Genomic DNA, 57671 nt, shown 5'->3' on the forward strand with positions numbered 1-57671 from the left:
AGCAGTGCTTACTGCTACTGCATTTTTTTAAGACGAAACGAGCATTTTATATGGCGAACGATATCAAACACCTGCGTAACATTGCAATTATTGCCCACGTTGACCACGGTAAAACCACTTTGGTTGATAAGCTATTACATCAGTCTGGTACTTTTGGCGACCGTGCAAACATTGCTGAACGTGCAATGGATTCAGGTGATATTGAGCAAGAACGTGGTATTACTATTTTGGCTAAGAACACAGCTATCCGCTGGACTGACGACACTGACGGTACTGAATACCGTATCAACATTGTAGATACTCCAGGTCACGCCGACTTTGGTGGCGAAGTTGAGCGCGTCATGTCAATGGTTGACTGTGTACTTCTGGTTGTAGACGGTGTTGATGGCCCAATGCCTCAGACTCGTTTTGTGACTCAGAAAGCGTTCGAGCAAGGTCTAAAGCCTATTGTTGTGATTAACAAAATTGACCGTCCTGGTTCGCGTCCTGATTGGGTGATGGATCAAATCTTTGATCTGTTTGATAATTTAGGTGCTACTGACGAGCAATTAGACTTTCCAGTTGTTTATGCATCAGCATTGAATGGTATTGCAGGTTTAGAAGCTGATAATTTAGCGGATGACATGACGCCGTTATTTAAAACTATCGTTGATGTAGTACAGCCACCACAAGTTGATGCTGATGCTCCGTTCCGTATGCAAATATCGAGCATTGATTATAATAGCTTTGTAGGCGTTATTGGTATCGGCCGTATTCAGCGTGGTCGCATATCTACTAATACGCAAGTGACTGTCATTGATAAAGATGGCGAAACTCGTAACGGTCGTATATTAAAGATTATGGGTTACCATGGTCTTGATCGTATTGAAGTAGATGATGCGCAAGCAGGTGACATTGTCTGTATTACTGGTGTTGATGCGCTTAACATCTCAGATACTATATGTGATCCTAATCATGTTGAAGCTTTGCCACCGTTAACGGTTGACGAACCAACAGTATCTATGACTTTCCAAGTGAATAACTCTCCATTTGCTGGTCGTGAAGGCAAGTTCGTTACTTCACGCAACATTCGTGAACGTCTTGAGCGTGAACTCATTCATAATGTGGCCTTGCGTGTAGAAGACACAGAATCTCCTGATAAGTTTAAAGTATCAGGTCGTGGCGAGCTACATCTTTCTGTATTGATTGAAAATATGCGCCGTGAAGGGTATGAGCTTGGTGTGTCGCGTCCAGAAGTTATCGTGAAAGAAATTGATGGTAAGCTACAAGAGCCGTATGAGAATGTCGTCTTTGATGTTGAAGATCAGCATCAAGGTCCAATCATGGAGCAAGTTGGTCTACGTAAAGGCGAGATGACTAACATGGAGCTTGATGGTAAAGGTCGTATGCGTATTGAAGCGACAATGCCAGCTCGTGGCTTAATTGGTTTCCGTTCTGAGTTCTTAACATTGACTTCAGGAACAGGTATCCTAACGTCAAGCTTCTCGCATTATGGTCCACAAAAAATTGGTGATGTCGGTGCTCGTTCTAACGGCGTACTTGTTTCTATGACCAAAGGTGTCTGCTTAGGCTTCGCACTGTTTAACCTACAAAAGCGTGGCAAAATGTTTGCTGAGCCACAGCTTGAAGTTTATGAAGGTATGATTGTTGGTCTGAATTCACGTAACGATGATATGGCCGTTAACCCGACAACAGCCAAGCAGTTAACCAACGTTCGTGCTAGTGGTACTGATGAAGCATTGACTTTAACGCCTGCGATCAAGTTTACTCTTGAGCAAGCGCTTGAATTCATTCAAGACGATGAGTTGGTTGAAGTAACACCGAAATCTATCCGTCTGCGTAAGCGTTACTTGACCGAAAGTGAGCGTAAACGTTATGGTCGTAAGAAAGGTGCTTAATATTAACCAATAAATGCTACTAATAATTTATTTGGTTGAGTGCTAAGAGATATGCTCAATACTAATCCATATCTTCTGTATTAGTATCGAGTGCAGTATCTAGCAAGCAGTATAGAATGAGTAGAAAATACCTCATTCTATACTGTTTTTTTTGTGCTGTATTTTTTATATAATAAGAATGTAATGATGCAACAGAATTTTTTAAAACAATAAGCATTTCAACTGTTTTCATTAAAACCCAATATTGAGTTAGCTATTTATACGTTCATCTAATGATAGACAAGAATTTTGAGGAGAGAAATCGTGAGTATGGCATCTGAGTTTAAAGAGTTTGCTTTAAAGGGCAATGTGATGGATCTAGCGGTCGGTGTCATTATCGGTGGGGCATTCGCTACTATCACGAAATCTTTGGTTGAAGATATCATTATGCCAATCATTGCTTTTATTGTTGGCGGCGAAATCAATTTTAAGAATATGTTTTTAATATTAGGAGATGCGCCTAAAGGTGTTGCTATGAGCTATGACGCTCTAAAAGAAGCAGGCGTTCCTGTATTAGCCTATGGTAGTTTTATTACAGTGATGATTAACTTCCTGATTTTAGCGTTTATCATTTTTATGATGGTTAAGATGGTCAACAAATTACGTCGTACAGATGAGGTAGAGGAAAAAGTAGCAGGGCCTTCAGAAGAAGTACAACTACTTCGTGAAATTAGCGCCAAGCTTGGTAATAGTAATATTATGAAATAAAGCCACTTCATTTGAGATGGGATAATAGAATTAAAAAAGGCTAACGTAATGTTAGCCTTTTTTCTTATTGCATAGTTATAAATAATCACATATCAGTTGATAAAGTATCGATTCATAAAAAATTTACTATCACTCATTAATTACATAAGTGGATAGTAAAAATCGAGGTCTAAGTAGTTAAGGAGTGACTATGACATAATCGTTGGTATTAATTAGAATTTCTGATGGTTGATCAACAATGATACGTACGACGTTGTTGTCAACGACCTGTGATTTGTAATAATTATCCTCAGCAACGGTACAGCCTAAGCAGCGCCCCATTGCATTCCATGGCTCAACGAACAACTTCTGCTGTGCTTGGTCGGCATTACCGCCGATGAGAGAGAAAGGAAGGCTGACGAGATAAGCTGCTGTACCAGCTACTGCTGCTACTAGCTGTAATGGCTTCCCAACAATGGTGTCAACTGCCATGGTCTCATAAGAAGGACCAAAATCAGTTTCATCAATTTCTATTGCTGCCAAAACAGGCTGCATGCTTGCAAAAACTAAGCTGACACTTGCAATCGTCGTTAATAGCTTATATTTAGCGGTGCGTTTAATTTTAGCTTGAGCCGTCATAATGATGTCCTAAAACTCATAAATAGTATGATGAATAGCTGCTGCTATTTCCCCACAGAAATACCGCGGCAACGATTAATAGATTATATATTACAGATCAATAAATGGTTTGCACTATTTATGTAAGTGCTGGTGCTATTAAAGCAATATGTACGCCAATAAGCAACAAAAATACGCAAGACATCTTTCTCGAAAGTATGGTTTCTAATAAAAATGCTTAAACCTAACTGATTGGCTGACAGTGAGGACAATAAACACTGGCACGCCCATTGAGCTTAACGTTTTCTAGTACTGTATTACATTGTGGACAAGTCTCACCATTTCTGCCGTAGACATTCAAGGTTTGTTGAAAGTATCCTGTTTGTCCACTGGCAACTGTGAAATCACGTAATGTTGAACCGCCAAGCGCTATCGCCTTTTGCAAAATAACTTTGATATGATCAACCAGTACTGTAATTTGCTCGAATGATAGCTCGTGGGCAGGTGTTGCTGGATGAATGCCTGAAAGATATAAGCTTTCGGTTGCGTAAATATTGCCAACACCGACCACAACTTGCTGCTCCATAATCACCGACTTAATAGCACGTTTGATCGGTTGCTTATTGGCAGTGGTCTTATTGACTATTTTCTTACTGGTGATGGTTTTATTGTCTGTGATTTCATTTGTTAAAGTGGCATTAGATGCTTGGTTAGGGTTATTGGTACGCTGGATTAAGTCATATAAATAATCTGGGGTAAATGCTTCTGATAACGGCTCAGGCCCTAAATGATCTAATAGTTTATGACCATAATCTTCAAGCCATAAGACAGATCCAAAGCGTCTAGGATCGTAATAGTGTAATTGGGTTTGCGTGTTGTCAGCACCAATAAAGGTCATCACCAAATGGTCGTGTTTACGTTTTTCGCTAGCATGACTGTGTTGTTGTAAGCTACCTGACATACCAAGGTGAATTAAAAGTTGTCGCGGTTTTAATGTGTTAATTTGGAACGTGTTAGTCTGGATGGGGCTGATAGCATTATCAGCCACTAAAGGTATAAAGTTAAGTATTAAATACTTTGCTCGTCGCTCAACGCTATCCAAAGTGTAATCAATTAAACTGTTTAAATCATCAGGCATCGACCAACGCAGTTTTGGTTGAAAGACTTCGACATTGGTAACTTTGCGACCTAACAGCGGCGCAAGACTGATTTTTGTCGTTTCTACTTCGGGTAACTCAGGCATAGTATTTCTTATAAAAACTCTATTATTGACTAAAGGTATTTTTAGAAAATTTTAATGGTTTTATCATTAAGCAACGGCACGGCGAGCATGTAAGATGCCGTGCTGCTGTTCGAGCTTGGCTAACAGCTTTGATAAATGCGCCAACCCCGAAACCTCAATATGAAACTTCAGAAAGGCAATATTGTCATCATTACTCAGCGTTTCAACTTGACGAATATTAACGTTTTCATTATCAATAATTTGGGTCAAATCGCGTAAAAGTCCGCGCCTATCGTACGCCTCTACATGAATATCTACCGGTTGATATCTGCCCGATTTAACTTTCCAAGCAGCCTCGATTTCGCGCTCAGGATCACGCTCAATCAGACGTAGATACTCGGGACAGCCCCGATTATGCACACTGACACCGCGCGACAAAGTGATATAACCAGCGATTGGCTCACCGTGTACGGGATGACAGCAGCCTGCCAAATTAATCTCGATATTGTCCAAGCCATCGATATTGATTTTGTAAGCATCACGTTGACCTGAGTCTCTTGTATCGATACTAGGTGAAAAATCTTCTTCAGTTTTCTCAGGCTCTAGATGCAATTGACGAGAAATATGGTTGGTGAGTTGGTTGAGTCCAATCTCACCTGTCACTAGACCGACGACGATATCATCGGTATTGTTGACATGAAAATGCTGAATATAGTCGTTTAAATCAATGCTATTAGGGTGCACCGATAAACGCTCTAGCTCTTTGCTCAGCATCTGACGACCAATCTCGATATTTTTATCGCGGTCTTGTTTGTTAAACCACTGACGCAGTTTTGAGCGTGCGCGGTTGGTATGAATATAACCGAGTGACGCGACCAGCCAGTCGCGGTTTGGCTCACGTGAGGCTTTGGTAATAATCTCAACCTGTTCACCAGTCTTGAGCTGATAGGTCAGAGGCACATAGCGCTGATTGACTCGCGCAGCTTGGGCACGATTGCCAACTTGCGTATGCACGTAATAGGCAAAATCCAGTACAGTTGCACCTTTTGGTAGCTCAATAATATCTCCATCACGACTAAAGATATAAATACGTTCGAGCTCATCAAAATCAACCAGTTGTTCTTCGTCATCAAACTCAATATCTTCTAGCTCATCACCGGTTAATGATGATGAGCGCGGCTGATTATTAATAGACAACAATTGGCGTAAGGAGCTGATTCTTTGATTAAGATAGTTGTCTTTCTTATTTTTGAGACCTTCTTTGTAATTGACATGAGCACACATGCCAAGCTCGGCTTCAAAGTGCATTTCTTGAGTACGAATTTGTACTTCAAGCGATTTATTTTCGGCAATGACTGCCGTATGCAGTGAGCGATAACCATTAGACTTTGGATTGGTAATATAGTCGTCAAATTGTTCAGGAATATAACGCCACAAGCCATGTACCAGTCCTAAAACATGATAGCAATCTGAAGGGTTGTTGACCAATATTCGCAAGGCGCGAATGTCATAAAGCTGATCAAACGATAAGCCTTTAAGCTTCATTTTTCGATAAATAGAGTAGATATGCTTGACGCGTCCTGAAACTTCACCTTCAATACCAGCTTCTGCCAACGCTTCGTTAAGCTTGTCTTGCACGCGCTGAATGTAGGACTCACGTTCGCTACGTTTTTCAGATAACAGCTTGGCAATCTCTTTATAGCGCTCTGGTGCAAGGTAGCGAAACGCTAAGTCTTCAAGTTCCCACTTCAGCTGGGCGATACCCAAGCGGTGCGATAATGGCGCATAAATCGTCATGACCTCACGCGCGACGCGATTTTGCCGCTCTTCATTAGCAAAGGTCAGCTCACGCATGGCAAAAGTACGCTCAGCCAGCTTGATGAGTACCACACGCACATCATTGGTGACGGAGATAAGCATGCTATAAATGTTTGATAGCTGGTCACGCTGGTTATTAACAAAGTGATCTTCTAAGCGCTTATTGCTCTCGATAATCTCAGACAGCTTACCCATCGCCAACGTATCTTTGACTAAAGTTGATATATCAGCACCGAATTTTTTTTCAATCTCAGTAAGGCTAATGATTGACTTACGCGCGCTACGATAGAGCATAGCAGCGACAAGGGCATCTTCATCTTGGTAAAGGTAGGTCAATATGTCTGTCATCGCAATACCCGTCACGTAAGCGCCTGAACGCTCAGATTCACTGGTATTCATATGACTGCGGATAAACTCACAGGCAGCACTGAGATTGGGCACAGATTCTTGCCCGATACGCTTAGCCACATTGTTTAGCCAAGTAGGTACGTCAATATTTATCTGATCTAAATCGATCGCTTCAAGCTCTTGCTGTGAACGTGTGGAAGATTCATCGAGAAGTCTATTGTCTAAATACTCGTTTTTAAGATTCGGGTCATGACTATGGTAAGCATACTGTGCGGAGCGATCAAAGGTGGTATGTAGTTTATGAGTGGACAGCTGGTGTTTGATATCGAGGGGAATTTGGGCATAGCTGTTGGCGGACTGATGAGAGCGTTGACTCGCGACCAGTTGCGCCGCTAGTGCGGCACTGTCAGCTTGTGTGGTCTGTCCATCCACCAGCGGTAATCCTTCACGAATTTTTACCATAGCCCACTCCTCTTAGCTATTCTAAATTGATGATAACGGCATTTACAATGCATGTGATGAGCTTGCTAGTTGTGAATAGTCCGTTATAAATCAATATAGCTGCTAAAAAATCCATTTTTTAGCAGCTATAAAATTAGATATATGAATAATACGTACCATTATAAGTATGTATGCTTGCTACATTTTTATTAAAAAATGAAAGCACTGACTATTATTATCGCAGGTTGCGATGACAAATCAAGCGAGGCTCTGTAATGATAATGCCGGTCTCAATAATATAGCGGCTTATTTATACACCTCTTGTTTATTCGCTTTAAGCGCCATTCAGCTCAATCACTTTAAAATAATACTGTACCGCTATTATGCATTAAAACAAATAAACGCAAAAAATGAGCGCTAAGCTGATACCTTCTCAAAGCGAGCGATTGACTCAACGTGACCGGTATGGCAAAACATATCCATGACGCCAGCATGAGTCAAACGGTAACCTTGTTCTAGCAGCGCTTTGGTATCACGAGCGAGGGTAGCAGGATTACAGGATACATAGACAATACGCTCGGCGTTAAACTTTGGCAGATACTGCATGATTTCCCATGCGCCAGAACGTGGCGGATCAATAAGTAGCGCATCAAACCCTTGATTGGCCCAAGGTTTATCCGTACAGTCCTGCGTTAAGTCTTGGCTATAAAATTCAGTATTATTAATGCCATTGCGACGCGCATTATCAGTGGCACGCGCAGTCATGGCTTCACTGCCTTCAACACCAACGACGGAGCCAGTTTCACCAACCAAACGCGCAAGTGGTAAGCTAAAATTACCCAAGCCGCTAAATAAATCCAGTACCCGTTCGCCTGCTTTTAAATCCAACAAATCACAAGCAAGTTTGGTCATTTGACGGTTTACTGACAAATTGACTTGGGTGAAATCTGTCGGGATAAATTCGAAAGTAAGGTCGTATTCAGGTAATTGATAATAAAGACGCCCAAACTGTTGGCTTAAATCATCAGCCTCAGTCAAAGCAATACGCTGGATGCTATCAGCACCTTTTGATTGTAAATATAACTGCCAATTGCGAGCAGCAAAGAAGCCTTTTAGCTTATCTATATCCGACTCTGATAATGGCGCTAGGTTACGCACGATTAATGCCACTGGTTGATCACCATCCGGTAATTCTGGTAGATATTCACCCATGGCCAGCTCAAGTTGGGCAATTTTGTCACGACTCTCTAAGGTGCTGATTAGTGCTTTTAAGTTTTCAATCTCAAAGCCAATACGCGGATCTAAGATATGACATTCATTTAGCTCAGCCAAGAAGTTACTTGAACGCTCGCGAAAGCCTACCAATGCCGTTTCTTTTTTGGCGACATAACGTACGCCAAGTCGCGCCTTGGTACGATAGCCGAGTTGATCACCGACTATGGGTGCTAGCCAATGATCAGGCTGAACGTGGGCTTGATGCTCTAGCATTTCAGCAAGGACAGACTGCTTAAAAGTAATCTGTGCCTCCGGTTGCCAATGTTGTAAGCTACAACCGCCACAAACCCCAAAGTGCGGGCAGGGCGGTACAGCGCGCTCAGGATTTGGATTGGCAGTGATACTAATGGCATCGCCTTCTTCAAAACTAGTACGACTATTAGTGATTTTAACCAAAGCGCTTTCACCCGGCAATGCAAAGCTGACAAAGATCTTTTTGCCATGCTTATCTGTGATGTGTCCTTCGGCCTCTCCAAAGCCATTACCATATACGGCAACGCCGCGACAATCATGTGATAAGCCATCAATAGTAAAGGGCAGTGGCTCAGCATCTTTTAGACGACGGCGTGTCTTTGATGAGGGCTTGGATTTTTTCTTGTTTGGCGGGATAGTAATAGTCTGAGTCTCGTTGGTTTGTTGTATGGCGTCTGTTTGTATATTGCCCGAAGGTGTAGAATTTTTTGAATCGGTGGGTTGCATAAACCTGCCTTATTAATAGATGATAAATAAAAATAGTTAAAAAAATGAGGGTAGAACAAAGTGCTTATAACTGTATTTTTTATGATTCGGGGGCAGATGACCAATCGGTAATAAATGCTCGATGGCGTGGACTGCCATCCGCTTGGGTGATTTTTTCTAAATAGTCACGGCTTTGCTGTTGCCAAGCATTGAAATCAGGCGAGGAGAGTTGTCCGGTTAGACGCAGCCAGCGCAAATATATCAACCAAGTATTCATGACATTAGACTCACAATATATCGCTAGTGTCTGCCAGTCATTATTGCTGACGAGGTCGCCAATCATGCTGCCATCGATATCCGTTTTACCAGGTAAGCCGTATAAACTTGCAACGACAGCCATTGCTTCACGGCGGCTGGCACCGTATTGGCTAAATCTGTCCATTAAATCAAGGTGGCGCGTGTGAAAGCGATTCACATAATTATCAAAACGCATGTTTTTGATGCGCTCGCCTTCTTCAAATAACCAAGGCGCTGACAAATCGTATTGCATAGCGCGATATATCAACACCGGAATATCAAAACCAGAGCCATTCCAGCTAATCACTTTAGGTAGTTTTTTAACCTCACTAAATGCCCGAAAAAACTTGGTAAGAATGTCTTTTTCGCTAAACTTGTCTGCGGTTAAAGAAAATAAAGAAAACGTACCATCTTTAATATAGAGCGCAGAAATACAGACAATACGCTGCAACGGCAAACGCATAAAATCGTGTCCCGCTTCTTGTATTCGAATAGCCGTTAACGCGCTCAAGGTATCCGCATCATTTAACTCAGCCAATTGCGGATAGATACGGCGGGCAGCATCCGTATCCGCGACGGTCTCAATATCAAAGACCAATATAGGATTAGACGAAAAGGCGTGTGACATAGCGTATGACATAGATAGTTTTACCTAGTGGTTGGCTTATGGTGTTGCGTTGTCAGTATTTTTTATGCTGTCATCGATATTATATAAACCGGTGGATAAGTAACGATCACCGCGATCACAAACGATAAAGGCGATGACAGCGTTGGGATTTTTTTTAGCCACTTGTATCGCTGCCCATGCTGCCGCACCCGAAGATACACCAGCAAAAATCCCTTCGGTTTTGGCAAGCTTGCGCATATAAACTTCAGCGACGCGTTGATCAATATCCATAATATCATCAACTAAGTGCGCTTCAAAAATACCCGGCATATAAGCCGCAGGCCAGCGGCGAATACCAGCGATAGACGCGTCTTCATCAGGCTGCAAACCAATAATTTTTACGGCAGGGTTTTGTTCTTTTAAATACTGTGCAACACCGGTAATGGTGCCAGTGGTACCCATAGAACTGATAAAATGAGTAATTTTACCGTTAGTTTGTGTCCAAAGTTCAGGGCCGGTGGTCAGATAATGCGCTTGTTTATTATCAGGATTATTAAATTGATCGAGCACAATGCCTTTACCATCCGTTTGCATCTGTAATGCTAAATCACGCGCCGCTTCTATACCTTCATCCACTTCGATTAATGTGGCACCATAAGCAATCATGGCATCTTTACGCTCTTGGGTTGAGTTGGTTGGCATAAATAAGGTGATCGGATAACCACGCATCGCCGCGACCATGGCTAAAGCAATACCAGTATTGCCGCTGGTCGCTTCAATCAACATATCACCAGGCTTGATATCGCCACGCTGCTCGGCTTGATAAATCATATTAAATGCAGGACGGTCTTTCACCGAACCAGCAGGATTATTACCTTCGAGCTTGGCTAGCAATAGCGCACCATTAGCAATCTGCTCTTGCTCAGGCAAGCGCTGCAATTTAACCAATGGCGTTTGACCCACACAATCAGCAAGGTCAGTGATTTGAGTGATGAAATTAGCGTTTGACTTAGCCGTAGCGGACATAAGGTATCCTTATTGGTTTTTTAAAAATGTCTGTTAAAAGAATGGTCTGTTAAAAGAACGGTCTCTTAAAAGCCTCTTAAATGAGAGTGGTTTATTCATTCGCCTTTTAAACGACGATTTTATAATTAAATTGATATTTTTATCGTTTAACGACATGGTGTATATCACCATATTAAATAACCATTTATTAATAATGCGCTAACAATAGTAAGTGAATACATCACAACTGTCAGGTATTTATTATGGCAAATAAAAATTTGCGCCATTATATCATTTTGTTTTCAGCTGCGCTTAGCGCATCAAGCTTTATCAATGATTGTCTAACAGCCGCTGATAGAATCCTGTTAAGATAATCTCAAGCGAGATTTGATGGCTTTTGCTTATTAATCGTCTCAGTAACAAAACTACCTGTCGCAAAAACATCAGTGGAGATGGAATCTAGCATGGCTTACAAAAAACGTTTCGATACCAGTAGTGCCTATGGTCAGCTGATTATACTGGTGTTTTTGCCGATTTGTTTACTGGCGGCAGTGGGCGGTATTTTGGTATTTTACGAAACCATGCGCGCCAGTAATTCTGAACAAGAGGTGTTGGCAGAAGCGGTACTGATTCGTTATACACCAGAGATTGTGGCGCTTATTCCGGAATTATTGGAGCAAGAGCGTGAAAAGATAGAGTCGGGAACAGCAAACAGCAATACAGATAATACCTCGCAAGCAGCAATAACGATGCTAGAAGGCATTCAAGATAGGCTAGGGCGTATGCAGTCTGAGCAGCATGTGCAGCGCATTGCTATTGTTAATCAGAGCAATCAAGTGCTGGCAAGCGTGGGTTATGGTACTGATGAGGTATGGCCATCAATAGACTCCTCAGAGCGCTTTTTATCGCAAAAACCAACGGCCATCGGTACCGCTTATGGCAGCATATTGGGTGAGTTTGACGGTCAGCAATTGTGGTTATTGGTTGATATGGATAATGAGCCGCTTTATATCGCCCGCTATCGTATCGCGATGGCCTTGGTGATTACGGGTTTATTTACTATTTTAATCTTGCTGCTGAGCCTGAATATTTATTCAAAACGTTGGATAGCGCCAATCTATGAGCTACGTTTGCAGCTGCAGCGTACTCATGTCGACAATCTATACCAACCTATTCCGGTTGAATCGAGTGGCGAGCTGAATTTATTACAACAAGATTTGGTTAGGACTTTACGCCGTTTACATGGCAGCTTCCAAGAGCTGAAAGATCATTCGGAGCAAACAGAAGATGATTTGCGTCTTGCTTTTGATGAAATGGAAATGCAAAACATCTCTATTCGTAATGCGCGTGACGCGGCAATCTCAACCAGCCAAGCCAAATCGGCGTTTCTAGCCAATATCAGTCATGAGTTGCGTACACCACTAAATAGTATCGATGGTTTTATTAACTTGCTCGCGCGTCATGGTGAGCTAAATCCTGAACAAGACTTGTATGTACAAACCATCCGCAAATCGTCCGCACATTTACTGGCGTTAGTAAATGATGTATTGGATTTTTCCAAGATTGAAGCCGGTAAACTGGTACTTGATCGCCATGAGTTTGATCTGTATGAAACCATCTATGATGTGGTCGATATGCTGTCACCAGTGTCTGCAGAAAAAGGTCTGCGCATGGCGGTACTGTTTTATAACGATGTACCGATGCGTATCAATGGCGATGCCTTGCGACTCAAGCAAGTACTGACCAATATTGTCGGTAATGCGATTAAATTCACCGACAGCGGCGATGTCGTGGTACGCGTCAGCTTAGATGATCATCAAGACAATTACTTGATGATTAGCGTGCAAGACAGTGGTAAAGGTATTTCATTATCTGATCAAAAAATGCTCTTTCAAAGCTTTAGCCAAGGTGATCCGTCAATCACTCGTCAATATGGTGGCACAGGGTTGGGTTTGGTCATCTCTAAACAATTGACACGGCTGATGGGCGGTGATATTGGTTTTTATGATAATGTGCAAGAAAATATCTCCAATCAAGGGGCGACTTTTTGGTTTCGCATGCCAGCGCATGTCGATGTGTTAGAAGCGGCGACTGGACAAACGATTGAGCTGCCGGTTCTAGCGCCACTGGCGAGCGCTACCGATGAGTTTAATGTCTTAATCTGGATCAATCATACTGCCTCTATACAAGTGCTCAAGGCTAGCCTGCAGCATTTACCGATTAAACTGATCCAAGCAAACTCGTTGCCGGGCGTGCTTGAGTCGCTAAAAGAGCGGGGTAATTATTGGGATTGGGTTATCGTTGATGATGATACGCAAGACGATATGATGGCGCTGCTCAAACAAATTCGCCTGCATTATCAAGGTAAGCTTGCAGTATTTGGCTATCAAGTGGCCGCTGACCAAGCACTGCTCAATCGCTACCATGCCAATATATTGTATGAACCATTAGATAAAAGACAACTATATGCCATGCTTGATACGCAAAAGCGTAGCGCACCCAAAGGCATTCAAGAGCCACGCTGGAAGGGTGTCACCGTATTGGCAGTCGATGACCATCTGCCAAACTTATTGGTACTCGATGCGCTACTGAGTGAGCTTGGCATCAATGTCATTACCGTCAGTAGCGGTTTTGACGCGATAGAGCTTATCAGCAAGCAGCAAACCAAAAATATTAAAACCGCTAAAACTGAAAAACAAAGTCTGTCGAAAAAGACGCAGATATCTAAAGCCCAAACGCGTGACGATGTCAATAAAACAGCGGCTGGTGCGCTACCTTTTGAAGACTCTACTACAGAAGAGAAGAGCGGCGCGCAGCATAAAAACAGTATTGATCTTATCTTTATGGATATTCAAATGCCACGTATGTCAGGCCATGAAGCAGCACGGCAAATTCGCAATATTGAGACGGCTGATAGTCACATACCGATTATTGCCTTGACTGCACATGGACTAGCCGATGAGCGTGATAAATTGATCGCGAGTGGTATTAATGATTATGTGGGTAAGCCTATTAGTCAGCCACAGTTACTACAAGTGCTACAAAAATGGCTTGGGCGCACTACTTCACCTTCACCACTAACGGTAGTAAACGAAGATCCTTCAAAAATAAATAGTGAACAAAGTAGCGATTTACAAGCGTTAGAATCGCCGCCGATAGCTGCCTATTCAGACGCTACAACGCCTACTTATCCAATGGTTAAAAGAAGTGAGGCGAATAGTGATAATACTGCCAAAATGCGCAGTCGGCAAAAAATTACGCGACCTTTATCATTAAAGAAAATCCGCGATGACTATTTACGTGACAGTCAGCCTCGTGAGGATTATAGGCGTGAACCCCTGCGCGAAACTCAGCCACGCTATGAAAATTTACGTTATCAAGCGCAGGAACAAGCATCATTAGAGATGCACTCCTTTCAAAGGGTCGATAGCATTAAAGATGAAATACCAGAACAGACAGTACAAAATCCGTCTGAGCAAAAAAATATAGACTTAAATATAAATATTTTTGAAAATTCAGATATTCTAAACTGGCAAGATGCGTTGACTCGCTCAGCTAATAAACCGGATCTTGCTGCTAAGCTGATCATTATGATGCTCGATACCATTAACGATGAAAAGCAGGCATTGACGCATGCGTGGGAAACCCGCAATCGTAGTATGCTCGGGCAAATTGCTCACCGTATATTGGGCGGCAGTCGTTATACTGGAGTACCACAGTTACGCCAAGCTAGCCAAGATTTAGAGGATAAGTGCTTACTAAATATCCAACATACCACGCCTGCGCAGTTTGCAATGCTTGAGCCTTATTATGACGCTTTATTATTAGCGCTAAATAACTTACAAACGCTAGATTTATCCTCTTATCCTCAGCTTAATTATCATCGTCTGAGCGAAAATGATATGACTTGGAAAATGATTTAAAGCAAATGATTTTATTAAGTTGATGGGTGACCGTATCGTAGCAGTCAGTTATTGATAAGGTAGCGTCGGTGCAAGGCTGTTAATATCAGTCTATTCACAAGCCATTGTATTTATTTATTATTAAGGATGATTATGCCCACTATCGCCACCTACCAGTATGAAACATTACAAGTCAGTGTCACCAACAATATATTAACCGTGACCATCAATCGACCAGAGAAAAAAAATGCCATGAGCTTTAAAGTGGTTGAAGAATTGATTGCGGTTGCAGGTCGCATCAGTAAAGACAAAACGGTACGTGCGGTTATTCTTAATGGTGCAGAAGGGACATTTTGTGCCGGTATTGATTTAGGAGACTTAAACCATCCAAAAAATCAAGCATTTGCATTATGGGAGCTTGTGAAGCCTTGGCAGAGCTTATTCCAGCGCGTCTGCCTAGTTTGGCGTGATGTTCCAGTGCCAGTCATTGCGGTATTAGAAGGCTATTGTATTGGTGCAGGGTTGCAGTTGGCACTGGCATGTGATGTGCGTATTAGCCATCCTGAGTGTAAATTGTCCATTATGGAAGCCAAATGGGGCTTGGTGCCTGATATGGGCTTGACCCAATCTGGGTTTGGCGTGGTGCGCGCTGATATTTTAAAAGAGCTGGCAATGAGTGCGCGTACCGTTGATGCGCAGGAAGGAAAGGAGTTAGGGTTGGTTAGTCATTGTAGCGAGACGCCGTTAGAGCAGGCACAACAGCTCGCTGCTGAATTCGCTGAGCGCTCACCTGATGCTGTGCTGGCAAGTAAGCGCGTCATCAATGCCATGTTCCAGCAGTCAGCAACGACTTTATATAAAGAAAAATTATGGCAGTTAAAGATGATGTTTGGTCGCAACCGTAAGCTTGCGCTTAGAAAAGCGAAGCAAGCCAGCACCGTATTTGGCAAACGCCAATTCCGTTAGGAAAAGTTCGACATATATTGACTAATGATTTTAGTTGTGAGTTTTTGTTTTATTCACATGATACCTCTATTGAATTATAAGCAGATAGTACGATATAAGACTGTCTGCTCTCGTAGCGGTACATCGATATGCCTGATTGTTTTGAAAAGCTGATAGCAGTAGCACGTTTATATAAGCGTGTTTTTTTTGTTTTGAGCTGACTATATGAAACAATCAATGCACTAATAATAAAATAATAATCACTATATCAAATGGTTTAAATATGTCTGCTCCAAAATCTCCACTTCCCAATAAACCGATTGCTGCTGACCGAGTACGCTCTGCCGATTTGCCTGTGGCATGGATTATGATGCTTGGTCTTATCGTCGCGGTAGGGCCATTATCGATTGATATGTATCTGCCAGCGTTACCATCAATGGCAGATGACTTTGGCGTATCGACTGCATTTATGGCCAACTCGGTACCCGCCTACTTCATAGGTTTGGTATTTGGGCAGCTGTTTTATGGTCCGCTGAGTGATCGTATTGGCCGCGTCAAACCATTATATTTTGGTATGACTTTATATATCATTGCCTCGATTATTTGTGCGACGACTAACAACGAATATGTGTTGTTTGCGGGGCGTACCTTACAGGCGCTCGGTGCTTGTGTAGGCGCGGTTGTTACCCGTGCTGCGATTCGTGATCGCCTAACAGCTAAGCAAACTGCCAAAGCTTTTTCTATCATGATATTGGTGATGGGTTTGGCACCGATATTAGCGCCGTCACTCGGCGCTGTATTTTTACAGTTTTTCAGCTGGCACTCTATCTTTTGGTTCCTAGCTGCTTTTGGTGCGCTTAACTTATTACTCACTAAGTTCTTCTTTTTTGAGACGCTCAGTGAAGAAAACCGTAATATACGTCCTGCCAAAGAAATACTGAGTCAATATTGGGACTTATTAAAGGACCCTACTTTTAACTATCCAGCGATTGGCGGCGGGTTATTGATGGGGGCAATGTTTGTCTATATTAGTTCAGCGTCCGAGCTAATCATGGATACTTATGGCATGTCAGCCACCCATTTTGGCTGGCTTTTTGGTATGAATGCAGCAGGGTTTGTAGGATTGACGCAGCTCAACCAATGGCTGACCAACCGTTTTCGTATTTTGAGTATTCTGCGATTTGGTGCGATGATGCAAGTTATCTCAGCGGGTACGCTATTTGTGATAGGTATTATATTTGGTACGGACGCTTGGTTGCCACTGGTATTAGCCTGTATTTTCTTTTGTATTGCCGGTTTGGGCTTGACTCAGCCTAACTCTTCAGCGATTGCGCTGGCTTTTCAAAAGCGCCGCGCTGGCATGGCTAGTGCCTTACAAGGCTCCTTAATGTTTTCAGTAGGTATTTTCGGTGGCTTAATATTAAATTTATTTCCAGTGAATCCCGTACTGAAAATCGGTATTGCGATGTTTGCGCTCATGAGTCTTGGTTGCTATTTGATTTGGCAGATAGATAGTAACCTGAACCTTGATGATGCGGATTAATTAGCTGCTAGATTCTACTTATTGATATTCATTCATTGTTAAGAAAGCATTATTAAAAAAGCATTCAGCACGTATTAAACGTCTGAATGCTTTTTTGTATCTAATTTTTATTTTATTTTTAATATAAAGTGTTTTTTCAATACAACCCTTGTTAATCCTAAGTTGCTGAGCCATTAGTCTTATTATCACATGGAGATGTTGTATGTAATTATTACTATGTATAAACATTTGTATGGTATTACCAAACAAAGTCATTGCAATACTTGAGTTGCTCGATTATCATCTAAAGTAATTTTCTGTAATAAAGTGTTGTTAAGAATTTACCTAACTATGCAGAATTGTTTTTATCAATGACTTTCATAATAACATCGAGGCTTAAGGATAAGATATGAAGCAATTATACCGAGTGTTACCGATTGTATTAAGTGTTGGCTTATTTGGGTGCGGTAATTCTTCTACTCAAGACAACACTAATGCAACAGGTACAACAGTAACAAAAGATAAAGACAATTTTGTTAGTAAACTTCCTGATACAGCACCAATTCTTAAAGTCGCAATGACTGGTGATTTACCACCTTTCTCATTTCAAGACGATTATGGCAACATGCAAGGTACTGATGTTGATTCGATTAGAGCTATCGGAGAAGAGCAAGGCTTTAAAGTCGAGTTTTATAAAGAGACTTGGCAGAACATGTTCGATAGCGTGGAATCAGGAAAACGTGATTTAGCGATTTCTGGTATCTCTTATAAAGATGATCGTGCGGTAAGATATGGCCTATCAACGCCTTATTTCTTTAACCCAGCTACCATCATGTACTTGGAAGGGAAGTTTGATATAAAAGATTTAAACGATATAAAAGGTCTAAAAACAGGGACTTTAGAGGGTTCTAAAGAAGAAGATACTCTAAAAGAGATGGGTGACTCGGTTGAACTAGTTACAAGAACTACTGCATTTTTGTCTTATCAAGATTTGGTACAAGGTAATATCGATGTTTTCTTATACGATATGCCAGTATTGCAATATATTATTAAAGGCTATCCAGAACATAAAGTTAAGATCGTACCTTATGAAGCTGCAGATGCTCCTTCAGCGCAACAAGTGATATTGATGGCAAAAGAGAATACTCAGTTGATTAATACTGTTAATGAAGGTATTGCCAAACTCAAAGAAAAAGGGACGTTTAAAGAGATTGAGGAGCGCTGGTTAGGTGAAGCTACACCTGCTGATAAAAGCGCTTCTGATACTAATACTACGCAATTGAACTAAGGAATTCTCAAGATGGCAACTACATCCAATGTTGACAATAAGCGCTATCAAGGTCTAATTATTTCAATTGCACTGTTTTTATCGCTAATCGGTGCTTTGTTGGCCTTTACCTTTTATACCTCAAATCTTTTAGAAAGAAACACAGCTCTAATTGACCAAACTAACCAAGTTGCTAATAGTGCGCAGGCAGTAATTAAAGATCTTTTCGATTTAGATAATAGTTATGGTGAGGATACCAATTCTCCACATATTCAGCAAGTTTTAGAGCGTTTAGAGCAAAATACTGCGCTGATTACCAGCTCTATCTCTGCTATTGAGCAAGGCGCTACGATCACTGACGTTGATGGTAAGAGTTATACTTTGCCAAAGATCGATAGTAATGCACAGGCAAACATTGACGCAGCCAATGAACAGTGGAAAGTGTTAGAGCCTAAGATTCAAGTATATCTCAAAGATGCTGATAATATTATGGTTTCTTCTGAAGATGAGTTGACCCAAGCAGTTGAGCAGGCAAAAACCTCCAGCTTACTAATTAACGATTCGTTAGACAACCTTACCAAAGACGTTTTCAACAGTGCAGAACGTCAAGCAACGACTATTCGTCTTGTTCAGATACTGGGTGTTGCAGCCATTTTTGCTTATTTTTTAATTTTCGTATTTTTCTTTGTTCGCAGGTTACGTGATACCGATGCTGAAGCATTCGCTGCTCGACGTGAAACACAAGAAATTATGGAAACAGTTAATACCGGTCTGTTCCTCCTTGATAAAGACTTGAATATTGGTCAGCAACATTCTCGTGCACTGAATGATATTGTCGGTGCGGAGAGATTGGCAGGAGAGAACTTTACCAACGTCTTGCGTGGTCGTATTTCTGATAAAGACCTTAAGACCACACAGCAATTTATCGAACAGCTCTATAATCCTCGAGTTAAAGAAAAGTTGGTAGATTCTCTTAATCCTCTACACAAAGTGATGCTACATAATGCTTCTGGAGAAGACAGTGCGACCAGTCGCTTCTTAGACTTTAAATTTTCAAGAGTGTATGAGAATAAAGACATTGCCCGTATTTTAGTCAACGTTAATGACGTCTCAGATGCTGTTTATTTAGAGCAGCGCCTAGAAAAAGAGCGCTCACAAAATGACATGCAGATTGAGATGTTGACGACTATCTTAAACGTGAATCCAAAAATTATTAATGAGTTTATTGGCAATACCAAAACCCATATCGATAAGATGAATAATATTTTGAAAAACCCTGGTAGCTCTCAATTTGAGCTTGAAGGGAAGCTAAACGCTATCTATCGTGAAATGCACAGCTTAAAAGGTGAGGCTTCTGCGCTTAAACTGCATAGCTTTACTAAGATTGCGTCAGATGCTGAAGATAAACTAGATGCGTTACAAAATCAAGGAAAGCTATCTGGTAATAATTTCTTACCCCTAGCGGTGCATTTAGATGACTTACTTAGTCTTTCTAACACTATTGAAATGCTGGGTGAGCGTATCAACCAGGCGGTTCCGAAGGCTGTAAGTAGTGCTAAAGTACCAGCGCCAATGACCACTGCAATAAATGCTAATACATTAAAATCGAGTACCTCACAACCAATCATTACCACCCCTGCTACTCAGCAATCAGTAGATAGCTCTGCCAGCAGCATGAGTATTGACGTTGGTAATGACATCGATTTGAACGATGAGTCAGATGACGAGCAACTATCTTATTATCAAGATTTTGCACAAGACATCGCCGTAAGACAAGGCAAGCAAGTACAGCTTAATGGTCATAATTTGGCGCACGTAAATATACCTGCACACCTTAAACAACCAATCAAAGAAATCAGCATTCAGCTATTACGTAATGCGGTGGTACATGGTATTGAGTCACCTGAAGCACGTCAATCAGCTGGCAAGTCTGTAATTGGTAGCATTGATTTAGAGATGCAACGTGACAATCAGAATTTGATTATTGCGCTACAAGATGATGGTCAGGGCATCGACTACGAAGGCATTCGTCATAAACTGGTTGCTGATGGTCGCTTTGAACAAGATGCTGCCAGTCAGCTGACTCAAGGTGAGTTACTCAAAACATTGTTCGCTTCTGGTTTCTCTACTAAAGAGCAGGCCGATGAAGATGGTGGGCGCGGTGTGGGCTTAGATGTCATCAAGGCATTAGTTAAAGAATATAACGGTAAGCTCAATGTCAATAGTGAGTTTGGAAAAATGACACGTTTTGTCATTACCTTACCGAACGCGTAATTAAGGAAGATAGATAAGCTATGTACAAATTAATGATTGTTGATGATTCAAATATCATTCGAAACCGTATTCAGCGCGCTTATGATTCAGGTCAGTTTATGTTGGTTGCTACGGCAACCAGCGGTGTTCAAGCCATTGAAAAGTTCAATATCCACCGTCCTGATGTGGTTACGATGGACTTAACCATGCCGCAAATGGATGGCCTTGAGTGTATTGAAAAAATCATTGCCATTGACCCTAACGTTCGTATTTTAGTGGTGTCGGCGTTGTCTGATAAATCTACTGGGATTGAAGCGTTATCATTGGGTGCTAGCGGATTTTTATGCAAGCCTTTTTCAGAAGAAGAGCTGGTAGAGTCTTTGTATGAGCTAGTGCAAGACTAATATTGTCCAATAATTTAAGTAAATACCTTATTAAAGAACACATATTATGAAAGAGCAAAAGTTACAGATTTTTGTGAGCATTATTACCAACTATTTTAATCAGTTTGGTAATGAAGAGCTTATTGTAGATACGCCTTATTTGCTAGAGAACCAACAACCTAAAGTTCATGATTATACTGGCGTCATCGGTATCTCAGGGGTTCAAAAGGGGGTGGTTTATTTTTCTGCAACCAGCGCGCTATTGGATAGTATCCTAGATAGCATGGGTGAGACAGATAAAAGTGAGGATAATTTAGTAGACCTCGCTGGAGAAGTTGCCAATACTATCGCGGGCAATGCTCGTACCGAATTTGGGTCAGAATTTCATATCTCTGTACCATTGGTATTCAAGGGTTCACCGCAAAGTATTATTTTACCTAAAAGTGGGCGCTCTTTTATCATTCCAGTGAGTTGGCGCGGTCAAATCGGGGAGATTGTGGTTTGTTTGCAGGACTAAATACAATGCCCCGTGATGATAAATATGGACGATGAACTATTATGGTTAATGTAGAAAAGTTAGGCGTCTTTTTAAGCTCAATTAGCGCATTCTTTGCGCAGATTGACGATGAGCCAGTAGTGATTGACACGCCTTATTTGCATAGCAATAAAAATGCCGTGGGTTATGATTATAGCGGCATGATTAAGATATCTGGCCCTCTTGAAGGCTGCGTTTATGTCAGCGCTCCGAGTACACTGCTGCGAGAAGTGATCAAAGTGATGGGTGAGCCTGACTCGTCTATAACGATGATGAAAGATTTATTGGGTGAGATGGCAAATACCATTTCAGGCAACGCGCGTGCTGAGTTTGGCGCAGATTTTATTATCTCACCGCCCAAGATTATTGAAGGAATACCCAGTATTCCTTACTTACCAAAAGACCGTCAAAGCTATGTTACACCATTTACATGGCGTGGCTACAAGGCTGTCATAGGTATTTGCATCGCTTAATCTAAATCTGTGAGCTAATTCTATTTTGAATAAAAACGACGTTGATGCGTCGTTTTTTTATGTCTGATTTTATGTCTGATTTTACGGTTAGTTTTATGATTGATGCTGCGCTTAAAGACTTGTAACAGCGCTAGCAGTCACTGAGCGTTATATGATAAAATACTGCCCAGCTATTTTTATAATTTAGACTTCATATAAATCATAGTTCAATTTTTTTAAATCAATCCATCAACCAATGACACACACATCATGGCAAAAAATTGCTGGGTGTTTGGCGACTTGATTAATTTGCTTCATGGCTAGGTGCTTTATTATTGATACACCTAACTAATAGCAAATGCGTGTCGCTAGATAGGCAGTTTTTGTGATGTGGAGGCATAACCCAACCAACAGGACATTTAACATGGCTACAAAGAATCCAACCAAAATCGAAATGCGCGACCTATTACAAGCCGGCGCTCACTTTGGTCACCAAACACGTTTTTGGAATCCAAAAATGGGTCCATATATTTTTGGTGCCCGTAACAAGATTCACATCATCAACCTAGAGCACACTGTAAAAGCGTTTAACGAAGCATTGACTTACGTAAACGGCTTAGCGGCTAAGAAAAACAAAGTATTGTTTGTTGGTACTAAACGCGCTGCAAGCGGCGTTATCCGTGAGCAAGCAGCACGCGCTGGCATGCCTTACGTTGACCATCGCTGGTTAGGTGGTATGTTGACTAACTGGAAAACACTACGCCAGTCAATCAATCGTCTAAAAGAGCTTGAGAAGCAAGCAGAAGACGGTACTTTCGCTAAGCTAACTAAGCGTGAAGCGTTAGAGCGTACTCGTGATATGGAAAAACTAGAGCGTTCACTAGGTGGTATTAAAGACATGGGCGGCCTACCTGACGCAATCTTCGTTGTAGACGTTGATCACGAAGCGATTGCTATTAAAGAAGCTAAGAACCTAGGTATTCCAGTTATCGGTATCGTTGATACTAACTCTAACCCAGATAACGTTGATTACATCATTCCAGCAAACGATGATGCTATCCGCGCCGTGACTTTGTATGTAACTTCTATTGCTGATGCGATTATCGCTGGTAAAGAATACGCACAAACTCAAGCCGGTGGTAAAGCCGAGCAAGAAGCACCTGCTGCTACTGAAGAAGCTAAAACTGAAGAAGCACCAGTTGAAGCTAAAACTGAAGAAGCTGCTACTCCAGCAGAATAAATCGCTGACCGATATGGTTTAACTTTGTAAGGATGCCTTGATAGTTTATCTATTGGCAGCCATATAACGTGACTAACAGCACGGAAGTTTATAATAGGCATGATGTGGTTTTACTCGTCATGCCTTATTATTAACACGCCAAACAGAATTTAAATGTGTCATGTATCATGTATTTAGATATCGTGCACTTCCATGCATAACAATACTCACATACATAATAAAAGGTAACTCTTATGTCAGAAGTAAAAGTATCTGCCAAAATGGTAAAAGAATTGCGTGACCGTACTGGTCTTGGCATGATGGAATGTAAAAAAGCGTTAGAAGAATCAAACGGTGATGTTGAAACTGCCATTGATAACCTGCGTAAATCTGGTCAAGCGAAAGCCGCTAAGAAAGCTGGTAATATCGCAGCTGACGGCGCTATCATCATCGCTCAAGGCGACAACAAAGCATTTTTGTTAGAAGTTAACTGCCAAACTGACTTCGTTGCAAAAGATGACAGCTTCACTGCATTTGCAGAAAAAGTGGCTAACCTTGCACTAGAAAACAACGTCACGGACGTTGCTGCTATTTCTGAATTACCTTATGGCGATGGTCAGACGGTTGAAGAAGCTCGCGTATCTTTAGTACAAAAGATCGGTGAGAATATTCAGATTCGCCGTGTTGAAGTACTTGAAGGCGCTAACATTGCCTCATACCGTCACGGCTTACGTATCGGTGTAGTGGTTTCTTATGAAGGCGGCACTGCAGACACTGGTAAGAATCTTGCCATGCATATCGCTGCATTTAACCCTGTTGCAGTAGACGATGAAAGCGTCGATGCTGATGTACTAGCACGCGAAAAAGACATCATTGATGCAAAAGCTCGTGAATCTGGCAAGCCTGACAATATCGTTGAAAAAATGATCGAAGGTGGTTTGCGTAAATATCTAGACGAAGTCACTTTACTACGTCAGCCATACGTCATGGACAATGAGAAAAAAGTCGGCGACGTGTTAAAAGCTGAAGGCGTAAAAGTACTTGCTTTTAAACGTCTAGAAGTCGGTGAAGGCATCGAGAAGAAGCAAGAAGACTTTGCTGCTGAAGTTGCTGCAACCCAAGCACTAGCTAATAAGTAATTTTTAAAATGCTGTGAGTACTTTATTAATTATTTGATATTAATCAGTTAATGTAGCGCTCATAGTTTTTTAAATTAGCTTTGTTTGAACGCATAAAAAAGCCCGTTATTTATTTAACGGGCTTTTTTTATGCTTCATTTTTAAGAGATTTAGTATTGTACAGAGTATCAATATTAACGTAATGCCAAATAAGCAGAATTGGCATAACTGGCGCCATTATTACTACTGGTGCCATAACTGACGTTTTGCATACCGCCGCTGTTACTGGTATTGGCAGTATTGCTGTTATTAGAATTGCTATTATTAGCGTTCATCGTATTGCCAGATAACCCTGCGTCATTTTTATATAAACTATGATAGCGGCTCATCACACTTTTGACATAATTACGTGTTTCTTTAAAGGGTGGAATGCCCTTATATTTATCAACGTTACCTTCACCAGCATTATAACCGGCAACCGCAAATTCAACATTATTATTAAAGCGCTTCATGAGCCAAGCGATATATTTGGCTGAGCCTTCAATATTATCAGCAGGGCTCCAAGGATTACTCACCTTAAATCGACGCGCCGTTGCTGGCATTAGCTGCATTAATCCTTGCGCACCTACTGGTGAGCGCGCATTAGGGTTAAAGGCGGATTCAGTATGCATCATGGCTTTCATAAGCCCTGGATCGACACCATGGCGCTGAGCTGAGGCTAGAATATAGCTATCATAAGAGTTACGAGTACCGCTGCTACTAGCAGCACTGCTGCCATATTCATTGCTATTACTGCTGCTACCACCGTCGTATAGATTAGAATCTTTATAATAAGTGACTTTCACTTTTTTAGTGAATTTATCAAAATTGCCACTCGGGTTGACGTTAGTGAGAAGAACCTGTCCGCCTTTATCCTTGTAGATATACATATTGCCTGCTTGGGCAGCAATAGATAGAGATAAGCTGGATAGGGCGACAGCGGTGAGTAAGACAGGAGACAAGCAGCGAGTCACTAACGTTGCAACATTTATCATAGGGTTATCACTTTTTATCGAGTAGTAGCAAATTGCCTTGCTTATGGAAGCGTCGTTTTACGCATCGAAGCGGTTATCGTGTTTGCAAGATTTTGTCGTCAGCATACTTAGTGCTACCCAGCAAAATTACATTTAACAAAAACCAATTGCAATAGATACAAAAAATAATAGTTGTTTACTATAACATAAAATAACTTTTAACAATATCTGATTGCCTCGATAAGTTAGCAAAGAAAGTCTTTAATATGTAAAAATTTATAATAAAATCAATATGCTATTACAGCTGGCTCGAATAAGTAGCAATGAGCAGCTATATTCTTTCTACTATCAGCACAGGATAAAATAAACACATTGATGTCTATATGCTAATAAGAGATATTTTTCTTGCTGGTTTTTTATAGGCTCTGTTAGGTAGAGCTAAAAAGTTATTTCATTACACAGCGAGTATCGAAAGCATATTAACGAGCTTAAGCGGATAGCGCAGTGATGAGCAAGCTTATGCAGATAACGCAGTGATAAAGATAGGCACCCAAACAGCGGTGACCAGCCCATTGACAGCTAAGCCAAATGCCGCATAGCGTCCAGCCGTATGACTGATCTGCCACGCTTCGACTGTGCCAAACGCATGAGCCGCTAAGCCAAGCGCTAGACCTTTGGCGCGGTCGTCATCAATACCAAGAAACAAGAAGCGCGCTAATGTACCGCCAATGATACCTGAAACAATAATAATCAGATTTGCCATCGCTAAAGGCGCTTTTATCAAATCTGCGACACTTAGACCAATCGGTGTGGTCACTGAACGAGTGGCAAAAGCTAATATCGTGTCGTGGCTTAGTGAAAATAGATATGCCAATGACATCGGTAACAATGCCCCAACTAAACTCGCCATCGCGACAATGATTATGAGCTTTTTGACGGGTAAGCCTTTAAAGTTCATGGCTGCTAGAGGTACGGCTAATAATACTGTGACATAGCCTAATAGGTGGTCAAATAGAGGTTTAGCGGCGCTATAATAATTATTATAATCCCATTGCAGAATGAACAAAAACAGCACCACCAATGCCAGCGCCGTAATTACCATTGGCAACCATGATAGTTTGCGTGCCAGTACACGAGCGATTACGTGTGCCGTCAAGGTTAATAATATTGCAGCAAGGGTCGCTGTAAACATACTATCAAAACTCATAATATTCCTTTGTTCAGATAGCTTAATGCTATCCTTTCTGCTCGTTTATAGTGCTACTAGCATCACGATTTAGCCAGCGATTGGCCAATATGGCAAGTCCCCAAAGTGGTATGAGTGTACTAATCAGTATGGTAAGCATAAAACCCCATAGTTCATCACCTAAAGCGAATAGCAGCAAACCTGCACCCGCAGATACCGGCAAAAAAGCAAAGCCACTATCGACCAACAAGGTATTGCTAGCCTGAGTAAGCCAGCTAGGTAAACCTTTAATAAATCGCCAAACGATCAGGATAACAAACATCGTTAGCATACCCACGATATTGGCGGCTTTTTCGATACCTGCCCACTGACAGACAATCACTGCTGACTCACGAACGACTATAATCATCGTGAGGGTCATCAGTAATGCCATCCATAAGGGCATTTTTGAAGAGCGGATAGACTTCATAAGCATTTTTCGCCAAGTCATATATAGATGAGAGAGAGTTGAAAGGTGAGCATGGTCTGATAAATAGTTTGATAAACGGTCTGATAAATAGGGTATGAAAAATCGAGTTATTTATATTAAGCGTATTGTTTCTTATTTTAAAGGTATAAAAAGCGATTATATAGAGAGTGGCTCAACTAATAAAGGCTATAGAATAATAGCGCTTTCTATCACTTTGCACAGACTATAAAACTTAGTAAAATATACCCTATAAAAAATGGACGGTATCAATTAATTGATACCGTCCATTTATAATTAGCTAGACTACTTTAAATATTCAGCTATTGTGAAAAGCCAGCTAATTTAAGAACTGGTCATTTAGCGCTGTGAATTAGGATTTTCAGTTGCTTCCACTTTAGGCTCTAAGCTTCTTGGAGTTAGAGCTTCTGAGGTTAATGCGTCAGGATTTAGGGCATCAAATTCATCAAAAGCTTTTTCTTCGGCTTCAGTCATCGTTTGCTCTTCATCCTCGTCAGGCTTTTCAAACTCTTCAAGTATCGGCATCAGTAACATAGCTTGGGCTAATGGCAAGACGTCTAAAGGTTCTAAATTGGCTTGACCCAGTAGCTGTCTCAGCCTATCGCTTGGCAAGCGAATCGTTAAGCACTCATGACCGCTGTCATCATAGCTCTCTTCCTGAATAACGCCCAACTCATATAATGAGTTTTTTAACTGACCGGCATTATAAGGTAGCGTCAATTCAAACGTCGTCAGTGTGCCAGTCAGCAACTGCTGGACGGCTAATGACAGCTCTTCCATGCCTAGATTTTCTCTAGAAGAAACGTATACACGGCTAGGCTGACCTTCGCTAGCATAACCAATATGCGCAGGCTCATCGGTTAGATCAATTTTGTTGTAGACATTGAGCACCGGTACATCGTTATCGATTTTAGCCAGTACGTCTTTAACCGCCTGAATTTGCTCATGCATGTCTTCACTGGAGGAGTCGATAACATGTAGCAATAAGTCCGCCTCTAACGTCTCTTCTAACGTCGCATGAAAAGACTCGACCAACTCATGTGGTAAATGACGGACAAAACCAACGGTATCGACTAATACCACACGACCAACACCTTGCCAATCTAAGCGGCGTAAAGTGGGATCGAGGGTTGCAAACAACTTATCGGCAGCATAAATGTTTTCATCGACCAAACGATTGAACAAAGTAGACTTGCCAGCGTTGGTATAACCCACTAAGGATATAGTCGGCACGTCTGATTTTTGACGGCGTGCTCGACCTTGTGCGCGTGTCTGTCTGACTTTCTCGATTCTACTTTTAAGCTGGGTGACTCGCACCTGTAGTAAGCGACGATCCGTCTCAAGCTGAGTTTCACCTGGCCCACGTAAACCAATACCGCCTTTTTGACGTTCTAAATGCGTCCAACCACGCACCAAACGCGTCGATAAATGGTTAAGCTGCGCCAGCTCCACTTGTAGCTTACCTTCATAAGTACGTGCACGCTGAGCGAAAATGTCTAAAATCAAACCAGTACGATCAAGTACGCGACATTTTACTAATGCTTCAATGTTACGTTCTTGTGATGGCGATAAGCTATGATTAAAAAGGACGATATCCGCATCATGTTCGCGAACCAATTCTGCTATTTCTTCTGCTTTACCGCTACCAACGAAGTATCTGGCATCGGGTCTTTGGCGTGAGCCAGTAACCAACGCCAAACGATCAGCGCCTGCTGAGTCTGCTAATAGCTCAAATTCACCCAGATCATCAGGATCTTGAATTTGGCGGATGTCTAAATGTACTATAATGGCGCGTTCGCCACCTTCATGTCTTTCAAAATAATCCAAAGAGTATCACCTATCAGTAAAGTAAATAAATCGCTATTATCAATTCAGTAAATCTCGATATAGCATTCATATGACCATATATATGTGGTCTCATCAGTTAATATTAAAGCGTACTAGCGCAATTAGCGATGCTTTTATGTTACAGCACTAATTATTAAATACGCTATCCTCAAGTTCCTTACTGCTATTATTAGCTTTTTTAATAATGACAGAATAAAAGTTAAGCAATAAGAATCTGCATCAAAGTACTCACAAAAACCATTCATAACTCAGTGAACAAATCGTCACTGACTGAATAAACTTTGTTATACTCATGGCGCTTGTTTACAGTATATAATCATAAGTTTTCAACCACGAGGGACACAGATGAGCCAATCTAAGTTAGGCTTTTCACTCAAACAGCAATTGGGTCGCGGCAAACAAATTGTTGGCATGACCACGACTATCGCTGGTGGGTTACGCGCCGCCCAACGTATCGGGGCCTTTAGACAGCCACCACGTGAAACGCTGCCACGCTACATCCAAGCTTTTTGCCGCAAAATGGCAGGCTCTTTTGGCGTCAAGGTTATCGCCGTTGAGCGCGTAGAGCAGCATCATGGGTTATGGGTGTCCAATCATGTGTCATGGATGGATATTCCCGTAGTAGGTACGGTCAGTCCGGCCTTCTTTTTATCCAAAGCTGAAATTGGTGATTGGCCTATATTTGGCAAATTAGCACATGCAGCAGGTACGGTTTTCATTGAGCGTGGCTCCGGTGATGCAGGTTCGGTAGCAGCACAAATTGCCAATTTTTTAACCAAAGGATTCTCAGTAATCTTTTTTCCTGAGGCAACCACGACAGATGGTAAAAAAATTAAGCGTATTCATGGGACCTTGCTACAAGCCGCGATAGATGCTGACGTGCCTGTGCGCCCGCTGGTGATTGCTTATGTTAATAAAGATGGCACTTTGAGTGAAGCATTGCCTTATTTCGGTAAGCTTACGATGAAAGAGAGCATAAAAAAGGTGCTTGATACTAAAGATGTCACCGCTTATGTATTGCCACTTGAGCCAATAGATCCCAAAGGGTTAAATAAAAGTCAGCTGACGAATTTATTACAATCACGTATGCAAGAAGGCTTAGCTGAACTACATTCGCGAGTATTAACGAAAGTAGTAAAAGCATAAGGTTTTCTTAAAACTGACAAATAAAATAGTTGGTAAGTAAAAAAGAAAAAGGCACAAATCGCAGTGATAATTCTAGCGATTTGTGCCTTTTTTTTGCAAGATTACTACTTTTAACCCAATTTATGAGCTCTTTATTTGTATTAAACTAAGGTGATGGATTAGGTTGCTGGGTATGTACCGCTTCGATAGCGGCTAATACGTCCGAGCTTAAGGTTACATTGATACTATCGATATTAGATTTTAGCTGCTCGATAGTGGTAGCACCAATAATATTACTAGTGACAAATGAGCGCGAATTAACAAAGGCTAATGCCATCTGTGCCATATCTAAACCGGCATCAGCCGCGATTTTGGCATATTGAGCGGTGGCTGACAGTGCTTGCTCATTGGTATAACGGGCAAAGCGATCATACATAGTGAGCCGCGCGCCAGTTGGGCGTTTGCCGTCAAGATATTTCCCAGACAGTACGCCAAAGCCAAGCGGCGAATAAGCCAGTAAACCAACATTCTCACGATGCGCAATCTCTGCCATCGCCACTTCATATAAGCGATTTAATAAACTATAAGGGTTTTGCACGGTAATAGGCGCGATCAAGCCATTTTTATCCGCCTCCCATAAATAACGCATTAGTCCCCAAGCGGTATCATTCGATAGTCCATACGCACGAATACGACCTTTTTTAATCTCATTATTTAACGCTTGAATGGTCTCTAAAAAGGGCGTTAAGTCATCCAGTGATTGTGCCGCCATCTCTTCAGTATAACCGAGCTGACTAAAAAAGTTCGCTTGACGTTCAGGCCAGTGTAACTGATAGATATCGATATAATCGGTTTGCAAACGTTCAAGATTGCCATCGATGGCGCTACTAATGTGTTCGGCATTAAAACGCGTTTGCCCATCACGTAAGAAATCCATCGGTGACATCTTGCTAGCAAGGATGACTTTATCCCGCTGTTTGGTTTTATGAAACCATGTGCCCATAAAGCGTTCGGTATCGCCTTGCTTATCTTTATCCGGTGGTGACGGATACATCTCAGCAGTATCCCAGAAATTCACCCCTTCGCTGAGCGCCATATCCATTTGCTTATGCGCGTCATCTTCATTATTCTGCTGTCCCCAAGTCATTGTCCCTAGACAGATTTTAGAGACTTTTTCATCGATTTGCGGCAGTGTTTGATATTGCATCGGTTTATCCTTTTTTATTCTAATGTAAATCAATTTTGTATTTTAAATGAGCTTGATACCAGTGACACCCGGCGGGGTCACTTGAAAGATTTTAACTTTGAATAACACAGGTTGCCCAGCAAGCGGGTGGTTAAAATCCACTTCGATTTCTTCATCATTGATAGCACTAATCGTACCGGGGAGGGTATTTTTACCTTTGTCTTCAAACTCTATCAGCATGCCAATCTCGGGATTGTCAGCGATGAGCGCAAACTGGGTAGGACTAAAACGTTGGATATTATCAGGATTCCACTCACCAAACGCTTGCTCTGGGTCAAGGTGAGCGGAGCGCGTATCACCCGCACGTAGATTCATTAGCACTTGCTCAAAACCGGGCAATAAGCTCTCATCGCCTATTGTCAAAGTCACAGGTGTATCACGGCTAAAGGTTGAATCGATTACCGTACCGTTTTCTAGCGATACTTCAAAATGTAGCTTAACAAGGCTGCCAAAAGTGATACGTACATCTTCATTGGGCGTGATAAATTGCGAGTCGGACATAGTAAAAGCTACCTTTTGCTGGAATAAGGAATCGGGTTGAAAATGCTGTAAGAAATGATAAGCCATCTGGGAAAGGTTGTAAGCGTAAATAGTGTAACGCAAATAGTGTAATATGTTTGGCGAATCTAAAAGCGGGCGGCATATCGATGGCAAATAAACAACAAGGTCAGATTAAAAAGTGGCAAGACGATAAAGGCTTTGGTTTTATCGAAACTGAGAATGGTGACTCAGTATTCTTTCATATCAATGAGTTTAAAGCACGCCGTCGCCCTAATATTGGTGAGCAAGTCGTCTTTACGTCTGGGCAAGATAGTCAAGGGCGTATGCAGGCAAAAGACGTGCAAGAGTTAAGCTTTGTACAACAAAAGATGGCACAAAAGAATCAGCAAATCCGCCAGCGTAATCACAAACGTAGTGCGCAAGCAGAGTTTGAAGCAGGACAAAAGAAGCGTCTGTTGCTTGGTGTTGGCTTTTATGGTGTCTTAATTTTATTGGCGGTCATGAATAAGCTAAGCTGGCTAGTTGTTGGCTGGTATGTAGCTTTAGGAATCATAACCTATGCGATATATGCTAAAGACAAAGCCGCTGCTCAAAGTGGTGCTTGGCGCACGCCTGAATCAACCTTGCATCTGTTAAGTGCGCTGGGTGGCTGGGTGGGTGCAATGGTTGCGCAAACCTACTTGCGTCATAAATCACAAAAGCCTGAATTTCGAGTAGCGTATTATTTGACCGTGCTGATTAATATGGCAGGGTTATTGTTTATATTGACGGGTAGGGGTTCAGCATTTTTGGAAGGATTGCTTGATTCTTTGATATGAAAGAACTTTTTATTTTCACGCCTAAATTAATAAAGCTAATAATGCATCAAAGTAATACTTTTTGAATAACATGTTGCTGTTTGCTAATATCTTGTGCAAGTATAATGAGTTGTGCGCGATAAGCACGATTTGGAAGAATCAACCTTAAACGGATTTTATTAATAATAAAAGGCAAACCTTAGTGATTACATTATATAAATATACTCATCCAAGTCGGGCAGAAACGGTCGTTTGGGCACTCAAAGAGCTTGGCTTGGATTATGAAATCAAAGAGCTAGACGGCAAAAAAGGCGATCAAAGAAAACCTGAATTTTTAGCGATTAATCCCTTTGGTAAGATCCCTGCTATTACGCACAATGGCAAACACTTTACTGAATCACTGGCGATTATTGAATATCTCAATGACTTGCATCCCGATAAATCACTCACACCTAGCCAAGATGATGAGAATTACGCGGAGAAAAACTATAAACTGCGTCAAGTGATCTCTTTTGGCATGATTGAGATTGAAAGTTATCTGTGGATACTGACCAAAATTAAAGTGTTAGAGAATTATGAGAGCTGGCCTGAAGGAGTTGATAAAAATTGTTTGAGCTGTATCCAGAACGCTTTACCGATTGCTAGTAGCTGGTTAGAGAGCCAAGAATATATAGCAGGAGATAGTTTTACACTGGCAGATATTTATTATCATCATTTGTTTTCATGGCTAAAGATGCTGGGATTTGATTTGCCTGAGCAGGTCAAAATATATTTAAAAAGATTATCAAATAGGGATAATTTTCCTAAGAAGTAGAGGTTATTTTGCTGACAGTTTGCTTGGTGTCAAAAGCACCATCTGACCTATAAAATAATAAGCAGATATAAAAAATGATGAATATAAAATAACAATGATTCTCAATTATCAGAGAAGCCAAACCAAATCACAATTCATACCTAAAAAACTATAGACTTCGAGGCTTTGATCTATAGTAAATCACAACCACAAAAAGGGGTTTCGCTATCGCAAAACCCCTTTTTTGTATCATAAAATCAAAACTTTGATGAAGATTTAATGGCTAGGCTTTATGTTTCTCTTGGCGCTTACCTTCCAAAAACAGCATATCAATGACAATCAGTGCCACACCGATACAGATGCCAATATCCGCAATATTAAAGATAGGATAGTGCCAAACGTCGGCATAGTGCACATGAATAAAATCGGTCACTTTACCATTTAACAAGCGATCGATTAAATTACCAATTGCACCGCCCAGCACCAAGGCTAAACCGACAGAAAGTAGCTTGGCTTTTCGAGGGGCTTTAATCAGATAGCCTATCAAAAATAGCGACATCAATAGCGCCAATCCAGAGAAAAACCATTTTTGCCAGCCGCCGGCATCCGCCAAAAAGCTAAAGGCAGCACCGTAGTTGTAAGCGAGCGTCCAATTAAGAAAAGGCTCAATCACAGGTACAGGTTCAAGAAAGGTTAGATTGGTTTCTGCCAGCCATTTCGTCCACTGATCAAGAATAACCACGACCAGCGACAGTAGATACCAAACAAAGGCGCGGCTACCATTCGCAATAATCTTTGGCGTCTTATTCAGCCGTCCTTTAGGTATCGATGAGTTACCTGTTGTCGCATGTGCAGGCTTGGGTGTATTGTCGACGTCGATAGGCGGCTGCTTATTTTCTGATGAATTAAGCATAGTGACGCACCTCGCCATCGCCGCTGACGTTGGTAGCGCAGCGAGCACATAATTCTGGATGTGTGCTATCTGTACCAATATCATCACGGATGTGCCAACAGCGCACGCACTTGGTGCCCGTTGCAGCGCTTACTTCAACTACTAAATCGGCTACTACGCTGTTGCTGTCTGCTTGAGCTTCTAGAGTAGCTTTATCAGCAGGGGCAGCGCTCAGAGGCTTTAAGGTTGCGCTACTGGTAATGAGTACAAAACGAAGCTCTTCACCAAGCTTCGCTAAGCTTTCGTGCATTGCACCATCTGCATAAAGACTGACATCAGCAGATAAGTTAGCATTGATGATTTTTTCGCCGCGTGCCGTTTCGATATGCTTATTGACCATATCCTTCGCTAGCATGATACGTCCCCAGTCATCGGTACTGATAGCACTTAGCTCAAATTCTGGAAAGGTATACCACTCTTCGGTAAACACATACCCTGCTTCATTGCCGTTTTTATCTTGCAATACTTCCCACGCTTCTTGTGCGGTAAATGATAAAATCGGTGTAATCCAGCGAATGAGTGCTTGGACAATATGATAAATCGCTGTTTGCGCAGAGCGACGTGGCTGTCCATCAGTTTGGGTGGTGTACTGACGGTCTTTGATGATATCTAAGTAGAAGCTGCCCAAGTCTTGCGAGCAAAACGCTGCGATATGCTGCGTGACTTGGTGAAAGTCCATCGCATCATAAGCAGTAATAATTTGTGCTTGCACCGTTTGCGTACGCTCAATGATAAATTTATCGAGGCTCACCAATTCATTGATATCGACGCTGTTAGTTGCTGGATCAAAGTCATCGGTATTGGCAAGCAAGAAGCGCAAGGTATTACGGATACGGCGATACATATCGATTGCACCTTTAAATACCGTTTTACCAGCGTTCATCTCGTAGCGGTAATCGCTAGATGCAATCCATAAGCGCAGCATATCTGCACCAGTTTTATTGATCTCTTCTTGCGGGGTGATAATATTGCCCAGTGATTTACTCATCTTGCGACCGTTTTCATCGACCACAAAACCATGCGTCAATACTTGTTTAAACGGCGGGCGTCCATACATCGCTTCAGACGTAAGCAGGGACGTCTGGAACCAACCACGATGTTGGTCAGAGCCTTCTAAATACATATCAGCTGGGTTGGTCAGCTCATCACGCTGCTCAAGTACGGCAAAATGCGTCGTTCCTGAGTCAAACCAAACATCTAACGTATCAGTCGCTTTATCATAGTCAGCAGCCTCGCTGCCCAAGAAGTCTTCACAGCTGGCATCAAACCAAGCTTCAACACCGCCTGCTGCGATTTTCTGCGCGGCAGTTTCCATCAGCTCTAGGGTGTTTGGATGCAGCGCACCTGTTTCTTTATGAGTAAAGAAAGCAATCGGTACGCCCCATGTACGCTGACGTGAGATACACCAATCTGGGCGACCTGTCATCATCGATTCAATGCGGTTTTGACCCCATGCTGGCGTCCAATTAACGGTTGGAATATCAGCAAGCGCACGCTCACGTAACCCTTTGGCTTCCATGCTGATAAACCACTGCGGCGTCGCACGGAAGATAATGGGCGACTTATGACGCCAGCAATGCGGATAGCTGTGCTCAATCTTGGTATGGCTAATTAGGTGGCCGTTTTCATGTAATTCAGCGATGATCTTTGGATTAGCTTTATAGATATGCTCACCAGCAAATACCGCTGCGCTTTCTAAATAAACACCCGTACCGCTGACAGGGTTTTCAACCGGCAAATCATATTTAAGACCAACGATATAATCGTCGAGACCATGACCCGGTGCAGTATGGACTAAGCCAGTACCGCTATCAGTCGTCACGTGATCGCCTAAAATTAACGGTACTTGACGATTTTCAATCAATGGATGCTGGGCATGAAGACCTTCAAGCTCGCGTCCTGATACGGTAGCTAGAATACCTTTATTCTCGAGCTTAAATTCACTTAACGCCGACTCAACCAAATCAGTTGCTAATAGGAGGTTACCTTTTTCAGTCGCTACCACACTATAGTCATGCTCAGGATGCACGGCAATAGCTTGGTTCGCAGGTAACGTCCAAGGCGTCGTGGTCCAAATGACGGCTGCAATATTGCCATCGATCTCGCTCAATGCGGCAACTTTTTCGGTATCGAGCACATCAAAGCTCACATAGATAGCGTCTGAGACTTTATCTTGGTATTCGACTTCGGCTTCAGCTAGGGCAGAGCTGCAGTCTAAGCACCAGTTAACCGGTTTCATACCGCGGGTCACGTGACCATTCTTATGAATAATGGCCAATGCGCGCACTATGTTGGCTTCTTGATGAAAGTTCATCGTTAAATAAGGGTTGTCCCAATCACCAAAGATGCCTAAGCGCTTAAAGTCAGTTTTTTGCAGCTCAATCTGGGTACTCGCATACTCACGGCACAAACCGCGGAATTCAGTTGCCGAAACTTTTTGTCCGACTTTACCGACTTTGGCTTCGACTTTTTGCTCGATAGGCAAACCATGGCAGTCCCAGCCGGGCACATAAGGTGCATCGAAGCCGGATAAGGTTTTTGATTTAACGATAATGTCTTTCAATACTTTATTGACCGCGTGACCTAAGTGAATCTGACCGTTAGCGTAGGGAGGGCCATCATGTAAAATATATTTGGTCGCCCCAGCACGTACCTGACGAATTTTACCGTACACGTCATCCGCTTCCCAAGCTGCAAGCCAATCGGGCTCACGCTTGGCGAGATTTGCGCGCATGGCAAATGGCGTATCGGCAAGATTTAAGGTGTCTTTATAATCGTGGCTTGGTGTATCGGTACTTTTATCAGTCATAGAAGGCGTCTTTTTAAAATGGTAGTGAAAAGTTGAGTTAAAAGGTCAGTCTAAAATCGGATGTAAAGTTCAATATAATACTGGGTTTAATATTTAATAAATTTGATTGCAGTTTTGTTGATTGCTTATTTTGTTGGTCGCTTATAAGGGATATTGCTTATCATAAGTAGCTACGTCAAGCATAAATGCTAACGAGACGAATGCAATATAAAATACATTTATCGGAATAATCAAAAAGTTTATGCAAATAACAGCCGTTATTATATGACAAAAACAGTAAGGTAAAAAGAGCTGTGCAGTATCGCAATGGCGTCAGCTAATAGCAGTCACAAATTTTAATTAACTAGCGATTGCTACTTATTTTATATCTGCTAGGATAATAAAAGTGATAATACAAATTGAGCAATCAATCTCTAAGCTGTCTTTATGTGCAAGACAGCATCATATCACTATCCTCAGATAATCCCTACTCTCAGTAGTCTACCGTCGTTCTTGGTTTAACCGTTTCTATTCATTAATTTTAATTTGCATCAAATATCATAGCCGATTCAATTCGATTTAAAGAAATATAACATACACCTACTAGTATGAGTTTTTTGTAGCCTATGGCGCGCTTGGAAGCATTAATTAATGAATAATGCTCGTAGCCTGTTGCTATGAATTTATCTGTTTTATCTTCAATAATATAACAAGGAGCAGTTATGAAAATAGGTATTCCGAAGGAAACAAAGAATAACGAAAACCGCGTTGGTTTGACCCCAAATGGCGTCAGTGCTTTGGTTGATGACGGTCATGAGGTCATTGTTGAAACTGAGGCCGGTATAGGCTCGCAGTTTACGGATGAAGACTACACACAAGTAGGCGCAACCATTGCGAATAGCGCTGCTGAAGTATGGAACGTAGAGCTGATTATTAAAGTAAAAGAACCACAAGCTGATGAATATCAATACTTAACAGAAGACTTAATCTTATTTACCTATTTGCATTTGGCTAATGAGCCAGAGCTTGCCAAAGTATTAATTGACAATAAAGTCACGGCTATTGGCTATGAAACGGTACAGTTAGAAGATAAATCTCTACCACTACTCACGCCAATGAGTGAAATTGCTGGACGGATGAGTACGCAGATAGGTGCGCAATTCTTACAATCTTTTTATGGTGGCAAGGGCATGTTGCTCGGTGGCGTACCGGGTGTGAAAAAGGGTAGGGTTACCATCATAGGTGGCGGTGTATCGGGTACTGAAGCGGCAAAAATCGCGGTTGGTCTACATGCTAGTGTCACCATTCTGGATCTTGATCCCAAACGCCTTAAGCAACTATCGGAGATGTTTGGCAATAATGTGCAGACGCTGATATCCAACAAAGTCAATATCGCCGATAGCGTGAGAGACAGTGATTTGGTCATTGGTGCGGTATTGATTCCGGGTGCGGCGACGCCGAAGCTGGTCACTGAACAGATGGTTAAAGATATGAATGATGGCGGTGTGATTATCGATATCGCGATTGATCAGGGCGGTTTATTTGAAACCACAGATCGAATCACCACTCATGATAATCCGACTTATACCAAGCATGGCATTATTCATTATGCAGTGGCGAATATTCCTGGCGCAGTACCGCGCACCTCAACCATAGCATTGTCTAACGTCACTTTACCCTATATACAGGCCCTTGCCAAAAAAGGCTTTAAAGACGCTTGCAATGACAGTGCAGCTTTGGCAAAAGGCGTAAATACGACTCAAGGTCGTATGACGTATAAAGCAGTGGCAGAGGCGCTGGAATATGAGTATAAGCAGCTTGATTCGCTAATTAGCTAGCATATTATAAATACGCCTAAGTATATGAGAAACCTGCCTGTCATTTGACTGGCAGGTTTTTCGTTTTTAAGAGAGTGTTAAAATTGCTCTGCAGATTTAATGATTCTTCATTTAAAAAACCGACGATAACCACAATCGCAACTTAAGCGACCATTTAGGCTGAATACCCGTCAGTCCTTGAGTCATCTCACCATCTTTTAATATGACATAAGAAGGCGTGACTTGTCCTTGCCAATCATCAAAGATAAGCCCTTCTTGATCATTAATCGTCGTAAAATTATAGTTATGCTCATTGAGATAACGGTCTAGCTCTTGATCAGATCCTGACTTGATGGCGACAGTGACGATAGGATAGTTGTTTTCTGCTGCCAAGGTATTAATGGTCGGCGAGGTCACACGGCATACAGGACACCAAGTACCCCAAAAGTATACCAGCGTTGGTTTATCTCGACTCATTGCCGCCAAATCAACAGTCTGTCCTTGATAGTCTGTTAGCTGCAACTGCGGATTGGCTGGCATGACAGGCTGTCGCCACCAATTAATGGCGGTATAAATAATCATAAATACCAAGCCATATAACAGCATATTTTTAATTATTGACAGTGCTTTTTGCTTGGGTGTCTTGCTAGGCTTCTCTTTTTTACTTTCAATATCAGTCGTCATAGTGGCTGCTTTTTTACTCTCAATGTTTTTTAATAGATAAAAATAAACGGCTGAATGATCAGCCGTCTTATTCACAAATGCTATTAGATAGTTCTTAGTATATGGTTAATGCCTGACTTTTAAATTCATGGCTTTTAAATAATCTAATTAAGACTTTTGTGCGCGGTCTTGTAATGGATTGCCAAGCAGGACGCTGCCAGAGTTTTCACGGCGCTCTTCGTCCGTTAGTTTACTGGCAGATACTTTAGCTTTACGTTTCCATTTCAAACTGTACAAATCGTCACGGCGATCTAGCAGATTGTGCACCGACCCTTCGTTACGAACATGAATAAGCTTGTCTAAATTGACATCTGAGAAAAATACCATCTCAGTATTCGCCGTCGTTTCCGCCATAATCGCATCATGCGGGAAAGCAAAATCTGATGGCGAAAAGATAGATGACTGCGCATATTGAATATCGAGACTTTCAACTTGTGGTAAGTTACCCACCGAGCCACAAATCATCACATAGCATTCGTTTTCAATCGCTCGCGCTTGGGCACAGTGGCGTACGCGTAGATAGCCGTTTTGGGTATCTGTCCAAAATGGTACAAATAAAATATCCATATCATCAAGCGCCATGAGGCGTGCAAGCTCAGGGAACTCGACATCATAACAGACCAAAATCCCAATACGCCCAGCGTCAGTATCAAACACCTTAACTTCGTCACCGCCTTCAATCACCCAAGCACTACGCTCGTGTGGGGTAATATGGATTTTGCGTTGTTCTTCTACTGTACCATCGCGGCGGCACAGATAGCTGACATTGTACAACGTATCGTCTTCGTCCAAGTACGGCATAGAACCGGTAATAACGTTGACGTTATAGCTGACTGCCAAATGCGATATCTCGTTTTTAAACCATTCTGTATAACCGGCCAAAAAGCGAATGGCAACGTTTTGATCCGTCGATTCACATAGGCCCATTAATGGCGCGTTGAAAAATTCGGGTAAGCAGGCAAAGTCAGAGTTGTAATCGGCCATAATATCGACAAAGAACTCGACTTGTTGCAGCAGCTCTTCAGGTGATTCGACTACACGCATTTGCCACTGAATACCGCCAATACGTACCTCAGACTTACGGGTATTTGGCTTATAGTCTTTTGGCTCATAATAAATATTTGCCCACTCAAGCAAAGTAGCAAAGCCTTTAGATTGTTTGTCATCTGGCAGATAAGCGGTCAAAATACGTTTGACGATAAAGCCATTCGATAATTGAAAAGACAGCGCAGAGTCATGAATCTCACGAGCTGCGACGGCGTCAATATACTCACCCGGCGTCAAATCTTGGTGGTTATGGTAATTAGGGATGCGACCACCGGCTAAAATAGCGCGGAAGTTCAGCTGACGGCATAGCTCTTTACGCGCGTCATAAAGCCTACGACCTAAGCGATAGCCACGATATTCAGGGTCAATGAGTGCATCTAGGCCGTATATTGCATCGCCTTCAGGGTTATCCCTGATGATTTCTTTTTGCCCAATTAAGTCATCATAAGTATGCGGATTAGAAAACTTGGTGTAATCGACGCGCATGGACAATACGATACCAATCAGCTCGTCGTGATCGAACAAAGCAATCTGACCTTCAGGGAAGGCATCAATCAAAGTATTGATCGTCGTTTTAGACCATGCACCGCCTAAGTTTACATAGACACGATCCATCAATGCTTTTAATTGTGGGTAGTCTTTTTTCTTAATCTCAGCAATCGTTAGATGAAAGTCATCTGGTTTTTCTATCTTACTCATAATATTCCTGTCTGTTATTTCAATAGTTGTTTTAATCATTGCTTCAATAAACGGGTGTTAATAAATAAATTTTAATAAATAGGGTAGTAGAATGCCGTGATATTAATCTTTGTGTGAACGCAATCGATAAAAGCAAACTCAATGGCGCGGCTTTTCATGTAACAATGCCCAAAAATGTCGAGAAAAGCATACCAATACGCTTAGAGAATCGTTACAATACAATCATTTATCTTTGTATTTACAATGAGTTATAAAAGCTCACTCTCATATCATTAATTTTAATGAGGTGTTTTTACCAGTTTGCAAGTGGCATTGTCTTAATTTTAAAGTGAGTTGGCTATACTTCCAGTGTCGACCACGCTGGCTATAATACCAAGCTCGTTCGCCAATGACAGTCAAGCGTCGTAAATATTTGCTAGGTTTTTGTGAGTCATGCTGTTTTATTAGTCACGATATTTTATGAGTTCAGGGTTCTGTTGAGTGCGGATTGTATTGGCTCAAGATTTTACGAGCTCAGGTATAATTTTATTTAGCTTATTTTTACGGTCATATTTAACAGTGACCTTTTAGGGATTTTGAATGATGCCTTTGACTCACACTACTGCATTTAGCAAATTGGACAAAATAGACGACGCAGCATTGGTGCAGTTGGTGTATGTCAGCAGCCTGACGATTGGCTCACGTTTGAATGCCACGATATTTGATGAGGTAGAAGGTCACGCGCGTGATTATAATGAGCAGCAAGGCATTACAGGCACTTTATGTTACGGCAATGGCAATTTTTTACAATGTATCGAAGGCGAAAAAGCAAAAGTATTTGCCTTAACACAGAGCATTTTTGTTGATAAACGCCATAAGAATGTTCAAGTACTATTACTAAAAGTCATCAAACAGCGTAGTTTCTTAGACTGGCGTATGCGCTTACTGTTTTTGGAGCGCTGGTTATGGTCACCAGCTACCAAGAAACAAGCGGTGCAGCTGTCACCATTTTTGCCATTTGCGCCTCATAGTTGGACGCCCGATCGTACCGAGCAATTCCTACAAGTCATCAAAGAGTTTGAGACAGCGCCTCATATCAATGCGGCAGGTATTACTTATAACGCGATGGGAAATATGGTGCGTCATATCGCTGCGCCGCATCAAGCCTTTTTATTGGTTCAAGGTCTTTTAAGCGTGTTGCTGGTGGTGGCGCTGTTACTGTTATATTTATAGGTTGTATAGCTATAAATATAAATCATATGGCTTAAAGGTTATTGTTGATGGCGAAAATTATCATATAGAGTAAATAAGAATGACGCTAAACGATTACGTTTAGCGTCATTTTTTTATGCAAACTCATTCAGTATTTTAAACATTAAATGAACAGCTACATATCAAAAATCTTACCACGATTCATAATATTATTGGGGTCAAAGACTTTTTTGATGTCTCGCAAATAGTCAATCTCAGTCTCGCTGCGGCTATACTGCAAATAAGGCTTTTTGGTCATGCCCACGCCGTGCTCAGCAGAGACAGAACCGCCATATTTCTGTACCGTTTCAAACACGTATTTATTGACGATTTGACACTCGGCAAAGAAATCGTCTTTGCCCATATTTTCAGGCTTTAAAATATTAAGATGCAAATTGCCATCACCGATATGACCAAACCAACAGACTTCAAAGTCAGGATAATTGCTGCTGACAATGTGGTCAATCTCGTTGATAAAGTCGGGCACATGACTGATGAGTACGGATACGTCGTTCTTATAAGGCGTAAATACTGAGATGGTTTCAGAGATGTATTCGCGCAGCTTCCATAGCTCTTCTGCTTGCGCAAGATTTTGACTCATGACACCATCGACGACCCAGCCTTGCTCCATGCAATCTTCAAATATCGCCATCGCTTTATCCATGATCGGCTCGTATGGCGCTTCAAACTCTAGCAGCGTATAAAACTTGGTACGCGACTCAAATGGCTCTTGTACTTGACCATGGGCCATGAGCTTATCAATCGCCACATCATCAAAAAACTCAAACGCTGTTAAATCAATCTTTGCCTGAAAGGCTGATAGCACATTCATTACGTCATTGAAGCTGTCCATGCCAAGCACCATGACGTTTAAGTCTTGTGGCTGACGCTCAAGCTTAATTTGTGCATGCGTCACCAAACCGAGCGTACCTTCACTACCGATAAACAGTTGACGCAAATCATAGCCAGTAGCGTTTTTGACCATACCGCGATTGAGATGCAAGATATCACCTTTACCGGTGACAACAGTCAACCCCATAATCCATTGACGGGTCATACCATAACGAATGACCTTGATCCCGCCTGCATTGGTACCGATATTGCCACCGATTTGACTTGAGCCTGCTGAGGCAAAGTCGACAGGATAGTAGAGATCTTTGGATTCAGCAAACTGTTGTAATTGCTGAGTTACGACACCGGCTTCAACTTCAACCATGCGATCGGCAGGATAGAACTGTCCGATATGATTCATTTTATCCATACTGACCACAATCTCACCATTGGCAGCGACTGCGCCCGCAGACAAGCCGGTACGCCCGCCACTTGGTGTTAGTACGACATTATGCTCATTGGCAAGCAGTACAATCGCTTGTACTTGCTCGGTGGTCTTTGGAAAGACAATAGCTGCCGCAGCGGGCGCAAAATGCTTGGTCCAGTCTTTGCCCCAATGCTCTAAACTTTCGCTATCGGTCTTGATTTGGCTGGCATCAAACTGATGGTTATCAAGCAAAGTGCTTAGAATAGTTTGAACAGCGGCTGCATGGGTTTCAGGTAGGGTTTGGCTAGATAAAGAAGTCATGGTCAAATCTCGGTATCAACGTAAGCGCTATGCCTAAAGGGAATTATTATGCGAGTTATTATATAACTAAATGGATATAACTGGACGTATATAACTGTGTTGATATAAGCATGTTTAAATAAGTATGTTTAAATAAATATATTCATATAACAATGTTTATATCATTGAGCTTATCCAGTGTGGCAGTGATAGGACGATATGATTTTGCACACACAACTGACCTAACATATTTAAGCGTAAAGCATAAAAAAGACAGTTGAATCAGCACAGCTCAATTAGCTTTGTGTAGCAGGATTCACTATAGCATAAAAAGTTTTCAGGCTTGATAACCAATAATTCATCTAATCTGCTAACATAGCTGTCGAATTTTGTGTAAGATATCCAGACTATTTTCGTTTCATCCATCGTAGCTTATCCCTCAGATGATTTTTATAAGACAATTATAGGACAGTTCTCATATGGCGTTATCACTCCAAAAAGACAAAATCCGGTTTTTATTGCTTGAAGGTCTGCACGACAATGCCTTAAAGATATTGCAAAATGCTGGTTATCAAAACATCGAAAATATCAGCCATGCATTGGATCAAGACGAGCTAATCGAAAAGATTAAAGACGCTCATTTTATCGGCATTCGCTCTCGTACCCAGTTGACCCGTGAAGTACTTGAGCATGCAGAAAAGCTGATCGGTATTGGTTGCTTTTGTATTGGTACCAATCAAGTAGATTTGGAAGCTGCTCGTGAGTTTGGTATCCCGGTCTTTAACGCTCCTTATTCAAATACCCGTTCGGTTGCTGAGCTAGTACTTGCCGAAGCCATCATGCTGTATCGCGGTATCCCTGAAAAGAATGCAACGGTTCATCGTGGCGGTTGGGGCAAGTCTGCGACCAACTCACATGAAGTGCGCGGCAAAACCATCGGTATCGTCGGTTACGGCTCTATTGGTTCGCAATTGTCTGTATTGGCCGAAAGCTTCGGTATGAAAGTCATCTACCATGATGTCTTAACCAAACTACCATTGGGTAATGCGGTACAAGTTAGTAGCTTAGAAGAGCTACTATCTACTGCTGACATCGTGACCTTGCACGTACCTGATGTACCAAGCACACGTTATATGATGAAAGCTGAACAGTTCGCCCAAATGAAAGACGGCAGCTACTTTATCAACGCCGCTCGCGGTACGTGTGTCGAGATTGATGATCTTGCCGCCGTGCTTGAGTCTGGTAAAGTGTTAGGCGCCGCGATTGACGTCTTTCCGAAAGAGCCAAAGTCTGCTGATCAAGAGTTTGAATCGCCACTACGTAAGTTTGATAATGTCATATTGACTCCGCATATCGGTGGCTCAACGCAAGAAGCGCAAGCCAATATCGGACTAGAAGTAGCAGAGAAATTCGTTAGATATTCTGATCAAGGCGATACTGCGACAGCCGTCAACTTTCCAGAAGTTTCTGTACCGTTTAAAGAAGGTTCGCATCGTCTGCTGCATATCCACAAAAACGTCCCAGGTGTACTGTCACAGATTAACCGCTTGTTTGCTGAAGCGCACATCAATATCTTAGCACAGAGCCTGATGACTGAAGGTGATGTCGGCTACCTCGTCATGGATGTCGATTATCACGATTCAAGCGCAGCTCTAGATCAGCTTAAAGATGTTGAAGAAACCATTCGTGTGCGTATTTTATTCTAAGTAACACGTATCTAAATAGCACATATCTAATAAGTAGCACGTATGTCTAGATAGCATTTATCTCTAAAATTAATCTTCAGTATATCGATAGCGGGCAATCTAAATGATTGTCTGCTATTTTTTTTGATAAAATGATTATTTGTTAGCACAAAAACCACAATCCATAAAACTTCACCATATAAGTTAACATTTTCTTTACAATGAATCGTGAGTGATAACTTATACTACATAGCTAGATTCACTGTTGCATGTATTGCTAAAAACGTACTGTTAGACCTGTTACTGCTATTATTTGCATTGATTAACACTAAGCCATAAGCTAACGGATATTTAGTATTTCAATATTAGAACCTCAATGATTATTGACGTTAATAATATCTAATCTATCTGTGAGAAATCCGTTTTGTTATATATAAGTCGCTTGAGGATAACAGTCAATTAGACAATATATACAGACTTGTTTGTACCCTATTTAACTAAATTTTTTTACTCCTATTTAACTTAATCTAAATTTCAACTTAACCTAAATTAAAGGACATTTTATGAAAATGAACATTATAAAAGCAGCAGCGCTTGGTAGCGTATTGGCTATGACGGCGACTGCAAGTTACGCGGCAGGCGATCAAGACAAGTATCAGTTATCTAGTCATATCTTAGATATCAGTACTGGCAAGCCTGCGCCAAATGTTGATGTAAGATTGATGATGCAAGATAAGAGTGGTAGTTGGAAACTGGTGAATACGCAAAAGACCGATGCCAATGGTCGTATTGGTACTTTTTTGCCTAATGAAGCTGGCGTAGAGCACGATGGTACTTATAAGCTAATTTTTGAGACCACGCCATATTTTCAAAATCAAGGTCTAAAGTCTTTTTATCCTTATGTTGAAGTGAACTTCAATATCGAAGGCGAAAAACATTATCATGTACCAATCACTCTATCAGCATACGGCTACAGTACTTACCGAGGTAGCTAATACCAAACCTAAAAATTAAGATTAGCTGTGTCAAATTCGTTTAGTCTACAAGGCGTAGTCCTTGCACTCATTTTCCTTGCTACTCTAATTTTTATGACTGGTATAAGTTTTATTAAGCACACGTTATAGAAGAAAAGAAACATAGAAAAAGCCCCAATCAAAATTTTGATTGGGGCTTTTTTATTTGATAAGTAGTAAATTTATTTTGCTTTGATTTTATTAGCTGCGTCCGCTTGACGACGTGCTTCAACCTTCGCCGCTTTACGCTTCTCAATAACATCAATGACGTCACTACCGATATGGGCTTCGCCACGTTTTTTCGCTAACTGCATTTGATGCTCGCGCTCACGAAAGCGTGATTTTTGCTCATCAGTGGCTTTATCGATACAATGTGGACAAGACTCGCCTTTAATATAAGCATTGCTTTGTTGCTCAGCTTCAGTAATCGGCATACGGCAGGCAAAGCATTGCTCATAATTGCCTTTTTCTAGGTTATGATTGACTGACACACGGTTGTCAAAGACAAAACAGTCGCCTTCCCACATAGAGTCGCTGGCAGGTACTTCTTCTAAGTATTTTAAGATACCGCCTTCTAAATGGTAAACCTCTTCAAATCCTTGCTCGCGCATAAATGCCGTCGATTTCTCACAGCGGATACCACCGGTACAGAACATCGCAACTTTTTTATGTTTAGCTGGGTCCATCTCTTTTGCCACGTACTCTGGGAACTCACGGAAAGTTTCAGTATTTGGGTTCACCGCATTTTTAAACGTCCCGATTTGAACTTCATAATCGTTACGGGTATCAATGAGGATAACATCAGGGTCTGAAATGAGCGCATTCCAGTCACTTGGTTTGACGTAGCGACCGACCGATTGTAATGGGTCGATATTCTCTACACCCATGGTAACGATTTCTTTTTTTAGCTTAACCTTAGTGCGATAAAACGGCTGCTCATTAGTATAAGATTCTTTAAAAGTAAAGCTGCCAATCGCATCGATGCTACGCAGATACTCAAGGACATTATCAATCCCTTGGCGTGTGCCAGAAATCGTCCCGTTAATACCTTCGCTAGCGATTAGCAATGTACCTTTGACCTCATTATCGAGCATCGTATTTAAAATTGGCTCGCGATACTCCTCAAAGTCAGCAAAGCGCGTGAACTTATAAAGGGCGGCAACCACGATATTACTAGTGACGCTGTCGTATTCGGTCGCATGGGTTGGTGCTTTGACGTTATCAGTCTGTGAGGTATTCATGTTTTTCTCCTGCTGGCTAGGTCGCAAACCTAGTGCATTGGGTAGACAGTCAAACCCCTATAAATACGCTATTGTGTCATCCTCGCTTGAGGTACTTTGAGTACCCTCTGTGCTCGGCTTCCTGATATCGTAATCATTGGGATTAGACTTTATTGATTTAAAATGGGTAATAACACTAGCGCAATTGTGGAATTGGCGAATGCGGGCGTAGTGTAGCAAATTTAGCAAGGTTTTTGAATAGGTTGGTTTTCTATAAAATCACTGTTTAGGTTTAGAGTATACCTCGTCAATACGTTTACGATCGTAGTCTAAAATAAACTCTAAATGGGTTTCATAAAGGCTATTTAAAGTGCTTTTTTTTAAAGCAACGATATCCATGCCTCGGTCATCATAAAGATCTAAAACAAGGGCTCTGGTGTGATTGACTAATAGACAACGTCCCTTAAGCAATGGATTTCTAGTTCCAAAATCAGTGTTAATAAGGTCTACAAAGATATTTTTGACATTGATATCTTTGGTCTTTATGCCTGAAATCACAGTCTTATTCATTCGATAAGATATGCAGTCATAATATTCAGTATCTAAACTGCGATACTTAGTACACACGACCTCTCTTTTTTCAACGTCTTTTATCTGTTTAAAAATGAAATTGCTTTTTCTTATTCTATTACGGCGATTTAAGTTAACTTGGTAAATGATGGATACGTCATCGTCTTCATTAAAGATTTCTTCAAATATACTTAACGCTCTAATCAGGGCAGTATCGAAATAAGCCTCATTAAATCCTCTGGTAGCAGCACCTTTATAAATATCAATATCTGATGGACCTATCTCGAACCTTAATCCAAATTTATTATTGTAGAAAATAGGTTGTTCTAACTTTACACCCTTATAATCTGTGAACATTATTTATCTCTATCAATGATGAAAAATAGTTTTGAATTAATAATTTACTCGCAACCTTCAATCATAGCATCTGCTGAACTTTCATACACTACACACAACCAAAATACGTAAGCACAAAATGCGCCAAAGCAACCAAATATTAAACCCGTTGTTAACGCACTTCGATACGATTGATTTCCAAAAAATTCGACTACACCTAGAATAAGAGTAGGAGAGATAAAACCAATTAATATATAAGCAAAGCCATTTTTAACATTTAATTTTTTTAAGACTAAATGAGTAGGAATGCCGATGATAATATTTCCTGCAAGACTTATCACGAAAATAATCAAACCTAATGCAAGCATAGAACTAATCACTGAATTGAACCCAGAAAGTAGCATTATCAATGTCAATAAAAAACTTGCTATTGCAAATGGTCCATAAAAGACTGCTTTAATAAGGCTCATAAAGCTTTCTCCAAGTGCACTAATTTAGATTTTACTTTAGAAGAATTGCTTTTTTGCTTAGCTAAAACAGGCACTAACTCAGCTCGATAAGCCAAACTCTTAGGCAACTTTATATTCCACACCAGTCCTAAATACTTTAATACCTTTAACACCCAAAAGCCCGGATCGGATTGACCTTTATAGATTCCTAGTAGCGCAGAACCGGGATAGGCATGATGATTATTGTGCCAAGATTCACCCATAGAAATAAAGCCGGCAAATCTTATGTTATAGCCTTGTGCCGCTGCGCCTTCAATATGCCAATCTTGAAGACCTTTATTGTGAGCGAAGTGTCCGACCAACCAGTGTCCTGTGATCGATATAAAGATGCGTATCGAGATACCCCAAACTACCCACGCTATATCACCAAAATATAATAGTAATAACGCCCAAGGCAGCTATTGCCACATCCATGTTTTTTCCATTAGCGCATAAACTTTATCATTTTTAACTCGGCTCTCAGGCTTAAACTCAGGCGGATGATCTAATGTCAAATCACAGTTTAGTTGTTGCCAACCATCATGCCAAAAGCTATCACCATGACGTAAATACGGATGACACTTAGACTGACGCTGTGCCCAATCACGCAAGTCATGCTGATGCATCATACCGAGTGGCCCTACCATACCGACTAGTACACCCAAATGCACAAACAAATATTCTAGCCATAGCGGACACTCGTAGCTGTTATGAATCAGGCGTCGATGCATCCCTAGAGAGTGTCCTAAACATAGCGTGATGCCAGTAAATAAAACAAAAACTAGCAAAGCGCTCCAAGAAAAAAATAAAAATCCACCAACTATAGCTACAAGTGCATGAGACAGATACCAAATAGATTTGCTTGATGACCAAACCACGCTGCCGCTATTGGCATTGGTCAAATTAGTTTCTAACATTCTTGGCGTATCTGATTGAATATCTATAGTGACACTTTGAAGCTTAGTATTATTAAATTTACTGTCTCTATGGGTAGTGTTTCTTAACCCAATGTTTCTAAACTCAGTAGTATCACTCATAGCACTATTCCTTAATCTGATGTTTTCAAGTAGTATAGTAGTTAACAAATCTGTAAACTAATTAGTTATTTAACTAATTAGTTAAATACTACAATAATAGTTTAATATAAAGCAATCGTTAATTTGAAAATGACTAAATTATTTGAAAAGATAAAGGTTTAACAAATTTAATTAAGAAAGAAAATGGAGTAAGTAATGGCTGAAAAAGACAGTTCTGCAAAAGTATTTGAAGCGTTATCCTCGACTCCACGTCGTCAGATTTTGAGTTATTTATCTAGTACAGCGCTTACTTCAGGAGAGATAGCAGATCGGTTCGAGATGAGTAAACCTGCCTTATCTAAACATTTAAAAATATTAGAGAATGCAGGTCTAGTACAAAGTGAAAAGCGTGGTCAGTATGTACATTATTCAATAGTGGAAGATAATCTAGTGGCGACATTAGTAAACTTCACCGCTAGCTTTTGCCCAGTAGGAAGTCCATTAAAAAAGGAAAGCAGAAGGATTGCTGCTGAGAAAGAAAGTTTGTCCGATAATTGATTTAGAAGGTCGGTGCAGAAGCATAGTTTTGAATACTAAAAGAAAAAATCCAGCTTATAGGCTGGATTTTTATTGTCTTGAAATTTATAAGCTAAAGCTTTTTATAACTAAATTCACAGCCATCAATTAAAATACTAAGCCTCAGTAGCGTCTTCAGCTGCAGAAATACCCGCTTGGAATAACAAATAACCCACTAACATCTCAATATACGCTGAAAACTTCCAAATGATCTCAGGCAATTGTATACCCAAAACGCCACCCCAAAGGTCAATCTCCATAAAGCTACTGACCAAATCAGCTAAACCGAATAAGCATAAGATGCCACCGATAATAATAAATGCAATTTTCATGTGTTAATCCTTTAGGCGTCCAAGAACATTGGCTGCTATGTCTTTGATAATATGATGATGAAGTAGGGTTGAGCTTATAAAAGGAAGCGCAAAATAAGCCTAAAGCCACAATCCAAACTAAGTTTGAGTTTTTCAAAAATATTATATATAAACATTTGTTTCATTACAATTATCAAGACACATAAATACCTGAGGTAGGGATCATTTCAATTCGATGCTAATGAAAGTTTTGCTTTAAGCGGATGATTCTCCGTGTTTTAAAGAAGTGATAGATCGTTTTAGCTCAAGCAAAGAACTTGATGATATTACAAACACAAAAAATCCAGCGCAAAGGCTGGATTTTTTATGTTTAATTTAATAGTTTTTAAAGCAGATTTACTTACTCTGAAACCAAGTATCTGCTTTGCTGCGAGCACTAGCGATATCTGAGCTTGATAAGTTTAATGCCAATTGACCGATTTTACCGCGAGCTTTGTTACGGACTTTTTCGTCTAACATACCATCACGGGCAGCCAAGTCGTACCATTTATAAGCATCAACGAGATTTTTTTGTTTCTCATCTAACAAGGCAAGCGTATAGCTGGCACGGTTATCACCACGCATGGCGGCTTTTTCTAACCAACCGCGTGCTTGCTGCAAGTTAGGCTGGACACCTTCACCGCGCAAATACATAATGGCAAGATTTAATTGAGCAGGGGCAACACCTTGCTGGGCTGCTTTGGTATACCACTGAATAGCTTGCTGGGTATTCTTAGCAATGCCTTCGCCTTTCTGTAAGCGCTTGGCTAAATAAAATTGAGCGTGATCGTTACCTTGAGCAGCACGATTCGACAATTCGCTAACAGGCATCAGCTCAAAACGAGAGGTATCAAGTGGCACGTTTGATATTAACTCAGCGTTGGCAAAACCTGCACAAGAAAATAATGCAGTAAACAACGCAGCTTTTAATAATTTCATAGCAGCTCCAAAATTAGGCAGTTAATAAGCAAAAAAGTTGCACCGCTAAAGGAATTTAGGCGGCGATAACAATTAGGTGAAATCTTGCAATACAAACTCACCTAATCATTAGCAATATATTTAATCGTTGTCGTGTGACAATAGACCTGCATCGAACCGATAAACGGTCATAATTGGGGTGCGATTGACACTATTTTGCTAGCTTAACACCCAAGCTTACGAAACTCAAATACTAATTACACGATTTAATGCTTACTTATACCTCATTGTCCTCAACAAAATCATAGAGTTACTTGAGCGTAATAATAAGTTAACAATATATTAAGGTTAAAATTGTGCTTATTAACGCTAATATTCCTTTTAATAAAGGATAAATAAACTCAAGGATTATTCAGGTTTTTGTTTGGTGACTCGATAAATAGCAACATCTGCCAATAGATTGGGCGCTTGTCGTATTAACGCTGTCATCAGTGGTGAATGCCCTTTTTCAGAATCACTGACAGCAAAGCGATTAATAATATGAATATCATGATCAGCGCACAACTGCTCAAAATCCTTAAAGGTGCACAAATGAATGTTTGGGGTGTTGTACCATTCATACGGCAGTGCCTCTGATACTGGCATCATGCCTTTCAGCCCTAAATGAATACGGTTTTGCCAATGGGCAAAGTTAGGAAAGGTAATGACAGCCTCACGCGCAACCCGTAGCATATCAAGTAATAATATATCGGGCGCTTTTACTGCTTGCAACGCACGCGCCATGACGACGGTATCAAAACTATTATCAGCAAAGCGTCCTAGACCATCATTAAGATCTTGCTCGACAATCGATAAGCCATTAGCAATCGCCTCATTGATTTTATCTTCGTCAATCTCAAGTCCATAGCCTGTTACGCCACGAGTTTGTTGCAAGTGCGCGAGTAGCTCGCCATTACCGCAGCCTAAGTCCAGTACATGTGAGTGCGGGGCAATCCAGCGCTCAGCCAATTGATGATCCATTCTCATGAGCGTGCTCCTGCTTTTTGATGACTGCTATCTTGCTGGTTATTTTTTGCTTGGTTATCAGCCATAAATGGCGCGTTTAGGAAGCCTCTGACTGCGCCCATGTAACGCGGAATATCAAATAAGAAGGAATCATGACCATGCGGTGCATCGACATTGATATAGCTGACCGGTTTGCCCGTTGCCATGAGTGCATCGACGATTTCTTGTGAGCGCTCGGGTGCAAAACGCCAGTCAGTGGTAAATGATACGATTAGATATTGGCACTGAGTATGAGCAAAAGCGGCTTTAAGCGCGGTAAGCTCTTGGTAATTGCTGTCTTCAATACTATCTATGTCAGCGCTATAGGCTAAAGTTGCTGTGAGCTCATCTTCGCTACTATCAGCTTTTACCGAATCACCAATAGAGTTCGCTAACGACTCTGACGGACAATCCTGTGATGAAAAATCTTGTGATGAATAGTCATATGATGGATAGTCACGTGTCGGATCAAAATAATCTAGCGCTTTGGTCATGAGCAAATAGGTATTGGCGTCAAAGTTTTCGCTAAAGCGCTCGCCTTGATAGCGCAGATAACTTTCAACTTGGAACTCAACGTCATAGCCATACATAAACTTGCCCGATTTTAAATCACGGCCAAACTTGGCTTTCATCGCATCATCGGTCAAATAAGTAATATGACCAACCATCCGTGCAAGGATAAGTCCGCGACGAGGATAGGTGCCTGCTTGTAAGTAGCGTCCCTCTTTAAAGTCAGGATCAGATAAAATAGACTGGCGTGCGACTTCATTAAAGGCGATGTTTTGTGCAGAGAGCTTTGGTGTACAGGCAATCACCACACAGCGCTTAATGCGCTCAGGATAATCTACTGCCCATTGTAACGCTTGCATACCGCCCATTGAGCCACCGACAATGGCATGCCAAACCTCAATCCCTAAACGGTCAGAGAGCATGGCTTGGGTTTTTACCCAATCTTTAATCGTCACCAGTGGAAAGTCAGGACCATAGGCGCGTCCTTCTTCGCCATCGCCATCGCCATCAGCTATACGGTCAGGATTAATAGTCGTCGGACCGGTCGAGCCAAAGCAGCTACCGATATTATTCACACAGACAACAAAAAATCGATTGGTATCGATAGCTTTATTAGGACCAATCATATTGTCCCACCAGCCTGATTTTTTATCCTCTGCGCTATGAAAACCTGCTGCGTGATGGCTGCCAGATAAAGCATGGCAAATCAGTATTGCGTTTGATTGGTCTTCATTTAATGTGCCGTAAGTTTCAACGATCAGATCAAAAGAGGGCAAGGTGCGATTGCATTCTAAAGTCAACGGCTCATCGAAATGAAAAGTCTGAGGCGTGACTATTCCTACTGAGCCTACTGAATCAGTATGGTTAACTGAGCTAGCGATATTGGTTTTATCTGTGGGGGACTGGTCACTGGTATTATCAGGGCGTGCGTTCAAAGCTACCTCGCAAGACAACAATCATCAATAAAATAATAATGGCAATACATCGACGGACTATTCTGTCGACACTGTTTTTTCTAAATGTTTTTTCTAAATAGTTTTATCTACATTGTTTTATCTACACTGTTTTTTTGATAATGTGCTCGCCTATTGTATGGCGATGCGCATATGAGTACAACCTTCGAGCGCAGTCTTTCAAGCTTAGTTTTTATAGTGGCTTGATAATGGATGGCATGCATAGATCGCTATAGTCGATTCTGTTTAAAAACGATACAGTGCTACTGCTATGAATTTTTCGTAGCCTCTGTCACGCTTGCGAACAGCAAGCAAGAAAATTTTATAGCAGTAGCACGTTCAAACGGATGACTCTTTTTTATGTAGACCTAACTATACTGCGTATCAAATTGTATAAATTCACTTTTGCAATGCGTTATTAATGGTTAAAATGCTACACTAACGGAGCGTCAATTTAACACTGACTTAACAATCATTTATCTCATATTTTCTTTAATTAACCTAATCATAAAATAGTGCTGCTATGAAACCTGAACTGCCTCCACGTATTGCCGTCTTATTAATCAATCTAGGTACGCCTGACGAACCTACTGCGCCTGCAGTACGTCGATATTTACGTCAGTTTTTATCAGATACGCGAGTGATTGAGATTCCTAAATTATTATGGGCAATCATCCTTAATTTGTTTGTATTACCGAGTCGTCCAAAGCGGGTAGCAGCAGCCTATGCCAGCATTTGGGATGGTGACTCGCCGATGCGCAATATCCTGAACCAACAAGTAGCGATGTTAGATACGCGTTTGGCTGAGCAGGCTGCGCCATTTCGCGTTTCTGTTCATTCTGCGATGAGTTACGGTAATCCGGGTTTGCCTGATGTAATGGATAAGCTGCGTAGCGAAGGGGTTGATCATTTCGTCATGTTACCAGTGTTTCCGCAATATTCAGCGACCTCAACTGGCGCAGTATACGATGCCATTACTAAATGGTCGCTCAAGCAGCGTAACTTGCCTAATATTACGATAGTGAAAGATTACTTTGCGCATCCTTTATATATCAAAGCATTAGCAGATAGCATTCGTCGCTTTCAAGCGGTACATGGCAAACCTGAAAAACTCATGTTTAGCTTCCACGGAATTCCGCAGCCGTATATGGATAAAGGCGACCCTTATCCTAGACGTTGTAAATGTACCGCCGCGCAAGTGGCACAGGAGCTGGGATTAGGACCTGATGAATGGATTATCAGTTTCCAGTCACGCTTTGGTAAGCAAGAATGGGTCAAGCCTTATACCGATGTCATACTCGATGAGTGGGCAAAGTCGGGTGTAAAATCAGTACAAATTCTCAGCCCAGCATTTTCAGCTGATTGTTTGGAGACGCTAGAAGAATTGGCGATTGAGAACCGTGAAAACTTCATCGAAGCTGGCGGGCAAGAATATCACTATATCCCAGCGCTAAATGCTGATGAGGCACACATAGATTTATTAGAAGCAATGAGCGCGCCATTAGTAAAAGGGTGGGCAGGCACGTTGGATGGTTGGGCGTAATAAGAAGGCTTAATGACTGGTCATAAATAGCATGATTAACCATCAACGTTAAAATAGTAGAAATAAAAAAATACCGGACATGATGTTCGGTATTTTTTTGTCTAAATAATTTTCTAAGAAGTAATCGCTTTAAAAACTATCATCATTGCTCAATTTTGCCGCATCTCTGTCTGCAATATCGACGATGTCAGGATAGTCGCTATCATCTAAATTATCATCGATCAGTAGCTCATCAATGCGTGACTCATCAACATTTTGGCGATGCATCGGTGTAAGACCTTGCGTGGCATCGCTACCTACTTGCGAGTTTCTAAATCCTGCATCATCGCGAGGGATGTCATTATTATCAATAATATGTAGCATAGGATTGTCTAAATCGATCTCTTGGCTACCTTCGCTATTATCATCAATTTTTTCATCTCCTTCGATGTGATCCATCTCTTCTGGCAATGGGGTTTTTGAGTTAGCCATACTATATTCCTTAATTTTTATGAGTGTTAGATTTATGAGAATTTTGTCTTATGGCTATTTTGTATGGTTATCATCATTGCCTCTAGTAGTAAGCTGTCACAGGACGGTAAAAATATGTAAGAGGCGCATTCATTTGAGTTGTTAATTTACAAGACGTTATAGCTATCTCAAGGAAACAGCTACCGCCAAAATAGTGCTCTACTGACAAAAAACGGCTACCAATAGTTGATAGCCGTTTAAATATTCTAACTTTATCTATATCGTTTTTAGTGACCGATTTATTTGGTACCAATTTTACTATTGATAAAGCGCATCAGTGAGTCAGGAGCTACTTGCGAAGCAGTGTGTAGCATTTTCGCTGGAAAGCCAATAGGATAATGGGTGCGTGAAAGCTTACGGTTTTTGCTGCCACTTAGCTTGCACAAGGTTTTAGCGACATCATCGACGGTTAAGTTGATACCCAAACGATCGATACTGGTGACACTAATGTCTTTTGTCATATCAGACTTAACCCATAATGGCATCACATCAATAACCTTTATGCCCAATTCAGAGTATTCAATATTCAAGCCTTCAGTCAAACCGCGTACAAAGAACTTACTGGCAGAATAAGGGGCAACTTCAGACTGACCATAAATC

General features: G+C 41.3%; 49 protein-coding genes (1 of these 49 running past the window's edge). 21 read left to right on the forward strand and 28 right to left on the reverse strand.

The genetic code is table 11. The annotated features are described in order from the left end of the window. Positions 1-50 precede the first annotated feature (50 nt). Together typA and mscL are read left to right on the forward strand one after the other, a co-directional pair. Complete coding sequence (typA, locus tag WAZ74_RS05785; RefSeq protein ID WP_422306744.1) at positions 51-1898, forward strand: translational GTPase TypA; 1848 nt, start codon at positions 51-53, stop codon at positions 1896-1898. A gap of 303 nt (positions 1899-2201) precedes the next feature. Next, a complete protein-coding gene (gene mscL / locus WAZ74_RS05790) occupies positions 2202-2645 on the forward strand; it encodes a large conductance mechanosensitive channel protein MscL (protein WP_422306746.1) in 444 nt (147 codons plus the stop codon). A gap of 177 nt (positions 2646-2822) precedes the next feature. On the opposite strand, the gene WAZ74_RS05795 is transcribed toward mscL, so the two are convergent. From WAZ74_RS05795 to cysM, 6 genes are all read right to left on the reverse strand, one after another. Then, positions 2823-3263, reverse strand: coding sequence for a hypothetical protein (locus tag WAZ74_RS05795; RefSeq protein WP_422306748.1), 441 nt, complete (start codon positions 3261-3263; stop codon positions 2823-2825). 223 nt (positions 3264-3486) lie between these two features. Continuing rightward, positions 3487-4485, reverse strand: coding sequence for a bifunctional DNA-formamidopyrimidine glycosylase/DNA-(apurinic or apyrimidinic site) lyase (mutM, locus tag WAZ74_RS05800; protein ID WP_422306750.1), 999 nt, complete (start codon positions 4483-4485; stop codon positions 3487-3489). Positions 4486-4551: 66 nt separating this feature from the next. Next, positions 4552-7092 (reverse strand): RelA/SpoT family protein, encoded by a 2541-nt coding sequence (locus WAZ74_RS05805; protein WP_422306752.1) that lies wholly within the window; start codon positions 7090-7092, stop codon positions 4552-4554. A 396-nt stretch (positions 7093-7488) separates the two neighbouring features. Further along, positions 7489-9045 (reverse strand): 23S rRNA (uracil(1939)-C(5))-methyltransferase RlmD, encoded by a 1557-nt coding sequence (gene rlmD / locus WAZ74_RS05810; RefSeq protein ID WP_422306754.1) that lies wholly within the window; start codon positions 9043-9045, stop codon positions 7489-7491. 79 nt (positions 9046-9124) lie between these two features. Beyond that, complete coding sequence (locus WAZ74_RS05815) at positions 9125-9949, reverse strand: 3'-5' exonuclease (RefSeq protein WP_422306851.1); 825 nt, start codon at positions 9947-9949, stop codon at positions 9125-9127. A gap of 36 nt (positions 9950-9985) precedes the next feature. After that, entirely contained in the window at positions 9986-10954 is a 969-nt protein-coding gene (cysM, locus tag WAZ74_RS05820) for a cysteine synthase CysM (protein WP_422306756.1), read from the reverse strand. Between the two features lie 443 nt (positions 10955-11397). Here cysM and WAZ74_RS05825 point away from each other — a divergent pair, with 443 nt between their 5' ends. From WAZ74_RS05825 to tsf, 10 genes are all read left to right on the forward strand, one after another. Next, entirely contained in the window at positions 11398-14856 is a 3459-nt protein-coding gene (locus tag WAZ74_RS05825) for an ATP-binding protein (RefSeq protein ID WP_422306758.1), read from the forward strand. Positions 14857-14988: 132 nt separating this feature from the next. Beyond that, positions 14989-15801 carry a crotonase/enoyl-CoA hydratase family protein gene (locus tag WAZ74_RS05830; RefSeq protein WP_422306760.1) on the forward strand — a complete coding sequence of 271 codons (813 nt, stop codon included), beginning with the start codon at positions 14989-14991 and terminating at the stop codon, positions 15799-15801. A gap of 262 nt (positions 15802-16063) precedes the next feature. Beyond that, positions 16064-17323, forward strand: a complete 1260-nt coding sequence (locus tag WAZ74_RS05835; RefSeq protein WP_422306762.1) for a multidrug effflux MFS transporter — start codon at positions 16064-16066, stop codon at positions 17321-17323. A gap of 388 nt (positions 17324-17711) precedes the next feature. Next, a complete protein-coding gene (locus WAZ74_RS05840) occupies positions 17712-18590 on the forward strand; it encodes a transporter substrate-binding domain-containing protein (protein WP_422306764.1) in 879 nt (292 codons plus the stop codon). Between the two features lie 12 nt (positions 18591-18602). Continuing rightward, positions 18603-20843, forward strand: coding sequence for an ATP-binding protein (locus WAZ74_RS05845; RefSeq protein ID WP_422306766.1), 2241 nt, complete (start codon positions 18603-18605; stop codon positions 20841-20843). Between the two features lie 20 nt (positions 20844-20863). After that, positions 20864-21226, forward strand: coding sequence for a response regulator (locus WAZ74_RS05850; RefSeq protein ID WP_079690884.1), 363 nt, complete (start codon positions 20864-20866; stop codon positions 21224-21226). A gap of 46 nt (positions 21227-21272) precedes the next feature. Further along, positions 21273-21722, forward strand: a complete 450-nt coding sequence (locus tag WAZ74_RS05855) for a chemotaxis protein CheX (protein WP_422306769.1) — start codon at positions 21273-21275, stop codon at positions 21720-21722. Between the two features lie 41 nt (positions 21723-21763). Beyond that, positions 21764-22213 carry a chemotaxis protein CheX gene (locus WAZ74_RS05860; protein WP_422306771.1) on the forward strand — a complete coding sequence of 150 codons (450 nt, stop codon included), beginning with the start codon at positions 21764-21766 and terminating at the stop codon, positions 22211-22213. A gap of 403 nt (positions 22214-22616) precedes the next feature. Next, on the forward strand, positions 22617-23432 hold the full coding sequence (gene rpsB / locus WAZ74_RS05865; RefSeq protein WP_422306773.1) for a 30S ribosomal protein S2: 816 nt from the start codon (positions 22617-22619) through the stop codon (positions 23430-23432). Positions 23433-23665: 233 nt separating this feature from the next. Further along, on the forward strand, positions 23666-24550 hold the full coding sequence (tsf, locus tag WAZ74_RS05870) for a translation elongation factor Ts (RefSeq protein ID WP_422306775.1): 885 nt from the start codon (positions 23666-23668) through the stop codon (positions 24548-24550). 173 nt (positions 24551-24723) lie between these two features. Here tsf and WAZ74_RS05875 read toward each other — a convergent pair whose 3' ends face one another. The 4 genes from WAZ74_RS05875 to hflX form a co-directional block, all read right to left on the reverse strand. After that, positions 24724-25563, reverse strand: a complete 840-nt coding sequence (locus tag WAZ74_RS05875; RefSeq protein ID WP_422306777.1) for a lytic transglycosylase domain-containing protein — start codon at positions 25561-25563, stop codon at positions 24724-24726. 496 nt (positions 25564-26059) lie between these two features. Then, positions 26060-26749, reverse strand: coding sequence for an LrgB family protein (locus WAZ74_RS05880; RefSeq protein ID WP_422306779.1), 690 nt, complete (start codon positions 26747-26749; stop codon positions 26060-26062). Between the two features lie 28 nt (positions 26750-26777). Next, positions 26778-27197 (reverse strand): CidA/LrgA family protein, encoded by a 420-nt coding sequence (locus WAZ74_RS05885; protein ID WP_422306781.1) that lies wholly within the window; start codon positions 27195-27197, stop codon positions 26778-26780. Between the two features lie 357 nt (positions 27198-27554). Then, a complete protein-coding gene (gene hflX, locus WAZ74_RS05890; protein ID WP_422306783.1) occupies positions 27555-29042 on the reverse strand; it encodes a ribosome rescue GTPase HflX in 1488 nt (495 codons plus the stop codon). 366 nt (positions 29043-29408) lie between these two features. On the opposite strand from hflX, the gene WAZ74_RS05895 reads away from it, so the two are divergent. Continuing rightward, positions 29409-30209: a lysophospholipid acyltransferase family protein gene (locus WAZ74_RS05895; RefSeq protein WP_422306785.1), complete on the forward strand. Its 801-nt coding sequence runs from the start codon at positions 29409-29411 to the stop codon at positions 30207-30209. 145 nt (positions 30210-30354) lie between these two features. Here WAZ74_RS05895 and WAZ74_RS05900 read toward each other — a convergent pair whose 3' ends face one another. Then, positions 30355-31395, reverse strand: coding sequence for an aldo/keto reductase (locus tag WAZ74_RS05900; protein WP_422306787.1), 1041 nt, complete (start codon positions 31393-31395; stop codon positions 30355-30357). A 42-nt stretch (positions 31396-31437) separates the two neighbouring features. Continuing rightward, entirely contained in the window at positions 31438-31935 is a 498-nt protein-coding gene (locus WAZ74_RS05905; RefSeq protein WP_422306789.1) for an FKBP-type peptidyl-prolyl cis-trans isomerase, read from the reverse strand. Between the two features lie 146 nt (positions 31936-32081). On the opposite strand from WAZ74_RS05905, the gene WAZ74_RS05910 reads away from it, so the two are divergent. Both WAZ74_RS05910 and WAZ74_RS05915 read left to right on the forward strand, forming a co-directional pair. Beyond that, complete coding sequence (locus WAZ74_RS05910) at positions 32082-32753, forward strand: DUF1294 domain-containing protein (protein ID WP_422306791.1); 672 nt, start codon at positions 32082-32084, stop codon at positions 32751-32753. Positions 32754-32934: 181 nt separating this feature from the next. Next, positions 32935-33546 carry a glutathione S-transferase family protein gene (locus WAZ74_RS05915; RefSeq protein ID WP_422306793.1) on the forward strand — a complete coding sequence of 204 codons (612 nt, stop codon included), beginning with the start codon at positions 32935-32937 and terminating at the stop codon, positions 33544-33546. 262 nt (positions 33547-33808) lie between these two features. Here WAZ74_RS05915 and lspA read toward each other — a convergent pair whose 3' ends face one another. After that, the gene (lspA, locus tag WAZ74_RS05920) at positions 33809-34438 is read right to left on the reverse strand and encodes a signal peptidase II (RefSeq protein ID WP_422306795.1); all 630 of its coding nucleotides are present in this window, start codon (positions 34436-34438) and stop codon (positions 33809-33811) included. Beyond that, a complete protein-coding gene (gene ileS / locus WAZ74_RS05925; RefSeq protein WP_422306797.1) occupies positions 34431-37286 on the reverse strand; it encodes an isoleucine--tRNA ligase in 2856 nt (951 codons plus the stop codon). Before ileS ends, lspA begins: the two co-directional genes overlap by 8 nt. A gap of 701 nt (positions 37287-37987) precedes the next feature. On the opposite strand from ileS, the gene ald reads away from it, so the two are divergent. After that, on the forward strand, positions 37988-39103 hold the full coding sequence (gene ald, locus WAZ74_RS05930) for an alanine dehydrogenase (RefSeq protein WP_422306799.1): 1116 nt from the start codon (positions 37988-37990) through the stop codon (positions 39101-39103). A gap of 111 nt (positions 39104-39214) precedes the next feature. Here the strand turns inward: ald and WAZ74_RS05935 are convergent, their stop codons facing one another. Further along, positions 39215-39766, reverse strand: a complete 552-nt coding sequence (locus WAZ74_RS05935; RefSeq protein WP_422306801.1) for a protein disulfide oxidoreductase — start codon at positions 39764-39766, stop codon at positions 39215-39217. A 147-nt stretch (positions 39767-39913) separates the two neighbouring features. Next, complete coding sequence (locus WAZ74_RS05940) at positions 39914-41551, reverse strand: nitrilase-related carbon-nitrogen hydrolase (protein WP_422306803.1); 1638 nt, start codon at positions 41549-41551, stop codon at positions 39914-39916. Positions 41552-42130: 579 nt separating this feature from the next. Between WAZ74_RS05940 and WAZ74_RS05945 the strand changes: the two genes are divergently transcribed. Beyond that, positions 42131-42763: a BLUF domain-containing protein gene (locus WAZ74_RS05945; protein ID WP_422306805.1), complete on the forward strand. Its 633-nt coding sequence runs from the start codon at positions 42131-42133 to the stop codon at positions 42761-42763. Positions 42764-42917: 154 nt separating this feature from the next. Here WAZ74_RS05945 and WAZ74_RS05950 read toward each other — a convergent pair whose 3' ends face one another. Next, positions 42918-44360 (reverse strand): FAD-binding oxidoreductase, encoded by a 1443-nt coding sequence (locus WAZ74_RS05950; RefSeq protein ID WP_422306807.1) that lies wholly within the window; start codon positions 44358-44360, stop codon positions 42918-42920. Positions 44361-44818: 458 nt separating this feature from the next. On the opposite strand from WAZ74_RS05950, the gene serA reads away from it, so the two are divergent. After that, the gene (serA, locus tag WAZ74_RS05955) at positions 44819-46045 is read left to right on the forward strand and encodes a phosphoglycerate dehydrogenase (protein WP_422306809.1); all 1227 of its coding nucleotides are present in this window, start codon (positions 44819-44821) and stop codon (positions 46043-46045) included. Between the two features lie 542 nt (positions 46046-46587). Further along, positions 46588-47019, forward strand: a complete 432-nt coding sequence (gene uraH, locus WAZ74_RS05960; RefSeq protein ID WP_422306811.1) for a hydroxyisourate hydrolase — start codon at positions 46588-46590, stop codon at positions 47017-47019. 200 nt (positions 47020-47219) lie between these two features. Here uraH and WAZ74_RS05965 read toward each other — a convergent pair whose 3' ends face one another. The 5 genes from WAZ74_RS05965 to WAZ74_RS05985 form a co-directional block, all read right to left on the reverse strand. After that, positions 47220-48278, reverse strand: a complete 1059-nt coding sequence (locus WAZ74_RS05965) for a rhodanese-related sulfurtransferase (protein WP_422306813.1) — start codon at positions 48276-48278, stop codon at positions 47220-47222. A gap of 258 nt (positions 48279-48536) precedes the next feature. Next, positions 48537-49184: a DUF3885 domain-containing protein gene (locus tag WAZ74_RS05970; protein ID WP_422306815.1), complete on the reverse strand. Its 648-nt coding sequence runs from the start codon at positions 49182-49184 to the stop codon at positions 48537-48539. A 44-nt stretch (positions 49185-49228) separates the two neighbouring features. Then, positions 49229-49633, reverse strand: a complete 405-nt coding sequence (locus WAZ74_RS05975) for a hypothetical protein (protein WP_422306817.1) — start codon at positions 49631-49633, stop codon at positions 49229-49231. Further along, complete coding sequence (locus WAZ74_RS05980; protein ID WP_422306819.1) at positions 49630-49974, reverse strand: hypothetical protein; 345 nt, start codon at positions 49972-49974, stop codon at positions 49630-49632. The genes WAZ74_RS05975 and WAZ74_RS05980 overlap by 4 nt, the downstream gene beginning before the upstream one ends. A gap of 96 nt (positions 49975-50070) precedes the next feature. Continuing rightward, positions 50071-50688: a hypothetical protein gene (locus tag WAZ74_RS05985; protein ID WP_422306821.1), complete on the reverse strand. Its 618-nt coding sequence runs from the start codon at positions 50686-50688 to the stop codon at positions 50071-50073. A gap of 195 nt (positions 50689-50883) precedes the next feature. Here WAZ74_RS05985 and WAZ74_RS05990 point away from each other — a divergent pair, with 195 nt between their 5' ends. Next, a complete protein-coding gene (locus WAZ74_RS05990; protein ID WP_422306823.1) occupies positions 50884-51225 on the forward strand; it encodes a metalloregulator ArsR/SmtB family transcription factor in 342 nt (113 codons plus the stop codon). A 134-nt stretch (positions 51226-51359) separates the two neighbouring features. Here the strand turns inward: WAZ74_RS05990 and WAZ74_RS05995 are convergent, their stop codons facing one another. From WAZ74_RS05995 to metX, 4 genes are all read right to left on the reverse strand, one after another. Further along, positions 51360-51575 (reverse strand): hypothetical protein, encoded by a 216-nt coding sequence (locus WAZ74_RS05995; protein WP_422306825.1) that lies wholly within the window; start codon positions 51573-51575, stop codon positions 51360-51362. A gap of 375 nt (positions 51576-51950) precedes the next feature. After that, positions 51951-52532 carry a tetratricopeptide repeat protein gene (locus WAZ74_RS06000; protein WP_422306827.1) on the reverse strand — a complete coding sequence of 194 codons (582 nt, stop codon included), beginning with the start codon at positions 52530-52532 and terminating at the stop codon, positions 51951-51953. 387 nt (positions 52533-52919) lie between these two features. Then, positions 52920-53537 carry a methionine biosynthesis protein MetW gene (gene metW, locus WAZ74_RS06005; protein ID WP_422306829.1) on the reverse strand — a complete coding sequence of 206 codons (618 nt, stop codon included), beginning with the start codon at positions 53535-53537 and terminating at the stop codon, positions 52920-52922. After that, positions 53534-54946 (reverse strand): homoserine O-acetyltransferase MetX, encoded by a 1413-nt coding sequence (metX, locus tag WAZ74_RS06010; protein ID WP_422306853.1) that lies wholly within the window; start codon positions 54944-54946, stop codon positions 53534-53536. Before metX ends, metW begins: the two co-directional genes overlap by 4 nt. A gap of 595 nt (positions 54947-55541) precedes the next feature. Between metX and hemH the strand changes: the two genes are divergently transcribed. Next, positions 55542-56561, forward strand: coding sequence for a ferrochelatase (gene hemH, locus WAZ74_RS06015; protein WP_422306831.1), 1020 nt, complete (start codon positions 55542-55544; stop codon positions 56559-56561). 129 nt (positions 56562-56690) lie between these two features. Here hemH and WAZ74_RS06020 read toward each other — a convergent pair whose 3' ends face one another. Both WAZ74_RS06020 and WAZ74_RS06025 read right to left on the reverse strand, forming a co-directional pair. After that, positions 56691-57032 carry a hypothetical protein gene (locus tag WAZ74_RS06020; RefSeq protein WP_422306833.1) on the reverse strand — a complete coding sequence of 114 codons (342 nt, stop codon included), beginning with the start codon at positions 57030-57032 and terminating at the stop codon, positions 56691-56693. A 278-nt stretch (positions 57033-57310) separates the two neighbouring features. After that, positions 57311-57671, reverse strand: the final stretch of a protein-coding gene (locus WAZ74_RS06025; protein ID WP_422306835.1) for an SDR family NAD(P)-dependent oxidoreductase. It continues 428 nt past the right edge of the window; the window shows 361 of its 789 coding nt (coding positions 429-789); its start codon lies beyond the right edge, outside the window; it ends in the stop codon at positions 57311-57313.

The organism is Psychrobacter sp. (assembly GCF_049295055.1).
Lineage (GTDB): Bacteria > Pseudomonadota > Gammaproteobacteria > Pseudomonadales > Moraxellaceae > Psychrobacter.

Coding starts and splice junctions, on each gene's coding strand:
- rlmD (WP_422306754.1), bottom strand. CDS start 9,045: ATGCAACCCACCGATTCAAAAAATTCTACACCTTCGGGCAATATACAA.
- WAZ74_RS05970 (WP_422306815.1), bottom strand. CDS start 49,184: ATGTTCACAGATTATAAGGGTGTAAAGTTAGAACAACCTATTTTCTAC.
- lspA (WP_422306795.1), bottom strand. CDS start 34,438: ATGCTTAATTCATCAGAAAATAAGCAGCCGCCTATCGACGTCGACAAT.
- WAZ74_RS05850 (WP_079690884.1), top strand. CDS start 20,864: ATGTACAAATTAATGATTGTTGATGATTCAAATATCATTCGAAACCGT.
- WAZ74_RS05795 (WP_422306748.1), bottom strand. CDS start 3,263: ATGACGGCTCAAGCTAAAATTAAACGCACCGCTAAATATAAGCTATTA.
- rpsB (WP_422306773.1), top strand. CDS start 22,617: ATGGCTACAAAGAATCCAACCAAAATCGAAATGCGCGACCTATTACAA.
- WAZ74_RS05880 (WP_422306779.1), bottom strand. CDS start 26,749: ATGAGTTTTGATAGTATGTTTACAGCGACCCTTGCTGCAATATTATTA.
- WAZ74_RS05840 (WP_422306764.1), top strand. CDS start 17,712: ATGAAGCAATTATACCGAGTGTTACCGATTGTATTAAGTGTTGGCTTA.
- WAZ74_RS05975 (WP_422306817.1), bottom strand. CDS start 49,633: ATGAGCCTTATTAAAGCAGTCTTTTATGGACCATTTGCAATAGCAAGT.
- WAZ74_RS05950 (WP_422306807.1), bottom strand. CDS start 44,360: ATGACTTCTTTATCTAGCCAAACCCTACCTGAAACCCATGCAGCCGCT.
- WAZ74_RS05995 (WP_422306825.1), bottom strand. CDS start 51,575: ATGAAAATTGCATTTATTATTATCGGTGGCATCTTATGCTTATTCGGT.
- WAZ74_RS05940 (WP_422306803.1), bottom strand. CDS start 41,551: ATGAGTAAGATAGAAAAACCAGATGACTTTCATCTAACGATTGCTGAG.
- WAZ74_RS05805 (WP_422306752.1), bottom strand. CDS start 7,092: ATGGTAAAAATTCGTGAAGGATTACCGCTGGTGGATGGACAGACCACA.
- WAZ74_RS05910 (WP_422306791.1), top strand. CDS start 32,082: ATGGCAAATAAACAACAAGGTCAGATTAAAAAGTGGCAAGACGATAAA.
- WAZ74_RS05945 (WP_422306805.1), top strand. CDS start 42,131: ATGATGCCTTTGACTCACACTACTGCATTTAGCAAATTGGACAAAATA.
- WAZ74_RS05905 (WP_422306789.1), bottom strand. CDS start 31,935: ATGTCCGACTCGCAATTTATCACGCCCAATGAAGATGTACGTATCACT.
- hemH (WP_422306831.1), top strand. CDS start 55,542: ATGAAACCTGAACTGCCTCCACGTATTGCCGTCTTATTAATCAATCTA.
- WAZ74_RS06020 (WP_422306833.1), bottom strand. CDS start 57,032: ATGGCTAACTCAAAAACCCCATTGCCAGAAGAGATGGATCACATCGAA.
- WAZ74_RS06000 (WP_422306827.1), bottom strand. CDS start 52,532: ATGAAATTATTAAAAGCTGCGTTGTTTACTGCATTATTTTCTTGTGCA.
- WAZ74_RS05895 (WP_422306785.1), top strand. CDS start 29,409: ATGAGCCAATCTAAGTTAGGCTTTTCACTCAAACAGCAATTGGGTCGC.
- ileS (WP_422306797.1), bottom strand. CDS start 37,286: ATGACTGATAAAAGTACCGATACACCAAGCCACGATTATAAAGACACC.
- typA (WP_422306744.1), top strand. CDS start 51: ATGGCGAACGATATCAAACACCTGCGTAACATTGCAATTATTGCCCAC.
- WAZ74_RS05855 (WP_422306769.1), top strand. CDS start 21,273: ATGAAAGAGCAAAAGTTACAGATTTTTGTGAGCATTATTACCAACTAT.
- WAZ74_RS05830 (WP_422306760.1), top strand. CDS start 14,989: ATGCCCACTATCGCCACCTACCAGTATGAAACATTACAAGTCAGTGTC.
- uraH (WP_422306811.1), top strand. CDS start 46,588: ATGAAAATGAACATTATAAAAGCAGCAGCGCTTGGTAGCGTATTGGCT.
- WAZ74_RS05965 (WP_422306813.1), bottom strand. CDS start 48,278: ATGAATACCTCACAGACTGATAACGTCAAAGCACCAACCCATGCGACC.
- WAZ74_RS05990 (WP_422306823.1), top strand. CDS start 50,884: ATGGCTGAAAAAGACAGTTCTGCAAAAGTATTTGAAGCGTTATCCTCG.
- WAZ74_RS05885 (WP_422306781.1), bottom strand. CDS start 27,197: ATGAAGTCTATCCGCTCTTCAAAAATGCCCTTATGGATGGCATTACTG.
- WAZ74_RS05935 (WP_422306801.1), bottom strand. CDS start 39,766: ATGACGACTGATATTGAAAGTAAAAAAGAGAAGCCTAGCAAGACACCC.
- WAZ74_RS05825 (WP_422306758.1), top strand. CDS start 11,398: ATGGCTTACAAAAAACGTTTCGATACCAGTAGTGCCTATGGTCAGCTG.
- WAZ74_RS05860 (WP_422306771.1), top strand. CDS start 21,764: ATGGTTAATGTAGAAAAGTTAGGCGTCTTTTTAAGCTCAATTAGCGCA.
- WAZ74_RS05815 (WP_422306851.1), bottom strand. CDS start 9,949: ATGTCACACGCCTTTTCGTCTAATCCTATATTGGTCTTTGATATTGAG.
- mutM (WP_422306750.1), bottom strand. CDS start 4,485: ATGCCTGAGTTACCCGAAGTAGAAACGACAAAAATCAGTCTTGCGCCG.
- WAZ74_RS05835 (WP_422306762.1), top strand. CDS start 16,064: ATGTCTGCTCCAAAATCTCCACTTCCCAATAAACCGATTGCTGCTGAC.
- ald (WP_422306799.1), top strand. CDS start 37,988: ATGAAAATAGGTATTCCGAAGGAAACAAAGAATAACGAAAACCGCGTT.
- WAZ74_RS05845 (WP_422306766.1), top strand. CDS start 18,603: ATGGCAACTACATCCAATGTTGACAATAAGCGCTATCAAGGTCTAATT.
- WAZ74_RS05900 (WP_422306787.1), bottom strand. CDS start 31,395: ATGCAATATCAAACACTGCCGCAAATCGATGAAAAAGTCTCTAAAATC.
- serA (WP_422306809.1), top strand. CDS start 44,819: ATGGCGTTATCACTCCAAAAAGACAAAATCCGGTTTTTATTGCTTGAA.
- cysM (WP_422306756.1), bottom strand. CDS start 10,954: ATGTCCGCTACGGCTAAGTCAAACGCTAATTTCATCACTCAAATCACT.
- WAZ74_RS05985 (WP_422306821.1), bottom strand. CDS start 50,688: ATGAGTGATACTACTGAGTTTAGAAACATTGGGTTAAGAAACACTACC.
- WAZ74_RS05875 (WP_422306777.1), bottom strand. CDS start 25,563: ATGATAAATGTTGCAACGTTAGTGACTCGCTGCTTGTCTCCTGTCTTA.
- metW (WP_422306829.1), bottom strand. CDS start 53,537: ATGAGAATGGATCATCAATTGGCTGAGCGCTGGATTGCCCCGCACTCA.
- tsf (WP_422306775.1), top strand. CDS start 23,666: ATGTCAGAAGTAAAAGTATCTGCCAAAATGGTAAAAGAATTGCGTGAC.